Annotated in this window: 48 protein-coding genes, 6 tRNA genes and 2 pseudogenes (1 of these 56 running past the window's edge); 14 read left to right on the top strand and 42 right to left on the bottom strand. The window is 41.5% G+C overall.

The window, feature by feature from the left end; translation table 11 throughout:
- Positions 1–10 precede the first annotated feature (10 nt).
- The 5 genes from C2M25_RS15540 to C2M25_RS15520 form a co-directional block, all read right to left on the bottom strand.
- Positions 11–87: transfer RNA gene (locus C2M25_RS15540), tRNA-Pro, on the bottom strand.
- A 125-nt stretch (positions 88–212) separates the two neighbouring features.
- Positions 213–289 (bottom strand) — tRNA-Pro (locus C2M25_RS15535).
- Positions 290–304: 15 nt separating this feature from the next.
- Positions 305–380, bottom strand: a tRNA-His gene (locus C2M25_RS15530).
- Positions 381–403: 23 nt separating this feature from the next.
- A tRNA-Arg gene (locus C2M25_RS15525) sits at positions 404–480 on the bottom strand.
- 50 nt (positions 481–530) lie between these two features.
- A tRNA-Pro gene (locus C2M25_RS15520) sits at positions 531–607 on the bottom strand.
- Positions 608–948: 341 nt separating this feature from the next.
- Between C2M25_RS15520 and folD the strand changes: the two genes are divergently transcribed.
- Positions 949–1,803 carry a bifunctional methylenetetrahydrofolate dehydrogenase/methenyltetrahydrofolate cyclohydrolase FolD gene (folD, locus tag C2M25_RS15515; protein WP_063706811.1) on the top strand — a complete coding sequence of 285 codons (855 nt, stop codon included), beginning with the start codon at positions 949–951 and terminating at the stop codon, positions 1,801–1,803.
- Between the two features lie 51 nt (positions 1,804–1,854).
- Here folD and C2M25_RS15510 read toward each other — a convergent pair whose 3' ends face one another.
- Both C2M25_RS15510 and cysS read right to left on the bottom strand, forming a co-directional pair.
- Positions 1,855–2,739, bottom strand: a complete 885-nt coding sequence (locus C2M25_RS15510; protein ID WP_105181503.1) for a DMT family transporter — start codon at positions 2,737–2,739, stop codon at positions 1,855–1,857.
- Positions 2,740–2,875: 136 nt separating this feature from the next.
- Positions 2,876–4,255 carry a cysteine--tRNA ligase gene (gene cysS, locus C2M25_RS15505; RefSeq protein ID WP_105181502.1) on the bottom strand — a complete coding sequence of 460 codons (1,380 nt, stop codon included), beginning with the start codon at positions 4,253–4,255 and terminating at the stop codon, positions 2,876–2,878.
- 178 nt (positions 4,256–4,433) lie between these two features.
- Between cysS and C2M25_RS15500 the strand changes: the two genes are divergently transcribed.
- The 3 genes from C2M25_RS15500 (at position 4,434) to C2M25_RS15490 (ending at position 6,553) form a co-directional block, all read left to right on the top strand.
- Positions 4,434–4,925, top strand: a complete 492-nt coding sequence (locus C2M25_RS15500) for a peptidylprolyl isomerase (RefSeq protein WP_054562080.1) — start codon at positions 4,434–4,436, stop codon at positions 4,923–4,925.
- A gap of 55 nt (positions 4,926–4,980) precedes the next feature.
- Positions 4,981–5,715, top strand: coding sequence for a UDP-2,3-diacylglucosamine diphosphatase (locus C2M25_RS15495; protein WP_105181501.1), 735 nt, complete (start codon positions 4,981–4,983; stop codon positions 5,713–5,715).
- Positions 5,716–5,800: 85 nt separating this feature from the next.
- A complete protein-coding gene (locus tag C2M25_RS15490; RefSeq protein WP_158679731.1) occupies positions 5,801–6,553 on the top strand; it encodes a transporter substrate-binding domain-containing protein in 753 nt (250 codons plus the stop codon).
- On the opposite strand, the gene C2M25_RS15485 is transcribed toward C2M25_RS15490, so the two are convergent.
- The 4 genes from C2M25_RS15485 to C2M25_RS15470 form a co-directional block, all read right to left on the bottom strand.
- On the bottom strand, positions 6,543–8,447 hold the full coding sequence (locus tag C2M25_RS15485) for a sensor histidine kinase (protein WP_105181499.1): 1,905 nt from the start codon (positions 8,445–8,447) through the stop codon (positions 6,543–6,545). The genes C2M25_RS15490 and C2M25_RS15485 overlap by 11 nt on opposite strands.
- Positions 8,448–8,452: 5 nt before the next feature.
- Entirely contained in the window at positions 8,453–10,696 is a 2,244-nt protein-coding gene (locus C2M25_RS15480) for an EAL domain-containing protein (RefSeq protein WP_105181498.1), read from the bottom strand.
- A 216-nt stretch (positions 10,697–10,912) separates the two neighbouring features.
- Positions 10,913–11,665 (bottom strand): tRNA isopentenyl-2-thiomethyl-A-37 hydroxylase MiaE, encoded by a 753-nt coding sequence (gene miaE / locus C2M25_RS15475; protein WP_105181497.1) that lies wholly within the window; start codon positions 11,663–11,665, stop codon positions 10,913–10,915.
- A 125-nt stretch (positions 11,666–11,790) separates the two neighbouring features.
- Positions 11,791–13,620 (bottom strand): HEAT repeat domain-containing protein, encoded by a 1,830-nt coding sequence (locus tag C2M25_RS15470; protein ID WP_105181496.1) that lies wholly within the window; start codon positions 13,618–13,620, stop codon positions 11,791–11,793.
- Between the two features lie 321 nt (positions 13,621–13,941).
- On the opposite strand from C2M25_RS15470, the gene C2M25_RS15465 reads away from it, so the two are divergent.
- Positions 13,942–14,541, top strand: a complete 600-nt coding sequence (locus C2M25_RS15465; RefSeq protein WP_063706798.1) for a Yip1 family protein — start codon at positions 13,942–13,944, stop codon at positions 14,539–14,541.
- Between the two features lie 82 nt (positions 14,542–14,623).
- On the opposite strand, the gene purF is transcribed toward C2M25_RS15465, so the two are convergent.
- From purF to C2M25_RS15355, 22 genes are all read right to left on the bottom strand, one after another.
- A complete protein-coding gene (gene purF, locus C2M25_RS15460; RefSeq protein ID WP_105175211.1) occupies positions 14,624–16,150 on the bottom strand; it encodes an amidophosphoribosyltransferase in 1,527 nt (508 codons plus the stop codon).
- Positions 16,151–16,168: 18 nt separating this feature from the next.
- Complete coding sequence (locus C2M25_RS15455; RefSeq protein ID WP_036969851.1) at positions 16,169–16,663, bottom strand: CvpA family protein; 495 nt, start codon at positions 16,661–16,663, stop codon at positions 16,169–16,171.
- A 313-nt stretch (positions 16,664–16,976) separates the two neighbouring features.
- A complete protein-coding gene (locus C2M25_RS15450) occupies positions 16,977–17,633 on the bottom strand; it encodes an SPOR domain-containing protein (protein ID WP_063706794.1) in 657 nt (218 codons plus the stop codon).
- Between the two features lie 11 nt (positions 17,634–17,644).
- Positions 17,645–18,910 carry a bifunctional tetrahydrofolate synthase/dihydrofolate synthase gene (gene folC / locus C2M25_RS15445; protein ID WP_105181495.1) on the bottom strand — a complete coding sequence of 422 codons (1,266 nt, stop codon included), beginning with the start codon at positions 18,908–18,910 and terminating at the stop codon, positions 17,645–17,647.
- A 30-nt stretch (positions 18,911–18,940) separates the two neighbouring features.
- Positions 18,941–19,810, bottom strand: a complete 870-nt coding sequence (gene accD / locus C2M25_RS15440) for an acetyl-CoA carboxylase, carboxyltransferase subunit beta (RefSeq protein ID WP_105181494.1) — start codon at positions 19,808–19,810, stop codon at positions 18,941–18,943.
- Between the two features lie 158 nt (positions 19,811–19,968).
- On the bottom strand, positions 19,969–20,763 hold the full coding sequence (truA, locus tag C2M25_RS15435; protein ID WP_063706786.1) for a tRNA pseudouridine(38-40) synthase TruA: 795 nt from the start codon (positions 20,761–20,763) through the stop codon (positions 19,969–19,971).
- A gap of 141 nt (positions 20,764–20,904) precedes the next feature.
- Complete coding sequence (locus C2M25_RS15430) at positions 20,905–21,237, bottom strand: Na+/H+ antiporter subunit G (RefSeq protein WP_171038274.1); 333 nt, start codon at positions 21,235–21,237, stop codon at positions 20,905–20,907.
- Between the two features lie 8 nt (positions 21,238–21,245).
- Positions 21,246–21,515, bottom strand: coding sequence for a K+/H+ antiporter subunit F (locus C2M25_RS15425; protein WP_063706782.1), 270 nt, complete (start codon positions 21,513–21,515; stop codon positions 21,246–21,248).
- A complete protein-coding gene (locus C2M25_RS15420; RefSeq protein WP_105181493.1) occupies positions 21,509–22,045 on the bottom strand; it encodes a Na+/H+ antiporter subunit E in 537 nt (178 codons plus the stop codon). The genes C2M25_RS15425 and C2M25_RS15420 overlap by 7 nt, the downstream gene beginning before the upstream one ends.
- Positions 22,045–23,562, bottom strand: coding sequence for a monovalent cation/H+ antiporter subunit D (locus tag C2M25_RS15415; protein ID WP_105181492.1), 1,518 nt, complete (start codon positions 23,560–23,562; stop codon positions 22,045–22,047). Before C2M25_RS15415 ends, C2M25_RS15420 begins: the two co-directional genes overlap by 1 nt.
- Positions 23,559–23,903, bottom strand: a complete 345-nt coding sequence (locus C2M25_RS15410) for a Na+/H+ antiporter subunit C (protein WP_063706776.1) — start codon at positions 23,901–23,903, stop codon at positions 23,559–23,561. The genes C2M25_RS15415 and C2M25_RS15410 overlap by 4 nt, the downstream gene beginning before the upstream one ends.
- The gene (locus C2M25_RS15405; RefSeq protein WP_063706774.1) at positions 23,903–26,695 is read right to left on the bottom strand and encodes a monovalent cation/H+ antiporter subunit A; all 2,793 of its coding nucleotides are present in this window, start codon (positions 26,693–26,695) and stop codon (positions 23,903–23,905) included. The genes C2M25_RS15410 and C2M25_RS15405 overlap by 1 nt, the downstream gene beginning before the upstream one ends.
- Positions 26,696–26,907: 212 nt before the next feature.
- Positions 26,908–28,110 (bottom strand): hypothetical protein, encoded by a 1,203-nt coding sequence (locus tag C2M25_RS15400; protein WP_105181491.1) that lies wholly within the window; start codon positions 28,108–28,110, stop codon positions 26,908–26,910.
- Positions 28,094–28,972, bottom strand: a complete 879-nt coding sequence (gene nlpI / locus C2M25_RS15395; protein WP_063706770.1) for a lipoprotein NlpI — start codon at positions 28,970–28,972, stop codon at positions 28,094–28,096. Before nlpI ends, C2M25_RS15400 begins: the two co-directional genes overlap by 17 nt.
- 128 nt (positions 28,973–29,100) lie before the next feature.
- Complete coding sequence (pnp, locus tag C2M25_RS15390; RefSeq protein ID WP_063706764.1) at positions 29,101–31,230, bottom strand: polyribonucleotide nucleotidyltransferase; 2,130 nt, start codon at positions 31,228–31,230, stop codon at positions 29,101–29,103.
- A gap of 242 nt (positions 31,231–31,472) precedes the next feature.
- Positions 31,473–31,742 (bottom strand): 30S ribosomal protein S15, encoded by a 270-nt coding sequence (gene rpsO, locus C2M25_RS15385; RefSeq protein ID WP_054553172.1) that lies wholly within the window; start codon positions 31,740–31,742, stop codon positions 31,473–31,475.
- A gap of 110 nt (positions 31,743–31,852) precedes the next feature.
- Positions 31,853–32,797, bottom strand: a complete 945-nt coding sequence (truB, locus tag C2M25_RS15380; RefSeq protein ID WP_063706762.1) for a tRNA pseudouridine(55) synthase TruB — start codon at positions 32,795–32,797, stop codon at positions 31,853–31,855.
- Complete coding sequence (gene rbfA / locus C2M25_RS15375; RefSeq protein ID WP_063706760.1) at positions 32,797–33,201, bottom strand: 30S ribosome-binding factor RbfA; 405 nt, start codon at positions 33,199–33,201, stop codon at positions 32,797–32,799. Before rbfA ends, truB begins: the two co-directional genes overlap by 1 nt.
- A 110-nt stretch (positions 33,202–33,311) precedes the next feature.
- Complete coding sequence (gene infB / locus C2M25_RS15370) at positions 33,312–35,975, bottom strand: translation initiation factor IF-2 (RefSeq protein WP_063706758.1); 2,664 nt, start codon at positions 35,973–35,975, stop codon at positions 33,312–33,314.
- A gap of 25 nt (positions 35,976–36,000) precedes the next feature.
- Positions 36,001–37,500, bottom strand: a complete 1,500-nt coding sequence (gene nusA, locus C2M25_RS15365; protein ID WP_063706756.1) for a transcription termination factor NusA — start codon at positions 37,498–37,500, stop codon at positions 36,001–36,003.
- A 38-nt stretch (positions 37,501–37,538) separates the two neighbouring features.
- Positions 37,539–37,994 (bottom strand): ribosome maturation factor RimP, encoded by a 456-nt coding sequence (rimP, locus tag C2M25_RS15360; protein ID WP_054553177.1) that lies wholly within the window; start codon positions 37,992–37,994, stop codon positions 37,539–37,541.
- A 291-nt stretch (positions 37,995–38,285) separates the two neighbouring features.
- A tRNA-Met gene (locus C2M25_RS15355) sits at positions 38,286–38,362 on the bottom strand.
- Positions 38,363–38,605: 243 nt separating this feature from the next.
- Between C2M25_RS15355 and C2M25_RS15350 the strand changes: the two genes are divergently transcribed.
- On the top strand, positions 38,606–39,067 hold the full coding sequence (locus C2M25_RS15350) for a globin (protein WP_105181490.1): 462 nt from the start codon (positions 38,606–38,608) through the stop codon (positions 39,065–39,067).
- Here C2M25_RS15350 and C2M25_RS15345 read toward each other — a convergent pair.
- Complete coding sequence (locus C2M25_RS15345; RefSeq protein WP_105181489.1) at positions 39,062–39,844, bottom strand: hypothetical protein; 783 nt, start codon at positions 39,842–39,844, stop codon at positions 39,062–39,064. The genes C2M25_RS15350 and C2M25_RS15345 overlap by 6 nt on opposite strands.
- A 131-nt stretch (positions 39,845–39,975) precedes the next feature.
- On the opposite strand from C2M25_RS15345, the gene C2M25_RS15340 reads away from it, so the two are divergent.
- The 4 genes from C2M25_RS15340 to C2M25_RS15325 all read left to right on the top strand — a co-directional run bounded on the left by C2M25_RS15340 (position 39,976) and on the right by C2M25_RS15325 (position 44,362).
- Positions 39,976–41,526: a cryptochrome/photolyase family protein gene (locus C2M25_RS15340; protein ID WP_234003590.1), complete on the top strand. Its 1,551-nt coding sequence runs from the start codon at positions 39,976–39,978 to the stop codon at positions 41,524–41,526.
- A 117-nt stretch (positions 41,527–41,643) separates the two neighbouring features.
- A complete protein-coding gene (locus tag C2M25_RS15335; protein ID WP_105181488.1) occupies positions 41,644–42,657 on the top strand; it encodes a phospholipase in 1,014 nt (337 codons plus the stop codon).
- Positions 42,657–43,841: a peptidyl-prolyl cis-trans isomerase gene (locus C2M25_RS15330; protein ID WP_234003589.1), complete on the top strand. Its 1,185-nt coding sequence runs from the start codon at positions 42,657–42,659 to the stop codon at positions 43,839–43,841. The genes C2M25_RS15335 and C2M25_RS15330 overlap by 1 nt, the downstream gene beginning before the upstream one ends.
- Complete coding sequence (locus tag C2M25_RS15325) at positions 43,838–44,362, top strand: hypothetical protein (protein ID WP_105181487.1); 525 nt, start codon at positions 43,838–43,840, stop codon at positions 44,360–44,362. The genes C2M25_RS15330 and C2M25_RS15325 overlap by 4 nt, the downstream gene beginning before the upstream one ends.
- Before the next feature lie 39 nt (positions 44,363–44,401).
- On the opposite strand, the gene C2M25_RS15320 is transcribed toward C2M25_RS15325, so the two are convergent.
- Complete coding sequence (locus C2M25_RS15320; protein WP_105181486.1) at positions 44,402–44,848, bottom strand: Hsp20 family protein; 447 nt, start codon at positions 44,846–44,848, stop codon at positions 44,402–44,404.
- A gap of 328 nt (positions 44,849–45,176) precedes the next feature.
- Between C2M25_RS15320 and C2M25_RS15315 the strand changes: the two genes are divergently transcribed.
- The 3 genes from C2M25_RS15315 (at position 45,177) to C2M25_RS15305 (ending at position 47,972) form a co-directional block, all read left to right on the top strand.
- Entirely contained in the window at positions 45,177–45,635 is a 459-nt protein-coding gene (locus C2M25_RS15315; protein ID WP_234003588.1) for a TlpA family protein disulfide reductase, read from the top strand.
- A gap of 111 nt (positions 45,636–45,746) precedes the next feature.
- Positions 45,747–46,010 carry a GrxA family glutaredoxin gene (locus tag C2M25_RS15310; protein ID WP_054553185.1) on the top strand — a complete coding sequence of 88 codons (264 nt, stop codon included), beginning with the start codon at positions 45,747–45,749 and terminating at the stop codon, positions 46,008–46,010.
- A 147-nt stretch (positions 46,011–46,157) separates the two neighbouring features.
- The gene (locus C2M25_RS15305) at positions 46,158–47,972 is read left to right on the top strand and encodes a DEAD/DEAH box helicase (protein ID WP_105181484.1); all 1,815 of its coding nucleotides are present in this window, start codon (positions 46,158–46,160) and stop codon (positions 47,970–47,972) included.
- A gap of 119 nt (positions 47,973–48,091) precedes the next feature.
- On the opposite strand, the gene C2M25_RS15300 is transcribed toward C2M25_RS15305, so the two are convergent.
- On the bottom strand, positions 48,092–48,532 hold the full coding sequence (locus C2M25_RS15300; protein WP_105181483.1) for a hypothetical protein: 441 nt from the start codon (positions 48,530–48,532) through the stop codon (positions 48,092–48,094).
- A gap of 194 nt (positions 48,533–48,726) precedes the next feature.
- Here C2M25_RS15300 and C2M25_RS15295 point away from each other — a divergent pair, with 194 nt between their 5' ends.
- The gene (locus C2M25_RS15295) at positions 48,727–49,416 is read left to right on the top strand and encodes a hypothetical protein (protein WP_105181482.1); all 690 of its coding nucleotides are present in this window, start codon (positions 48,727–48,729) and stop codon (positions 49,414–49,416) included.
- A 53-nt stretch (positions 49,417–49,469) separates the two neighbouring features.
- Here the strand turns inward: C2M25_RS15295 and C2M25_RS15290 are convergent, their stop codons facing one another.
- The 6 genes and pseudogenes from C2M25_RS15290 to C2M25_RS15265 all read right to left on the bottom strand — a co-directional run.
- Positions 49,470–51,029, bottom strand: coding sequence for an AbgT family transporter (locus tag C2M25_RS15290; protein WP_105181481.1), 1,560 nt, complete (start codon positions 51,027–51,029; stop codon positions 49,470–49,472).
- A 149-nt stretch (positions 51,030–51,178) separates the two neighbouring features.
- Complete coding sequence (locus C2M25_RS15285; RefSeq protein WP_054553188.1) at positions 51,179–51,457, bottom strand: YfcL family protein; 279 nt, start codon at positions 51,455–51,457, stop codon at positions 51,179–51,181.
- Positions 51,458–51,459: 2 nt separating this feature from the next.
- Positions 51,460–52,601: pseudogene (locus tag C2M25_RS15280) on the bottom strand (ATP-NAD kinase family protein).
- Positions 52,591–53,160, bottom strand: coding sequence for an elongation factor P hydroxylase (locus tag C2M25_RS15275; protein ID WP_105181619.1), 570 nt, complete (start codon positions 53,158–53,160; stop codon positions 52,591–52,593). The pseudogene C2M25_RS15280 and the gene C2M25_RS15275 overlap by 11 nt, the downstream one beginning before the upstream one ends.
- A gap of 90 nt (positions 53,161–53,250) precedes the next feature.
- Positions 53,251–56,427, bottom strand: a complete 3,177-nt coding sequence (locus C2M25_RS15270; protein ID WP_105181480.1) for an HD domain-containing phosphohydrolase — start codon at positions 56,425–56,427, stop codon at positions 53,251–53,253.
- Positions 56,428–56,549: 122 nt separating this feature from the next.
- Positions 56,550–56,701: pseudogene (locus C2M25_RS15265) on the bottom strand (HD-GYP domain-containing protein); its annotated part runs 1,441 nt beyond the window's last position; the annotation flags it as partial.

Below are 56,701 nucleotides of genomic sequence, written 5' to 3'. Positions count from 1 at the left end.
TTTCTAAAAGTGGTCGGCGATGCAGGATTTGAACCTGCGACCCCTTGGACCCAAACCAAGTGCGCTACCAAACTGCGCTAATCGCCGATACTGAGAGAAGTTTTGAAAATAAAGACCACTTAAGAAACGCGGTCGGCGATGCAAAATTTGCACCTTCAACTGAATTGGATATACCCAAAACAATCGTTCTTTGACCTTGAACTTTCTAAAAGTGGTCGGCGATGCAGGATTTGAACCTGCGACCCCTTGGACCCAAACCAAGTGCGCTACCAAACTGCGCTAATCGCCGATATCTTAAGTAAATTGGGGTGACTGATGGGGCTCGAACCCACGACAACCGGAATCACAATCCGGGGCTCTACCAACTGAGCTACAATCACCACGGCATTTACATATTTTCAAATGGCGCACCCGGAAGGATTCGAACCTTCGACCAACGCCTTAGAAGGGCGTTGCTCTATCCAGCTGAGCTACGGGCGCATCGAAAACTTCATAAGTTTGCCTGTAAGCGCCGCTTCTTAAAGAAGAAGTGGTCGGCGATGCAGGATTTGAACCTGCGACCCCTTGGACCCAAACCAAGTGCGCTACCAAACTGCGCTAATCGCCGATGCTTACCGTTGTTTGCGAGTGACCTCGTTAACAACGGGGTGCATAATAGTGATTTGACCGAGTTAGGTCAAACATTTTTTTAAGAAAATAATTCAATCGGTCACTTTTAGCTCACAATGGTTAAATATTGCAAATATAAGCTAAAATTTGAACTCTTTTTTATAAAGTAGCGCTTTATATAAGATTGCATCTTGGCGCTATGATGCTTTTCTGCGAAAATACGTAACATAAATAAATATGATCAAACAAACATGATTTGTGTATCCACGCCCCCTTTATTGGATAATCATATTTAGATGTATCAGTATCAAGTTAACTAACCCCAATGAAAGGTCACCCATGACGGCAAACATCATCGATGGTAAGGCAATAGCTAAACAAGTACGCAGCAATGTAGCAGAGCGAGTTGCAGAGCGTGTAGCGAATGGATTACGCGCTCCTGGACTAGCAGTCGTGCTAGTTGGTCAAGATCCAGCTAGCCAAGTGTATGTTGGTTCTAAACGTAAAGCATGTGAAGAAGTCGGCTTTGTATCTAAGTCTTACGATTTACCTGGCGACACGACTGAGCAAGACTTACTTGCATTAATAGATCAACTAAACGAAGACAAAGAAGTAGACGGTATCTTAGTACAGTTACCTTTACCACAAGGTCTTGATGCTGAAAAAATTCTTGAGCGCATCACACCACATAAAGATGTTGATGGTTTCCATCCTTATAACATTGGTCGTTTAGCACAGCGTATGCCGGCACTTCGCCCTTGTACGCCAAAAGGGATTATCACCCTACTAGACTCAACGGGTGTTCGTTATAAAGGTATGCACGCAGTTGTTGTTGGCGCCTCAAACATCGTTGGTCGTCCTATGTCACTTGAGCTTTTACTTGCTGGCTGTACTACAACAGTATGTCACAAGTTCACTCAAGATTTAGAAACTCATGTTCGCCGTGCCGACTTATTAGTTGTAGCGGTGGGTAAACCTGAGTTCATTCCGGGTGAATGGGTTAAAGAAGGCGCTATTGTGATTGATGTGGGTATTAACCGTCTTGAATCAGGTAAGCTTGTTGGTGATGTTCAGTATGACGTCGCGGAACAAAAAGCACATTTCATTACCCCTGTACCAGGTGGTGTTGGACCAATGACTGTGGCAAGCTTAATTGAAAATACGCTTGAAGCATGTGAAAAATATCACAGCTAACAAAAAATTATGTTCGTAAAAAAGGCTGCCAATTGGCAGCCTTTTTTGCTTTTAAGTTTTTTGTTGTTTGAACTGCTTAAGTTTTAGCATCTGGGGGAGCACTGAAAACACAATCATCATAAACATTAATAGGTATTGCCAGTCTTGATATTGTTCGTTTATGAGCAAAACAGCACATACTATTCCTGCAATTGGGTTAGCTATCGTACCGAATGAAAACTCAGCCACAGTCATGCGTCCTAATAACCAAACATACAAAATATAAGCAATTGCGGTATTGGGCACGATTAACCAAAAGAGCGCAGAATATTGCAGCGCTGAAACAGGCTCGAATACCACTTGGTATTGCTCTGGGTGAAGTAAACTGCCATCAATAAACGCAGCCAATAACAAAATAGTGCCCCCAATAATTAACTGCCAAGTAAGTACCACCCACCAATGTATGTGCACCGACAAACTTTGTACTAAGGTGCTACCAATCACAATTGTCAGTAAGGCACCCAATAAAGCCGCTACTCCCAATACATTTAATGCCACGTGTGCGGGATCAAACAACAACCACGCCAATACCACCAGCGCCATAGCGCAAAAAGCTTGAATTTTTGCAGGTCGCTGCCCTTTGCTAAGCCAAGCATATAACAAAGCCACAACCGGCACTGACACCATCCCTACCCCAGCAATCGCAGCAGGAAGATTCACCGCCATAATAAAAATAAACGCAAAAAATAGCGCGATATTCACCGCACCTAAAGTCAATAAACTAAGCCACTGAGAGCGGGTCGGCAAACTAGGTTTAAGTAATAAAAGGAGTAGCCCTGCAGGCAGTGCTCGCAATGCGCCTAATAAAAGTGGCGGCCAATCTGGTGTCGCGTATTTGGTCACCGCATAGGTGGTACCCCATAAAAAGGCGGGGATCATGGCAAATAAAATATTCAATGTCTGTCCTTGTTAATACGAAGAGATGACAAGGTAAAACCTCAAGTAGAGTTGAGGTCAATAGCTGTATTGATTAAAAACAAAAAAGGTTGCCTCGTTGGCAACCTTTTTTAATGAGTCATATTTCGATGGATACTTAAGCTTTACGCCATGTTGTTTTACCAGCAGAATCTTCAAGTACCACACCAAGTGCATTCAATGCATCGCGCGCTTCATCAGCTGCCGCCCAATCTTTGCTTGCGCGAGCTTCATTACGTTTTGCAATTAATGCTTCAATATGTGCTACTTCGTCATCAGCTTGACCACCTTGTAAAAAGGCTTCTGGGTCTTGTTGTGCAACGCCTAGTACTTCTGCAACACTGCGCAGAACATAAGCAAGTTTACCTGCTTGCTCTGCATCGCTGTCTTTAACACGGTTTAGCTCTTTTGCTAATTCAAATAATACTGGTAGTGCTTCAGGGGTGTTAAAGTCATCATCCATCGCTTTTCTGAATTTAGCCACATATTCATTGCTAGCTAAATCGCACTCGATTGGCGTTACGCCACGCAATGCAGTGTAAATACGTTCAAGTGACGAACGTGCTTGCTCAAGGTTTTCTTGCGAATAGTTAAGCTGGCTACGGTAATGACCTGAAATTAAGAAGTAACGAACTGATTCAGCATCGTACTCTTTTAATACGTCACGTACGGTAAAGAAGTTGTTTAAAGACTTAGACATCTTCTCTTTATTAACCTGAACCATACCTGTGTGGATCCACGTATTAACGTACTTGCCGTTATTTGCACAGCATGACTGAGCAATTTCGTTTTCATGGTGCGGGAACTGTAAATCTGAACCGCCACCGTGAATATCAAAATGCTCACCTAAGTGCTTAGAGCTCATTGCCGAACATTCGATGTGCCAACCTGGACGGCCTTCACCCCATGGTGATGACCAAGATGGCTCACCTGGCTTGGCTTTTTTCCAAAGCACGAAATCAAGTGGATCTTGCTTATCTTGTGCAACTTCAATACGTGAACCGGCTTGTAGCATGGTTAAGTCTTGTTGCGATAACGCACCATATTGCTCAAATGTAGACACATCAAACAATACATCGCCATCTGCGGCAACATACGCATGGCCTTTGGCAATTAAACGCTCAACCATCGCGATGATTTCATTCATATGGTTTGTCACCGTTGGCTCAACATCAGGACGCAGCATATTTAAGCTGTCGAAATCTTCATGCATTGCTTTGGTCATACGAGTCGTTAAATCATTAATTGACTCACCATTTTCGTTTGCACGCTTAATGATTTTGTCGTCAACATCAGTGATGTTACGAACATATTTTAAATCGTAACCAATGTGACGTAGGTAACGAACAATAACGTCAAAACCAACGAAAGTACGCGCATGACCAATGTGACAGTAATCATAAATGGTGATACCACACACGTACATGTCGATTTTGCCATCAACAAGGGGTTTAAACTGCTCTTTTTGTCGCGTAAGTGTGTTGTAAATTTGTACCATTTATAAAATGTCCTTAACGGTGTTTCGAGATTCTCTATGGTAACACTTGCAAAGCCGCTGCTCTAGCGCTTTATCAATTGAATAAGCACTTTGTTAACCGTTTTAAACAAGCTCTTTGTTAATCCAAGGCAACTACTATAAAATAGCCCCATTATTAAACCTGAATATAGGAAACCTCATGGTTGTACTACACACAAACTTTGGTGACATCACTATCAAGATGCACGAAAGCGATGCACCAAACACTGTTAAAAACTTCTTAGAGTATGCAAACGCTGGCTTTTACAACGGCACTATTTTTCACCGTGTAATTGATGGTTTTATGGTACAAGGCGGTGGTTTTGAGCCTGGTATGGTTCAAAAAGAAGTAAACAACCCTATCGAAAACGAAGCAAACAATGGCCTTGCGAATAAAGTAGGCACATTAGCAATGGCACGTACGCCGGATCCACACTCAGCAACTGCGCAGTTCTTTATTAACGTTAACGACAATGACTTCTTAAACTTCAGCAGTGAAACATCACAAGGCTGGGGCTACTGCGTGTTCGCAGAAGTTGTTGAAGGTATGGACGTGGTAAACAAAATCAAAGGTGTTGCTACTGGCAGCGCGGGTTTCCACCAAGACGTACCTCTTGAAGATGTCATCATCGAAAAAGTAACGGTTAGCTAATTTAATCGTTTAGTCTTTTTAAGCGGGCCTGTTGCCCGCTTTTTTGCGAGTAACCATGAATCAAAGTTATTTTATTGCCGATCTCCATTTAACAGAAAACCGCCCCGACATCACAGCGGCATTTTTTGATTTTCTTGATAGCAAGATTATTAATGATGACGTTGATGCGCTGTATATTTTGGGTGATTTTTTTGAAGTATGGGTCGGTGATGACTATCAAACTGACCTTTCAAAGAGTGTTGCCGCACGTTTATGCCAAGTCAGTAAAAGTGGTACGGAGGTGTTTTTTATCCATGGTAATCGCGATTTTATCATGCGAGAAGACTATGCTAAAAGCGCGAGTATGACTTTATTGCCTGAGCAAGTTGTTATTGATTTATACGGTACTCCAACAGTTATCTTGCACGGTGATGAAATGTGCACTCAAGATATTGAGTATCAACAGTTTCGTAAAAAAAGCCGTGGTTGGTGGTGGCCAAAATTAATGCTTGCTATGCCGCTTTGGTATCGCAAAAAGATTGCCCGCAACGCCCGAGAAAAATCAAAACAAAGTCAAGCCGGCAAAGCATTAGAAATCCTAGATGTGACTGAAGATGCAGTATTAGCCATGTTTGAAAAACATCAGGTTGCTAATATGATCCACGGCCATACCCACCGCCCGAATGTGCACCATTATAATCACGCAGGTAAAACACTAACGCGCACAGTGTTGGGTGACTGGTATGAACAAGGGTCATACTTAAGAGTTACACCTGAGCAGCAAAAACTAATCCATTCGCCCTTTAAATAGCCAGTATTTTAACTATGCTTTAAACAGTATTGTAAAAAACGCATTATCTATGATGAGTCGATTAAGCTGTTTTTGTTGCTGTTTTTTGTTTAGCTTTTCAGTCCATAGCCAAACTTGGCAACTGGTCACTGAACCATACCCGCCTTACTTTATTAATAATAAGAGCGAGCCGGGTTGGTTGCACGAAGTCATTATTGCAGCACTTAAAAGCCAAAAACACCAAGCAACGATTGAATACACCCATTGGGCGCGCGCTTTAAAACTTGCTAAGCGCCATAAACGTGTTGCTGTACTAGGGGCTTTTTATACAGAGCAAAGGGCTAGAGAATTTAGCTACTCACAACCCTTAGCAACTGCTCATACGGTATTATTTAAGCAGGCTGGCAAAGACATCACCTTTACCGGATCACTCTATTCATTAAAGCCATATACAATCAGCAAAGGCGAAGATTATGTGGTGAGTGACGAATTCGAACAGCATCCTGAACTGACCATAACAACTACAGATAGTTTGATTGAAAGCTTATTACTGTTAAAGCATGGCCGTGTTGATTTAGTTGCCGGTACTAAAGAGGTCGCACTCTATTGGCTCGACAAGAGCGAACGGTTACAGCAAGCAAAACAAACAGAATTAGAAATAATTAGCCCCTACCTTGCCACTCAGTATTTACATGTGATCACCAAAAAAGATCACCCTCACGCTGAGCTATTTCAGCAAAGCTTATATTTAGGCGTGCAGTCTCTAAAAAACTCGGGAAAGCTGGATGAAATACTTAAAAGCTATGAACTCAGTGCTGAAGAAATTGCAAGCATCCATCAATTATTAGCTAAACATTAGCGCTTGTTGAAATACTAATCGGTAGCGTGATTTTAAACTGTGTTGCAATGTTTTCTGGCAGTTCATTAGTTGCGACTAAGCTTATCTTACCTTTTAGAACACTTGTAACCCACTGATGAACAAGATACAACCCAAGCCCAGTGTGACCGTGTTTTCTTGATGTGGTGAAGAAAGGATCAAATAGCTGTTCTCGCAAGGATTCATCTATACCTGAGCCATTGTCAGACACTTTAATACATAATGTATTGTCACTTTCTAGATAAACAGCTAACTGAACCTGCTTTGTGTCATGCTCATTAAAGGCATGAGAAATTGCATTGACGATTAGGCTTTCTATAATTTGTGAAATAACCCCAGGTCGACTCGTGATGTCTTGTTTGACATCGATGTGCGTTTCAATTGTTACTTTAGAGGCCTTAAAGCGAGATTTTAAACCCAGTAGAAGGTCATGGGTGACTTTTTCGATATTAAAGCTAACAAGTTGATCATTCGAGCGATCATGGGCCATTTCTTTAAAGCTTTTCACATGAGCGATCGCTTTATCTAAATTTACTTTTGAGAGCGACAAATTATCGGCAATACGTTCAACACTCGTTTCTAAAAACTGTTTTGTGAAGCCTTGGTCAATTTTATCTTTGAGTTGTTGATTAATTAACTGTGCATTTGATACTGAAATAGCAGCGCCACCTAATGGGGTATTCATTTCGTGGGCGACACCGGCCACCATTAAACCGAGTGATGACAACCTTTGCGCTTCAATCAACTCCCCCTGTAATTGATGCTGCTGTTTTATATAGCGTTGTAATTTGCTATTAGCCGCTACCAGTTCCTGCTGCTCATTTTCTAAATTTGCTGTTGCTTTAATGATTTGACACTGGTCACGATAACTACGCTTTAAATACAAACCAGCAATAGTAATTAGACAAACAGCACATGCCAAAGCAATGCCAAATGACCATAAAAATATCTCCCTCAGTACTGATTTGTCCGCTTTTACCAGCACAATGACATTACTCAAAGCATTGTCATTATTATTACCGAGATTCATTTTTAAAAAGCTGGTTGTACGACTATGCGATGTAATAAGTTGCTGCGTTTTCGGTAATTCAGCAATTGTTTGCCATAACTGATCATCATCTTCGCTGAGAGTGAGTTGTGGCTTATCTAACATAAAGCCCCACTCTTTCTTACTATCAGGATTTAACAACCAATAGCCTTCGCCATTAACCAATTGTATTTGAGCTTGCAAAGTACTCAGTGACTTAATTTGTTGTAAGGTTTTCGATAGGTCAAAATTGACAACAATTAACCCATCTAACACAAAAGTGTCGTTCGTGGTTCGATAGGATGCGCGCAATGTCGGCTCATATGGGGCGACGACAACGCCGCGTTCAACATTTAAATCTATTGGCGTGATGTATACATCACCTTTACTGTGCGCAATTCCTTCAGTGAAGTAATAACGATTACCTTTATTTTGCAACTGTTGTGGTGCCACAACTTGGGCTTTACCAGCTTTAAAATTAACGCGGTACCGTTCTTGGCCCTGGCTATCTAACCAACGTATTTGAGAAATGCTGTCAGCAGCTAAACCAAAATTAACAAAATGAGTTTGTATTTGTTGTTCAAGTTCAGCGTCGGATACGTGGCGTTTTAGCGCTTCGTCAGCCACCAGCAATTTAACCACTTTACGCACATCACCCAACTCTCTGCTAAAGGTATTATGCGCTGCAAGTAAGGTGTTATCTTGTAATAGTGTGACATTACTTTTTTGTATTTGGTATTGCAGTAAATAAACCATAGCGCTTATAAATAAGCTGCCAATGACAATAACCACAAATTTTATAAGTAGCCTTTTCTTTAGTAACTCATATTGGTGATTTACTTCTACCATAATAGTTAGTTAGACCGGCCCTTTAGCCACTGCAATGCATCATCATAAAACATGGGTTTAGCGTAATAATAACCCTGCCCTACACTACAACCAGCTTCAACGAGCCAAGCGTACTCAGCCTCCGTTTCAATGCCTTCCGCTGTTACTTCAAAACCGAATTTTTCTGCTAATAGCATAATCATTTCGATAATATGTTGATTAGACCTCGAGTCTTGAATATTGCTCACAAAACAGCGGTCTATTTTTATATTTTGTGCTGGTATTTCACTAACATGGGCGAGCGATGAATAACCTGTCCCAAAATCATCAATGCTAATTTTTATCCCTAAACCGGCAAAACGACATAAACATGCATTGATCTTTTCATAGTTAAAAATTGCTTGGGTCTCTGTTACTTCAAGCTCAAGTAACGAAGGTGAAATGCCATATTCCTCTATGCGAGCTGCTATCTCGACAAAATAATCCTCTGATAACAAATCAAAGGTAGAGGCATTAAACGCGATTGGCAGACTAAAACCCTGATCTGCAAATTGCTGAATCGATTGCATTATTTTGTCGAAAATTAATTTGTCTAACTCACTAATAAGCCCTGCGGTTTCGGCAAGGTCAATAAACTCATCGGGACTGACAAATGATCCATCGTTTCTTTGCCATCGAGCCAGCGCTTCAAAACCAATGACCTCATTAGTAATTAAATTAACCTTAGGTTGCAGCGCTACTTGGAGCTCTTTGTTACGTATTGCTGTACGCAGTTCTTGCATCAACTCATAGCGCCGTGTAATAGCTTTTGTATTTTCTAGCGTGTAATAAAGTAATTGAGCTCTTTGCGTGCTCTCATCATTAAGAGTGGACTCTGCTAAATTGAATATTTGCTCTGCGTTATGATCAACAAATGCGATTAATTGCATAACCAAAATACGCACATCTAAAAACTGCTTTACCCCATCAATTTCAAAAGATTGGCGTTTTAGCGAATCAACCATGCTCTCATCTTCGAATGCATGACTTGAGACTAGAACGCCCAAACTATCACTTTTAAATAAGGCGATTCGGGGGTGATACGGCGCTAATTTTTGTAGGATATTTTCGCGCATTTTTAGATGTGTTTTTTTACAAAAATCATGGCCAAATCGGAATGACTTCTCATCAAACTGTAAAATCTCAAAAACCACTAATTGAGTTTCAGCTTGCTCATATTTATTCATATTATCGATTTCGCGCTGAAGCCAATTTCGATTGGGGATGTTCAACGTAACATCGGTATAAGCAAGTTCTGTCAGCCGGTTCATGAGTGCAATATTTGAAAACCCAGTACTCACATTTTCGCTAAACACTTTTAATAAGAAAACATTATGCTCGTCGATGGGAACATCTGATTTAACAATAGTAATGTAGTGATGGATATCCACTTCGCAGGTGTCAAAATAAAAAACACTATAATGCTCTGAAAAGGCATGCTCTTGAGTGATTCTTGCTTGGGTGTAACATTGCTGTGCTTCATCAGACAGTAAATCGAGAGTCAACTCTTTACCATCCAGCCCTCTGAAACAACCATTACTGGTAATCACTTTTGGCTGTTTATTTAAATCGCTTCCATCACCAACACACAATACCCCTCCGCCTTGCGACAAACGAAGGATCTTACTTATTTCGTCTAGTACGGCTTGTGAAAATGCCCGGATATCATGTTTGCTATTAATACTTCTTGCCGCATCAAGTACTAATTGCAGCCCTTGTTTAGCATTTGAGATTTGTGAAATATATTGATAAGTACGCAGGTGACTGCTGACAATCGATTTTAGCTTATCTACTGTCAGATCAGATTTATTCCAATATTCATCGATATCAAGTGACTCCATCACTTGCGGTTCTGGAGCAAAACTTGGCTGCCCGGTTAAAAGCACAATGCGTATATCGTTGTTACCAAGAACGTGACGAATAGTATTTACGAGTCGAAGACCTGAATCATCTTCTTCCATCACCACATCAAGAAACACTATTGCAATGTCTTTATGGCGCGACAAAACGGAGGATGCCTCTGACACTGAGTTCGCGGTCAACAGCTCTAATGCTTCATTATTACCAAGAGGTATAGCATTCAAGCCATTTAATAATGCTTGTTGGTAATTTAAATCATCCTCAACAGTCAGTATCTTCCATGTTTTAAGACTTTGCGTTTGCTCTGGAGTGTTTTCTTTAAACTCGAAAGGCACATTAGAATCACGCTTAACTTCTCCTTTTGACAACATACGCTTCTAACTAATCATGATTACGAAAACATAAGCAAAATATAGTGCAAAATTTAAATACGGTACAAATTTTTCATTAAAATATATAGCAAATAGATATTAGAAATATAATGAGAATTAATTAATTACGGTAAGTTTAAAGCTAATTTCTAAAGAGGTTGGCTTGTATAAGGTAGGTAAAGCTAAAGAGCACCAAACAGGTGCTCTTGGTGGTTTTTACGCTGGCACGCCACTATGAAATTTAAAGTCTTCATCTGGGGTTGAAATTAACTCAGCTTCAAGTTGCCCAAAAAATTCAACACGGTCAGTGATATCAAACTCACTGATTTCTTGTGCAAGAGTTAAATAATCTTGGTAATGACGCGCTTCAGAGCGCAGTAGTGAGATATAAAAATCACCTAAACGCTTATCAACATGAGGGGCTAATTTAGCAAAGCGTTCACATGAGCGGGCTTCGATATAAGCACCGATAATTAACTTATCAACCAAAGCATCAGGCTCGTAAGTTTTCACATGGCGCAGCATCCCTTTGGCATAACGACATGGAGTAATACTTTTATATTCAATACCATATTCATCCATGATCTCAAGGACTTGATAAAAGTGATGTAGTTCTTCTTTAATGAGCATCACCATTTTATCGATAAGGTCTTGCCCGTATGGTGAATTCGATTTTGGGATCATTGATTTAGTCAGCTTGTTTTTATCTGCAAGCTCACGCCAATCTCCTTCTCGCTTATACACAAGCGTTTCAAATGGTTTTAACCACTCAAGTAAAGCATCACTACTTTCTTTATCAACTGCATACTTACGAATTAAAAACATGGCAGACTGAGCTGCTTTTAATTCGCAGATAAGATGGTCGATTAAAACCACATCTAAGTTTTCTTTTTTGGTTGCCGCAGCAATCCACTCATCGGGTGTTTCGCACTTTAAAAAAGCATTAATCGGTTTTAATAATTCGTCCAATTTTCTTACTCATCATAAGTATTTGTTTTCAAACAAACACTAAACTATCAATTTAAAACTAGCGTTATTCTACCACAATGCATTAAAACTTAATTAATTGAGATCAACTGCTGCTATCAGTTTTACTATTTACAGTTTGCCATTTTAAGGCCATCGCTCGGGTTAAAAATAACAGCTCCAGAAACAGTATTTATTAATATTGAATCATCACTTATTTTCCATGATGTTCTTGGTGCACCTGGTAATCGATAAAAAGGTTGAATAAAGTAACCGGCGTTAGTTTTTTGTAATCTATAAATTAAGCCATTATTTAATGACATATGCGCAAGCCCGGTAATAACATAAGCAAACTCACCGACTACGTATACATCCTCAATGTTTTCCGTTAGCAGAGTGTCAGTTAGTCTTCCGCTTTGAAAAACAACAAGCTCGCCACCCCATTCACCTCGATTATCACCTATCAGCCAATTTTCGCCATACTTTGCAGCTATAGCTGGTACTAAGATACTTTCATCAGATGAGCAGTAATCGCTGTAAAACTGGTAAAACTCTTTGTTAGAGCACATTGGATCTTTGTACTGAAAAAACGCTAATTTATTGTCTTTATCATTGTACTGCTTTGTTTCCACTGATTCGGAAATTTTTGGGTAATCAGTAATATCACAAGTGTGGTTTTCTTCTCCTAACTGCTGATAATCAAAAAAATCAGAGGCTAGATTTTGATTTTTGCTTATGGAGTCATACTCTTTGCCCATTTTAATCGCGACTACTGCTTTTTCAGCGTAGTCCCTTAAAGGTTTAAACCAATGATTAGTAGCGACTCTCTCAAGATCAACAAGGGTGGTTTTATCAGAAAGTAGCCTTAACGCTTTCACTGCTGCATAAACCTGCTGCCAATCAGAAGGGTTCGACAGCTGCTTTCTAAGCTCAGGAATCGCTTGAAAATAACCAATGTACCCCAGTGTTAAAGAAGCATTAATACGGTCTTCCCAGTGTTCTGAATTTAAAAACTGCATCACTCTACCACCTGCATTTTTACCTGCAGTTCCTAATTCAGAGATATCATTAAACACCATAAAATTTCTATCTTGAAAAATAGATTTATTTTTCTCATTCGTTAACTGATTAACCAACATCTCAGTTGCTAAAGAACTTTTCATGTTCTGTAGAGCCATTAAAGCAGAGCCGGAAAACTCAATATTCTTTTCAGCATATTGGTGTATCTGATTGGCTATTTGTGGGTTTACGGTCATGTAGCCAATGACTGATAGTGCGGTATGCCTAGCATGTAAATTGATCTTTTCATTCTTTGCTAGACTAAATAACTGCATTGCAGATTGATCGTCTGCAACTTTTGTCCAACGTTGGTAATTGTAGAAGACTTCTCTAAATCCTCTGAACTCCTCTTCAGAGCAGTAGCCATAACAACGAAGACCTTCGATTAAATATGGAATGCCTTCCACCCCTAATCTATTAAATGCAGTGCCTATTTGGTTTGAAGCGGATTGAACTCTTTTCAATTCAGAAACTAGATATTTACCAGCATCATCCCCTCCAACATACCCGAGCGCTCCATATGACCAACCTCCGCCGCCATTAAGCTCAATATTGTTCTGGATAACATGCTGGATTATTGAAAAGTCATTTGCATTTAGATCTTTGATATCCGCAATCAAACTGTCAGCAACTTTACGACGATTAGGGTTATCTTCACCAGTGAGTTTAGCTAGTGGTAATAACGCATCTCGGCCAAAAGACTTGAGCTTGTCTCTTACGGCGTCATCAACCTTTCCTGCCCCCCAAGCTTTCCCTTCAATAGCAGGGATCAAAGCAATACATGACTCTATAGTATTACAACTGGTATCATCGCTTGCCCTTAATGATGACGCGAGAATTAAAGAGCTTATTAACAAGCTTATCTTGATAAAACCAATATATAAGTCCCTTATCAACATAACTTCCCTTTTACTTTAGATGTCAAAATAATAATCGGACTAAATTTACCACTACTTTAACACGCTGCAAAATAACGGCTGTTTTGCAGACCAAAATTTTTTCAGTTCAGGTTTGAAATCTCAGACACAAAGTTAAGTTTTAAACTTTTTAAGTGACCCATATCAGTGCAAGCTAATTTTCTATATGCACTAAAGAGTTACATTTTATCGACCATTTCGATTATTGCAGCTTCTTGACAAGGTTTAATTACTGAACCATAACTTAATCAAAGCTGTACAAAAATAAAACAGCTCACATTCCTTTTTACAGGGGCATTGATTATGATTCTAAACCACTTATGGGGCTTGTACGCCCACCCACTTGAAGAATGGCAAACAATTGATAACCGCCACGAAAGCTTGCGCTATAGCTTGTCGCACATTTTATTAATTGCCAGTATTCCTTCAATTATGGGCTACTATTCATCTGTATATTTAGGTTGGAGCATTGGCTCTGGCGATGCAGTTTTTTTAACCCATGATAGTGCATTACTTATTGCTATCGCGATGTACTTTGCATTGATTGCGGGCGTTTTTGCACTTGCTTACTTAGCACATTGGATGGCCGTTACCTTTGGTGCAAAACCCACCTTTACACAAACTTTAGAGCTCGCTGCATATACAGCAACGCCGGTATTTATGTCTTCATTTGCGGCATTTTTACCTGAACTTTGGTTTGTGGTGTGTGTAGGCCTTGTAGCACTTGCCTACTCTGTTTACTTGCTTTACACGGGAGTGCCAATTTTGATGCACATTCCTGAAGAGCGAGGCTTTATTTATGCCAGTTCGGTGGTCACGTGTGGGCTGATATTACTGGTAATTATTTTAGCTGCGACAGCTATCTTATGGACTAATGGAATCGTCCACCCTATGTTTACCTGAGTACATTGTTATTTTCCTTTCTTTCCACAAACAAAAAAGGAGCTATTCAGCTCCTTTTTTATATCAAATAGATATGCACTGATTAATCAGCACTGTTCTCTTCTTGATTGTGCAACTCTAAACTTGCTGACATGGCGTTTTCACGGGTTGATTTCGCTGAATCATTACGTAAACGGTCAATGTGGTTTAGGTAATCTTGGTCGATATCACCTGTGATGTATTGACCATCGAATACTGATGTTTCAAAACGGGTGATTTCTGGGTTTTCTTGGCTTACTGCCGAGATTAGGTCATCTAACGATTGATAGATAAGACCATCTGCACCGATGCTAGCATTGATATCTTCCACTTCACGGCCATGCGCAATTAGCTCAGCTGCCGATGGCATATCAATACCGTATACGTTCGGGAAACGAATCTCTGGCGCTGCTGACGCGAAGTAAACATTCTTCGCACCTGACTCACGAGCCATTTCTACGATTTGCGCTGACGTTGTACCACGAACAATTGAGTCATCAACAAGTAATACGTTTTTACCTTTGAACTCACGGTCAATCGCATTCAGTTTTTGACGAACTGATTTCTTACGCATTTCTTGACCTGGCATGATGAAAGTACGGCCAATGTAGCGGTTTTTAACAAAACCTTGGCGGTAAGGCAGGTTAAGTGCTGACGCAATCTCAAGCGCTACATCACATGACGTTTCAGGAATAGGAATAACCACATCGATGTCTTTATCAGCCCATTCACGTGCGATTTTTTCACCTAACTTAGTCCCCATGTTTACGCGTGTCGCATAAACAGACATACGGTCAATCGTTGAATCTGGGCGCGCAAAGTAAACAAACTCAAAGATACATGGCGAGTAAGTTGCTTTTTCAGCACACGCTTGTGAGAAAAACTGACCATCTTCAGTTACGTAAATCGCTTCACCTGGTGCTACGTCACGAACAAACTCAAAACCGTCGGTTTTTAATGCCACGCTTTCTGAAGCAAACATGTACTCAGTACCATTTGCAGTTTCACGCTTACCAAACACCAACGGACGAATGCCGTTCGGATCACGAAACGCAACAATACCGTGGCCGATGATCATTGCAATCGTTGCATAACCACCATTTACTTTATTGTTTACTTCGGTCACTGCATTGAAGATATCTTCAGCGTCAAGTTTTAGCTTGTTTGACTTGCTTAACTCATGTGCCACGATGTTAAGTAAGATTTCAGAGTCAGATGTTGTATTAACATGACGGCGAGCTTCTGAAAATAATTGCTGCTTTAATGCTTCTGCGTTTGTTAAGTTACCATTGTGCGCAAGTGCAATACCAAATGGTGAGTTAACGTAGAAAGGTTGCGCTTCTGACGAGCTAGAAGAACCAGCTGTCGGGTAGCGAACATGGCCAATACCAATTGTGCCTTGAAGGCGTTTCATATGACGGGTATGAAACACATCTTTCACAAGGCCATTGGCTTTACGTAAGCTAAACGTGTTGTTTTCAATGGTAATGATGCCAGCTGCATCTTGACCGCGGTGTTGCAAAACAGTTAAGCCGTCATATAACGCCTGATTAACAGGAGAAGTTCCGACTATGCCAACGATACCACACATTAAATTTATCCTCGCCGATTAACGGTTTACAGAATTTAAAAAGCTCGAGTTGTTTTCGAGGTACGAAAAGAACCACTCAACAACAAAGCCAAATTCTGGAATCAAAATAGAGTTGCCCCACCAATGCGTATTAGGTGCACCGGTAAAAGCATCAAGAAAGAAGAGTAACGCGCTTACGACCAACACGCCACGAAGAGCACCAAACACTATGCCAAAGACACGGTCTGTGCCAGATAAACCCGTACGTTGTACAAGCTCACCTAAAATATAGTTTAGTAACCCACCCAACAGGAGTGTCGCAAAGAATAATATGGCTATTGCGGCTGCATTTCTTAAAAGGGGTTCTGAAATACTTGTTAGGAAGGATGCTAAATATTGGTAAAACAAACTAGAGATGATAAATGCGCCAGCCCATACAGCTAATGACATTGCTTCTTTTACAAAGCCACGTATTAAGCCGATGATAGTGGATAGTGCAATAATGCCAAGTATGGCGTAATCAACCCAGATCATAAGAACCAACTAGTCGTTAATTTGGGGCGCATTCTATACCCAAACCACCTGTGGATGCAAGAATTCAGCATGAGATAAAACGCATTTAGGCAAGGCATTGATTGTAGGGAATGGTGTCCCCTTGTCAAAATCAATAACGCAGAATAAATGCGTTTTAGCCATGCCCTTCGGGCGCTTCACAGGGCTTCCACTACTGTGTTGTGGCAATTTGAAAGGTACCTACATTCCTGCATCGCCACGCCTTGTATTGAAAACCCTGTGATAGCGCTGAATCATGGATCTACAGGTGGTTTGGGTATTTGGAATTGCCAGATCATTTTGTAATTTCAAACTGAGTGACTTTGCCGTTTAACTTGGTTAACTGCTTTAACTCAGGAAGCTTACTCTCTAACTCTTTCTTGCTAAGTGAAGGACCTACAAAGACTTTTGTCAGTGTGCCGTTCGGGGTTTTGATTGGACGCGTAAAGGTTTTGAAACCATTCGCTTTTAGTTTTTCTTGTAGTGATTTCACATTAGGTGCATGAGAAAAACTACCCAATTGGATAACATAAGCCATTTGTGTGAGGTTTTCTTCTGGCTTACGGGTTGGCTCTGGAGCTTTGACAACGGTCTTTGCCGGCTCTTGGACTGCAACTTTTGGCTCAGTTTTACGAACCACAGGCTCATCTGTTGATGCTTCGACCATTTGCGGTGCATCATCGACGATTTGTTGCGTTTCATTAGCAGCAAGCTCAGCATCGTTGGCTTGAATATCTTCAACTGGCGTTTGTGACGGTTGTTCAGCAGAGGCGACTTTATTATCAATCGCCTCTTGTAAATCAATCGTAGTGAACTCAGGACGTTCAGGAATTGCTTTAAAGCCTTCAGTATAATGAACCTTTTCACCATCCAAAATATTTGGAATGAAGACAATAGCCGCTACAACCACAATGGTGGTACCTACTAAGCGATTAATAAACCCTGCGTTCACCGATTTCCTCTCTATTTTTTAAAGTAATTGATGGCTGCAGCCACTGTTATAAATGAACCAAACACAATCACAAGCGTGTTTTCATCGACATTTGGTAATAACGTGTCTAATGCAGTTTCAACACTCTCATATTGCGTGCTAGGCGCTGTTGATGTTGTTTCTGCAAGTGCGTTAGCAAGATTCTCAACCTTGTCTCCGCGGAAACAATCTAAGCTTGCTAACGACCATTGGTCAACTACATTTGCGACAGCCGACATGGCAGCCACTTTATCTTTATCTGCAAGCATAGCGACTAATGCATGAATTTTAAACCCTTGATCTTTATACACGCTTAATTTACGTGCCAAATAACGAGCAGATTCAGGATTATGCGCCACATCTGTAAAAATGAGCGGCTGCTCACTGAGCTGTTGAAAGCGCCCTTCTACGGTTAAATTTTCCAGGCAATCGCGAACTAGTTGCTCACTTGGCAATAGCTCAAGTTTAGCTAATAAGGTCAACGCTGTTGCAGCATTTTGACAAGGGATAGCAGGCTTAGCTAAGCGCCAATCGTTATCTTGGTACTGCCAGTTAAAGCCTTCACTGTCTTCTGTGAATTTAAAATCACGGCCTGATAACACCATATCAGCGTTAATTTCATTGCCGTAATCAGTCACTGTATGCGGAATCGCTAAATCGCCAACAATGGCAGGCGTATTCGGTCTAAAAATACCGGCTTTGTCGTAACCCACTAATTCACGGGTATCACCTAAGTATTCTTTATGGTCTAAATCTATGGTGGTGATCACGCATGCAAATGGGGTTACGATATTAGTGGCGTCATAACGACCACCCAGACCCACTTCTAACAGCACATAATCAACAGCGTGACGTTTAAAAATAGCCAGTGCGGCCAGTGTTCCGTATTCAAAATAAGTCAGCGGTGTGTCACCACGACCTTTTTCAAGCATATCGAATGCATCAACATGGAATTGATCATCAAGCTCTTGGCCATTAATACGCACGCGTTCGTTGTAACGAATTAGATGAGGAGATGCGTACGTACCGACACTAAAACCTTGCGCCAGTAATAAGCTTTCTAAACAGCGAGCGGTGGTCCCTTTACCATTAGTCCCTGCAATTAAAATTATTTTGCTAGGTGTATCGAGTAAGCCGACTTGGTTAGCAACGCGTGCAACGCGCTCTAAGCCCATTTCAATATTGGCAGGATGGACACTTTCTAAATAACAAAGCCAATCATCAAGACTTGATGATTGGCTAGGAAGGATTTCTGTCATAGCGTTTAATCAGTTAAGCTGAAATTTACGCTACTCATGCTCTTGTTCAGTAGAAGGCAAGTTCATAAATTTCGCTAAGATACGTGCAAGGGTGTCACGCATTTCACGACGGTCTACAATCATGTCGATTGCACCGTGCTCTAGCAAGAATTCACTACGTTGGAAACCTTCAGGTAGTGTTTCACGTACTGTTTGCTCGATAACACGAGGACCAGCAAAACCGATAAGCGCTTTAGGTTCAGCAACGTTTACATCACCAAGCATTGCTAATGATGCCGATACACCACCCATTGTTGGATCAGTTAATACTGAAATAAACGGTAAGCCTTTTTCGCTCATTTTCGCTAGCGCAGCACTTGTTTTAGCCATTTGCATTAATGACATAAGTGCTTCTTGCATACGTGCGCCACCTGATGCAGAAAAACAAATAAGCGGCATATTGTGTTCTAAACACTGGTCTACAGCTTCAACAAAGCGTGCACCAACCACTGACGCCATTGAACCACCCATAAATGAGAATTCAAATGCAACAGCAGCAACAGGAATACCTTTTAGGCGGCCCTTCATTGCAACAAGTGCGTCTTTCTCGCCACTTGCTTTTTGTGCTTGGGTAATACGGTCAGAGTATTTTTTAGAATCTTTAAATTTTAAAACGTCTTTTGGCTCGTGCTCTGCACCAATTTCTTGACGATCTGCATCATCTAAAAAGTTTTCAAGGCGCTTACGGCCACCTAAACGCATGTGGTGATCACATTTAGGACACACGTTGAGTGCTTTTTCTAATTCTGCTTTATATAAAATTGAATCACAGTCTGTACACTTAGCCCAAACCCCTTCAGGGATTTCTTTACGACCTGACGATTTGGTCGTTTTAGGTAAGATTTTTTCTAACCAACTCATTTGCAACTCTCTTAATGCTGTTCTGTGTCGCAGTCTGTTTAATTGGAAACACTCGCTTGTGTTTCTGATAACAAATAAACAGACAGATTTTTTCAATTAAAACATGAATTACTCGCAGACGATATAAAAAACTGGTCTTAGTAGTAGTCTACTAAAGTCTAACTGTCTGAATCAGGTAAAAACAAAGGCCCTAATGGTGTTTTAGGAATGCCAAAATGTTCAGGGTAATCCACATCAACTAAGTAAAGACCCGCCGCTTTTGCTGTTGCACTCGCTTTAGCACGTTCTTTTAGATCAAGTAATTCTTTTAACCACACTGGCTCATGCTTATGTAAGCCTATATCCATTAAACAGCCTGTGATGTTTCGAACCATGTGATGCAAAAACGCATTCGCTTTAATATCAATGATCACATAATCACCTTGGCGTTTTACCGACAAGTGGTGGATAGTGCGATTTGCTGTATTCGCTTGGCAATGTAGCGCCCTGAAAGACGTAAAATCATGCTCACCTATTAGATACTGACAGGCTTCTTGCATTTTAGTTTCGTCTAATGGGTGATGAAAATGAGTCACACCTTCGCTCATAATGGCGCCACGATAGGTGTAATTGTAAATCACATAACGATAGCGACGAGCTGTGGCACTAAAACGAGCATGAAAATCGTCACTGACAGGTTCAGCAAAACGAATCGAAATATCTTTTGGTAGTAAGGTGTTCATACCCATTGTAAACGCGACCATTTCGCGCTCAGCATGCGTATCAAAATGGATCACCTGCCCGGTGCCATGAACACCGGCATCGGTGCGACCTGCACAAACAATTTCAACTGGATGATTACAAATACGCGACAACGCCGTTTCTACTTCTTGTTGTACGCTATTGACGTGTGATTGACGTTGCCAACCACTGTAACGTGCGCCGTTGTACTCTACTCCAAGTGCTACTCGCATAATGACCTATTTACCTACTGAACTAAATGACGGGGCATTTTATGCGATCTACGAGCGCAATAAAAGCCACCGTGGTCGATCACATTACTGTCCCTGCTCAGATATCATACCAATTCGCTTAACGATGAGTGCAAGCTGGGATTAATCTTCTTCGATGTTGTCTAGGCCCTTGGTGCCGTCTTTAGCACGCAGCTTATGATGGATAGCCGATTTGATCAGCATATAGCCGCTGATAGGCGCGGTGATAAGCAAAAAGATTGATATAAGAATTTCTTTCACGCTCACCCCCTCATTGGTGTAACTAAAATACACCATTGCAGCAATCAATAGCGATGCCATTCCTAAGGTAGTTGCTTTGGTAGGTCCATGTAAACGCATGAAAAAGTCAGGCATTTTCACAAGACCAATTGAACCTATCAGAATAAAGCAACCACCAATTAATAATAAGATTGAAACAATCCACTCACTCATTATCTATTACCTTATTCAATAATGTCGCCACGCAGCAGGTATTTACACACCGCTACTGTACTTACAAAACCTAGCATCGCAATTAATAATGCCGCTTCAAAATAAAGTCCCGTGCCCATGCTCATGCCATAAAGAATGATCAAAGCAATGGTGTTAATAAACATAGTATCAAGCGCTAAAATGCGATCTGGCACCGACGGACCAACGATTAGGCGCCATAGATTTAGCAATAACGAGATTGCAATCATGGCATAAACAATTAAAAAAACGGTATCTAGCATCGAAAAATCTCCTTAAGCGGTGCTTCGTAACGCTGCTTAATAGTATTAATTAACGCTTGCTCATCTGCTAAATCGAGTACGTGAATTAATAAATAGCGCTGCTCAATAACTTCACCCTCTTCAAGTGACTCAGGAATAGGATACACCTCTGCGCTTACAGTACCCGGCGTTAACGACACTGTACTTGCCAAAATTGTAATTGGCATTTCATGACTTAAATCCAAAGGCACTTTTACAAAACCCGGACGCAATTTTTTAGTCGGTCCTAAAATCAGCAGTGCCACTTGCAAGTTAGCCGTCACAATATCGTACAGAACTAACATTAAGTGTCTAAATGCCAGACCAGGTTTCACGATAAGTGGTTGCGGATCACGAAATGGAAAGGTGATCCACGGGATAGTGATGGCAAAAAACGCGGCTAATAACAGATGACCCGGTGACACACTGTTATTCAATAACAGCCACACAACAAACAATAAAACACTGCGAAAAGGTGTCGGCAGCCAACGAAAACGAGCTTCTAAACGCATTATTGACCTCCTTGTAATACAGCATTGATGCTCGTATTAATATCAAACAACTGCTCTGAGGTTGCTAACATAAAATCAGAAATTGAACCGGCAAAAACAACCATTAAAGGTGAACATGCCAACAAAGCAATTACCGCGGTTACTTTTAAAGGGTGTGCTTTGCTGCCCTCAATTGCTTCGCTGTCTTTGTGTTTATGATCCCAAAATAAGCTTGTGCCAGCACGAGAAACTGCGACTAATAACGCAAGACTGGCAAGAATATAAATCGGCCAGAACAACATGGCTTTTTCACTATCAAGGGTGCTTTTTAGAATCCAAATTTTTCCCACAAAACCAGATAGTGGTGGCATACCAACTACTGCAAGTGCGGCGATAACAAAACAAATACCCAGTAAGAATGGCTGCGCAACGGGACGCCCAGCGACTAAACGGTCCGCAACCTTACCACGCTGCTGTGCAATTAAATCGGCAATTAAAAATAGCGCGGCACAAATTACCGTTGAGTGCACAAGGTAATAAAGGAGTGCCGCTGTTGCCGAGACATTTTGAATTGCAACGAGTGCCACTAATGTACCGACAGAGACAATCACTAAATTGGCTATCAACTTTCTAAAATCTTGACTCGCTAATACACCAATTGCTCCCATCACGATGGTTGCTAGTGCAAGGCCCCATAACCAAGGCTGTGCCATGTGAGCAAGCTCACCCGCGTTTTCACCAAAGATCACCGTATAAATACGAAGTATGGCGTACACACCGACTTTAGTCATAATGGCAAATAAGGCTGCAACTAGCGGCATCGCATTTGCGTAGGTATTTGGTAGCCATAAATGCAAAGGTAATAACGCGCCTTTTAAGGCAAATACCACAATTAAAAGTAAGCCACCAATTTTAGCTAGGTAAACATCATCACCTGTCAATTGCGGGACTTTTTGTGCTAAATCAGCAATATTTAACGTACCTAGTACACCATATAGTACGCCTAAGGCAATTAAGAATACGCTTGAGCCAATCAGGTTTAAAATCACGTATTGTAATGCAGCACGGGTGCTGTGTTTATCCGCTGAGTGCATTAATAATGAATAGGATGCAATAAGTAACACTTCGAAAAATACGAATAGATTAAATACATCGCCAGTTAAAAACGCGCCGTTCACACCTAAAATCAAAAAGTGCACTAATGGGTGAAAAAAGCTGCCTTTTTTGTCATCACCAGCACAACTATAAAGCACCACGACCGCCCCTAAGAAGCTAGTAAGCAGCACTAATAATGTCGCAAGTCTGTCAGCGACAAGTACAATCCCAAATGGCGCCGACCAATCACCTATGGCGTAAACCATTGGTGCAGTACTGTTGATATAAAACAGCAAATAGGCGCTCACCAACACTGTAACCAAAGATAAAATGACAGAGGTTACACGGCGAATTTGTAAGTTCTTTCCGCAAGGCGGCATTAATAGCAAAACACCAGCCAGCATAGGAATTAAAATCGGTAAAGAAGCGAGATGCTGTATCATTTTTGCTCCTTCGACGACTTAACCATATGACCATCGACATGGTCATTCCCTAAATCTGCGCGTCCGCGAATCGCTAAAATAACCACAAACGCAGTCATCGCAAAACCAATTACAATGGCAGTTAAAACCAGCGCTTGCGGTAATGGATCTGCATATTCGCTGCCAGAGCCTAATACAGCGGCTTTATTAATGGTCAAGCGTCCTGATGAGAATAAAAACAGGTTTACTGCATAAGAAAGCATGGTCAAACCCAGTACCACCGGGAACGTTCGCGCTCTCAAAATTAAATAAATTCCGCATGCAACCAGCACGCCCACGCATGATGCGTACAACACTTCCATTAAATATTTACCTCTTGCTTGGGTGTATCAGCAGTCAGTTTTCCTAAACTTGCTAAAATCATCAGCGTTGCACCTACAACGGTTAAATACACACCTAAATCAAACACGATAGCACTGGCAAGCTCAGTCTTGCCGACTAACGGAATATCAAAATAATCAAACCATGTTTTTAAGAATGGACGATCAAATGCCCAACTACCTAAGCCCGTTAATAAAGCAATGGCAATACCCGAAGCGATTATCTTGCGGTAGTTAACATCAAAGCGCTCTGAAATCCAATTCGAACCATTTGCCATGTACTGTAAAATAAACGCAATTGCAGTCACTAGACCGGCAATAAAGCCACCGCCAGGTAAATTGTGACCACGTAAGAAGATGTACGCAGAAACCAATAAAGCCAGTGGTAATAAACTTTGCGAAATGCTCGCTAACAAAATTGGGTGGCGTTCGCGCGCCCAAGGGCGACCTTCGCTATCACTTGCTGGCATAAACAGTGGCAAGTTGATAAGCAGTTTATAAATACCCAATGCAGCAATACCTAGTACGGTAATTTCGCCAAGGGTATCAAAGCCCCTAAAATCGACTAAGATCACGTTCACCACGTTAGTACCACCACCGCCGGTTTTAGCATTGGCAATAAAGAAGTCAGAAATCGACTCAAGTGGTCTGGTTAATAAGGCATAACAGATACTTGCTACAACAACACCAATAGCTGATGAAATTCCTAAATCTCGCAATATACGTAATGAGCTAGACTCTTTCGGAGTGCGCTGTGGTAAGAAGAACAGCGCTAACATAAGTAAGATAACCGTCACGACTTCTACAGTTAACTGAGTCAGTGCTAAATCTGGCGCTGAGAAACGTGTAAAGACCACCGATACCATCAAGCCTACAATCGAAATCATAATCAACGAAATCATTCGTGAGCGATGCCAGATAACCGTTGCAAGCGCACCAATCACCAGTAGACCAGCACCAATCGCATTATGGAAATCGATAGGGGTAAGACCATTTGCACCCGCCAGCTGACGCATTTCGAATAATGGCCAACCTGCGCACAACAACACCACAGTGATCATCACAAACGCATAGCGCTGTAATGAACCATTTTCGATGCGATTAATTCTTTCTTGAGACCACTTAATTAGCCCGTACATACCGCGGTCAAAACCTTTCTTCGCATTTAAGGTCGGTAATGACGCTTGGAAATGGAATAAATGTTTACGTTGAATGTAAATTAATACACCGCACGACGTTGCGATGAAGCTCATTAACAGCGGTAAGTTGAAGCCATGCCACACTGATAACGTGTATTCAGGAGCAACATTGCCTAGCACTGCAAATGAGGCCGAAGCCAAAATATCGCTTACAGCAAAGTCAGGGAACATACCTACTAATAAACACAGCACCACTAATATTTCGATTGGTACACGCATGTAACGCGGTGGCTCATGAGGCTGCTTTGGTAAGTCGACAGGGTCACCATTAAAGAAAACATCATGAATGAAACGCGCTGAATAGGCGACAGAGAGCGCTCCGGCAATTGTCGCTAATACCGGAATTAACCATGACATAGAGCCCAATACTTGTTGGTGTAATGTTTCAGCAAAAAACATTTCTTTCGATAAGAAACCATTTAATAGTGGCACCCCTGCCATGGCTGCGGCTGCGACCATGGCAAGCGTTGCGGTATAAGGCATAAAGCGCCACATACCATTAAGCTTACGCATATCTCGGGTGCCGGTTTCATGGTCAATAATACCCGTTGCCATAAATAACGACGCTTTAAACGTTGCGTGGTTAATAATATGGAAAATAGCGGCCACCGTAGCAAGCTCTGTGTCTAAGCCAAGTAATAAGGTGATTAAACCTAAATGGCTGATTGTTGAATACGCCAGTAAGCCTTTTAAATCATGTTTAAATAAAGCGATATAAGCACCAACGAGTAAGGTCGCAAGACCCGTCATGGCTACTAAAATAAACCAAATGTCTGTGCCTGCTAGGGCTGGATAAAAACGCGCTAATAAGAAAATACCCGCTTTAACCATGGTTGCGGAGTGAAGATAAGCACTAACCGGAGTAGGTGCGGCCATGGCATGCGGTAACCAAAAGTGAAAAGGAAATTGCGCAGATTTAGTAAACGCACCTAACAGCACTAATACCAAGGCAACTTCATACAAGCCATGTGACTGGATCAGGGTTTTGCTTGCGAGGATTACATCAAGGTTATAACTACCAACAATATCACCAATCAGCAATAAACCTGCTAGCAACGCAAGACCGCCTGCACCGGTTATGGCAAGTGCCATGCGTGCGCCTTTTCTGGCTTCTGATTTGTGCCACCAGTAGCTAATCAATAAGAATGAGCTAATACTGGTTAGCTCCCAGAAAAACCATAACTGGATCACGTTGTTCGACATCACAATGCCGACCATCGCGGTCATAAATAGCATTAAATAGCAAAATAGCTTTGCCATAGAGTCATTACTACTTAAATAGTAACGTGCATAGAAGATCACGAGGGTACCAATCCCCAAGATCATATATAAAAACAGTAAACTCAAACCATCAAGTCGAAACGAAACTTGCATGTTTAAAAGTGGGATCCAATCCGCGCTATAGCGAATTGTTTCGCCAGAAAACACCGCAGGGGTATACGAAAATACAATTCCAAGGGCAATCAAAGGCGCTAACATAGTCAAAGCGGTACTTTGATTTCGTGTTAGTTTTGAAGTGCAGGATGAAATAACACTGCCGATTAAGGATAACAGGGGTATCCAGAGCAAAGTCATAATTAGGAGCCTTTTAGTGTCATAAGAATATCAATACTGCTGCTAGTTTTAATTAGTTGCGTACTGTTCATTTGGATGGTTTAAAGTTGGCTTCAAAAAAAGCTTATAGTGCGTACAGTTATACTGATCAGGGGCTATTTTGTCTATAGGAGACAGACCTATTCGCTCAAACTTTAACCGACTCGCATACTAAAATAGCAATAAATAGACGATTAGTCAGAAAAATTCTGTTCACTTGAAGCCGTTGTAAAAACAGGCTTTACTCCTAAAAATGCAAAATATTCAGAAAACCGAACAGGCTGTGTTAAGGGCTGGTTAATTTGTTTTTGCCAAAGTTGCCGATATTGCGCTGACAACCCCATCGTTTGGTATTGCATAATTGACCAGTTAGGGCTGGGCTTATACGCTTTTTTATTGCCACAGGCGAGACTCTTTTGCCACCCTTTAGGAGGAGAAGATTGGTTAGCAATAAACAAATTGGGCGCAACCTGCCCTTGCTGATTACAAAGCCACTGCTGTTTTTGCTCTGGTAACGCATACTCATCTTCAAAACCATTAAAGTGCATCAACTCATGTAAAAACACCGCATAAGATTGCGATGAGTTGATATGCATGATCCCGCCAAGCACATTTGCAGCTCCTTGCTGCGACATCATGACAATAAAATCAAAACCCGCAGGCCATGAACGCGCGGCCGCATTTTGCCAGTTACAGCTCAGTCCCCCACTGCTGCCATCACAGTTAAACGTATCTGCCACATAGACAATGTCGGTGAAACAAAAACTCCCCTTTGCTGGCTCAGGTTTATTAGTGTATTGCTGTTTAAAGTGCTTTAAGGTCGCTATGCCTTTGTAGTGATCTGTCATCATTAGAACATTAAAGCGACATTGATCACTTGGCTGTAAATGCACAGCCGATAACACAAATTGTTGCTGCTGCGCATACGCAGAAGTTATTTGCTCAACCGGCATTTTTTGATGCAGTAGAAAAGCCTGTTTTGCACTGCCCTGTGGTAATTGACCGGCCTGAAAAAGGCGAGCGAGCTCATGCCATTGCATTGTTGCAACAAGCTTATCTGATAACGTGAGTTGCTGTGTGGTTGTGAAGTCAGAAAAGTAAGGCTGCCACCATAGTTTTGCCCCCTTGTAATCCCCCTGCTGTAAAAACCTGAGTGCAAGTTGATACGCTGCGCTACTGTCATTAAGCTGTGCAAGCTGTCGAAGTTGTGCGTTACTTAATGCTAATTGCTGGGCATTTATCGCACTTGGTGCAAGATAATAAATAGCCGTTGCTTGTGAAGGATTAACGTTCGCGTAGTAAAGATAGGCAGGAATAAAGCGAGACACTGAGCTTGAAACACACCCCAAGCTCAGTATCAGAATAACACTAAAAAAAAGCTTAGCTTGCGTTTTCACCAGCCATTAACTCAAGCTCTAAACGGGCATATTTGTATTCAACAAATTCATGCACATTGGTGGCAAGGGCAAGTCTGAAGTAATCAGCTGCAAGGTAGTCGTTACCCGCCGCTTGATGTAACTTAGCTAGGTAGAAATAAGCTTCACACAGGCGATGCGCATACTCTTGCTCGGAAGTAACGCCTTCGATGATGCCAGATAAGAATTCAAATTCACTGATATCGCCTAAATAAAGTGCCAGCAATTGATAGCCCCATTGCGACTCATCAACACCTTGTGCATTCGCTTTCAAATCAATCAAGGCTTGTGCTTTATCAGCCTCTGATTGAGCTAAATAAAGCCATAAAACACGATACGGATCACTCGGTGAACGGTTAAGGAACTGCTGAAGATCATCTTGTGCAAGCAATGGACGCTCGCCATAGTAAAGCGCAATACCACGATTTAGGTAGGCATATTCATGCTGCTCATTTAATTCAAGTGCTGAATCAAAAAACTCATACGCTTGCTCATACTGCTGCATTAATGTGTGGTGGATCCCTAAAAAGTTATACACCTCTGCTAAATCAGGTTTAAGCTTAATCGCACGATTAAAATCAATACGTGCCAATGTCGACATGCCTAAGCTGTCAAATAATACGCCACGATCATAATAAAGTTTTGCTTGTTGTTCGCTACTTAAATCAGCACGATTTAATAATTCAGAATAACGAGCAATTGTAATTTCATTACGAAAATCAGGCGCTAAAGGTGCAGTGAAAGGCACATTAACAATAGGGACTGACTCAGGTTGTGAGGTTGTTTGACATGCACTTAAAGAAAAAATAGCCACAGCGGTCAATGCTAAGTGTTTAAAAATCATTAAATTCCTTAATACCTGAATTCTCTGTAGACAAAGGCGAAGCGGATAGGTTTCATTAAAGCATAAAAAAAGGGGCTAAACAGCCCCTTTTTCTTATATCCAGTAAATAACTGGTTATTCAATCATCATTAAGCGTCTTTTGGCTCTTCTGCTTTTTCTTCAGCAGCTGGTTCCATTGCTTCTTTGATGCTTAGACGTACACGACCTTGGCGATCTACTTCAAGAACTTTAACTTTAACTTCTTGGCCTTCGCTTAGGTGGTCAGTAACGTTGTTAACACGCTCTGTGCTGATTTGTGAAATGTGCACTAGACCGTCTTTACCCGGAAGGATGTTAACGAACGCACCGAAATCAACGATACGTACAACTTTACCAGTGTAGATAGCACCTACTTCTAGTTCAGCAGTTAATTGCTCGATACGCTTGATAGCTTCGTTTGCACTCATGCCGTCAGTTGCAGCGATCTTGATTGTACCGTCATCTTCGATTTCAATCGTTGTGCCCGTTTCTTCAGTAAGTTGACGGATAGTTGCGCCACCTTTACCGATAACTTCAGCAATTTTCTTCGCAGGGATTTGCATTGTGTAGATGCGTGGTGCGAATTGAGATAACTCTTCAGAAGGAGCAGAAATCGCTTCATCCATTACACCTAAGATGTGTAGACGTGCAGCTTTCGCTTGTTTAAGCGCGATTTGCATGATTTCTTTAGTGATACCTTCGATCTTGATATCCATTTGTAGTGCAGTGATACCGTTTGAAGTACCTGCTACTTTAAAGTCCATGTCACCTAAGTGATCTTCATCACCTAAGATGTCTGAAAGAACAACGAAATCTTCGCCTTCTTTTACTAGACCCATCGCGATACCAGCAACAGATGCTTTGATTGGTACACCCGCGTTCATAAGTGCTAGTGACGTACCACATACTGATGCCATAGACGATGAACCGTTTGATTCAGTGATTTCTGAAACAACACGGATTGAATATGGGAAGTCAGCTAATGTTGGTAATACTGCAGCAATACCACGCTTAGCTAAGTTACCGTGACCGATTTCACGACGCTTAGGAGAACCTACGAAACCTGTTTCACCTACGCAGAATGGAGGGAAGTTGTAGTGAAGCATGAAGTGATGCTTGTTAGTACCTGTTAAGTCGTCGATTAACTGTGAATCACGCTCAGTACCAAGTGTTGCAGTCACAAGTGCTTGCGTCTCACCACGCGTGAAGATTGCAGAACCGTGAGTACGTGGTAATACACCCGTCATTACGTCTAGTGCACGAACCATGTCTGGTTCACGACCATCGATACGTTTTTCACCAGCGATGATACGGCCACGAACGATTTCTTTTTCTAAAGAACCGAATAGTTTGCCAACTTCTTGCGTATCTAGCTCTTCGCCTTCAGCAAGTTCAGCTGTTAATGTAGCAACGACTTCTTCTTTCGCTACACCTAGCGCTTCTTTACGCGCTACTTTGTCAGTGATGCGGTATGCTTCACCTACTTTTTCAGCAGCGATTGCAGAGATTTTCTCAGCAAGTGTTACGTTTTTCTCTGGAGCAGTCCAATCCCAAGCTGGTTTACCTGCCTCAGCTTTAAACTCGTTGATTGCGTTGATGATAGCTTGAGATTGCTCATGACCATAAACAACCGCACCTAACATTACGTCTTCAGAAAGCGTTTCAGCTTCTGATTCAACCATAAGTACTGCGTTATCAGTACCAGCAACAACTAGGTCTAATTGGCTTTCTTCAAGCTCAGCGAGTGTTGGGTTAAGTACGTATTCACCGTTGATGAAACCAACACGTGATGCACCGATAGGACCATTGAATGGAATACCAGAGATAGCAAGTGCTGCTGAAGTACCAATCATAGCAACCATGTCAGGTTGGATTTCTGGGTTAACAGAAACAACTGTCGCGATTACTTGTACTTCGTTTACGAAACCGTCTGGGAAAAGTGGACGGATTGGACGGTCGATTAGACGAGCGATTAGCGTTTCGCCATCGTTAGGACGACCTTCACGCTTAAGGAAACCACCAGGGATACGACCCGCAGCGTACATACGCTCTTGGTAGTTAACTGTTAGTGGGAAGAAGTCTTGACCTGGTTGTGCATCACGCTTACCAACAACAGTAACTAATACTGAAGTGTCGCCAATGCTTGCTAGTACTGCGCCGTCAGCTTGACGAGCGATAGCACCCGTTTCTAGGGTCACAGTGTGTTGACCTAGTTGAAATTCTTTAATAATTGCTTGCACTTAAAAATGTCCTTTAAATGTAAAAGCAACTCAGAGCAGTGCTCCGAATTGGTAAAAAATAGTCCATCAAAGTACCAATTACAGTACTTAATTAAACTTAAGAAAAATCAATTAAGTACTACAATTGGCAATGATGTTTTTTGATATCTAGGAAGCATCCACTCCCTAGGTGTGCGCTAGTATACCTTTCATACGCGCACAAAAAAAGGGGCTAAATAGCCCCTTTTCTCGTAATCTAGTTCTTAGCGACGTAGGCCAAGCTCTTGGATTAACGCAGTGTAACGTGCAATGTCTTTACCTTTAAGGTAGTCAAGCAGTTTACGGCGTTGGCTTACTTTGCGAAGAAGACCACGACGTGAGTGGAAGTCGTGCTTGTGGCTAGCAAAGTGACCTTGAAGCTTGTTGATATCGAAAGTTAGAAGTGCAACTTGTACTTCAGGTGAACCAGTGTCGCCTTCAGCGCGTGCAAATTTAGCGATGATTTCAACTTTTTCTTGATTGCTTAGTGACATAGTAACTCCAAAAATTAATTTAAATTGTGTTTTAGCCGATCACTAATTCAGCCAAAACGATTGAGCGGGGCGTATTCTACCCAGCTTTGCTCATAACTACAAGGTAATCTTTACTCAGGTAGTTGATTTGATAAACCGCGCTTTGATTTTAAGTGGCCGTCTTTATGACGCTCACCAGTGCCAATGAACACGCCATCAGCCATGACTTTAACCACACCATCGGGGACAGGCTTACCAATTACCACGGTTTGACCATGGCTAAATGCCACGCCCTGCTCTTGCGTAATTTCAATCACAGGTAAATCAACCAAAGCAGTATCCATTGGTAGTAATAACTCATCGAGGTAGCTTGAAGGCGCAACATCATCAGCTTTCGCTTGTTGTAGCTTTTCTTCAAGTTGCTCAAGGGTAACCATTTTCTCACTTGGATAATGCCCTACCGCACTACGATGCAGCATAATAACATGCGCACCACAGCCGAGCTTTTCGCCTAAATCATCAACAATAGTACGAATATAAGTACCTTTAGACACATGTGCCGTCATTTGTACTTCGTTGTTCGCTTCATCAAACTCATCAAGCGTTAAACTAAATACATTAATTTTTCGACACTTACGAGGTACTTCAATGCCTTCACGAGCATATTTATACAAAGGCTGACCTTGGTATTTAAGCGCTGAGTACATCGAAGGATATTGATCCGACTCACCTAAGAAGCTGGCAATTTGCTCAGCTAATTGTTCACGCGTGACCGATACTTCGCGCGTTTCAACCACTTCACCATCTGAATCAGAGGTAGTGGTTCGCTCACCAAGTTTGGCGCGTACAACATAGGTTTTATCAGTATCAAGCAAGAACTGGGTAAACTTAGTCGCTTCACCAAAACAAATAGGCAGCATACCCGTCGCGAGCGGATCAAGCGCACCGGTGTGGCCTGCTTTTTGAGCAAAGTAAATTCCCTTTGCTTGCTGCAATGCTTTGTTTGATGAAATACCTTGCGGCTTATTAAGTAATAAGATGCCGTCAATAGCACGACCTTTACTGCGTCTAGCCATTAGTCTTTAGTGCCTTCTTCGCTGCCGTCTTCGTCTACATGCTTGGCATTGTCTTCACGAATAACTGAGTCAACCAAGTTCGAAATACGCATACCTTCCATAAGCGAGTTATCAATAACAAAACGTAACTCAGGCATGATGCGCGCACGAATGCGTTTACCTAATAAAGAACGAATATAACCCGTTGCTTCATTTAAGATTTTAGCGCTTTGCTTCGCTTTATCTTCATCGTCAGTATTAAACACTGTGATAAATACTTTTGCGTAAGATAAGTCGCGAGATACCTCAACCGCAGACACTGTCACCATGCCTAAGCGTGGATCTTTGATTTCGCGTTGAAGAATAACAGCAATCTCTTTTTGAATTTGCTGTGCAACACGATCAGTGCGAGAAAATTCTCTCATTTCATTTCACTCTAAAATAATAACTTATTGATGTTAAAGAATAAGTTAATTTAATTACGAATACACAAATGGGGGCTAGGCCCCCATTTAAAATAGTGACTTAAACGAAATTAAAGTGAACGTTGTACTTCAACCGTCTCGAATACCTCGATTTGGTCGCCAACTTTAACATCGTTGTAGTTCTTAACGCCGATACCACATTCCATACCGTTACGAACTTCTTGTACGTCATCTTTAAAGCGACGTAGTGACTCAAGTTCACCTTCATAGATAACCACGTTATCACGAAGTACACGGATAGGCGCGCTACGCTTAACGATACCTTCAGTAACCATACAACCTGCGATTGCACCAATCTTAGGTGACTTGAACACGTCACGAACTTCAGCAAGACCAATGATCTCTTGCTTAAATTCTGGTGCAAGCATACCTGACATCGCTTGTTTAACTTCTTCAATCAGGCTGTAGATAACGCTGTAGTAACGTAAGTCTAGGTTTTCTGACTCAATAACTTTACGAGCTGATGCATCAGCACGAACGTTAAAGCCAACAACGATTGCGTTTGACGCCGCTGCAAGTGTTGCATCAGTTTCAGTGATACCACCTACACCTGAACCAACAATCTTCACTTTAACTTCATCAGTAGATAGTTTAGTTAATGAATCAGCAATTGCTTCAATTGAACCTTGAACGTCTGCTTTAAGTACTACGTTAACTTCAGATACATCGCCTTCAGTCATGTTAGAGAACATGTTTTCAAGCTTCGCTTTTTGCTGACGAGCAAGTTTAACTTCACGGAATTTACCTTGACGGTAAAGCGCTACTTCACGAGCTTTACGCTCATCTTTAACTACCGTTGCTTCGTCACCAGCCGCAGGGATACCAGATAGACCTAAAATCTCAACTGGGATAGATGGACCGGCAGACTTGATGTCTTTACCGTTTTCATCTTTCATCGCACGAACACGGCCATATTCAAGACCACACAGTACGATATCACCTTGGTTAAGCGTACCAGACTGAACAAGAATTGACGCAACTGGACCACGGCCTTTATCAAGACGCGATTCAATGACAACACCTGCCGCCATACCTTCAGTTGGTGCAGTTAATTCTAGGATCTCAGCTTGCATTAATACTGCTTCAAGTAGGTCATCAATACCTAAACCTGTTTTTGCAGAGATATGTACGAATTGCGTGTCACCACCCCACTCTTCTGGGATAACGTCTAGCTGTGCTAATTCGTTCTTAACGCGATCTGGGTCGATGCCTTCTTTATCCATCTTGTTAACTGCGATGATTAAAGGAACGCCAGCAGCACGGGCGTGCTGAACCGCTTCTTTAGTTTGTGGCATTACACCATCATCCGCAGCAACAACTAGGATTACGATATCCGTTGCTTTCGCACCACGAGCACGCATTGATGTAAACGCGGCGTGACCCGGAGTATCTAAGAACGTGATCATGTGACCATTTGTTTCAACGTGGTATGCACCGATGTGCTGTGTAATACCACCAGCCTCACCAGAGGCAACTTTTGCTGAACGAATGTAATCAAGTGTTGACGTTTTACCGTGGTCAACGTGACCCATTACTGTTACAACCGGTGCACGAGGAAGCGCTTTACCTTCTTCGCTACGGTCGTTTAGTACTTTCTCTTCTAATTCGTTTTCTTTAACGATGATAACCTTGTGGCCCATTTCTTCAGCAACAAGTTGTGCTGTTTCTTGGTCGATCACTTGGTTGATGGTAACCATGTCACCCATCTTCATCATTGTTTTAACAACTTCAGCACCTTTAACCGCCATACGTGATGCAAGCTCTGCAACAGTGATTGTTTCACTGATACGTACTTCGTTTTTCACGTCTGCTGTTGGTTTTTGGAAACCGTGTTGTAATGAGGTAGGTGCTTTTAACTTACCTTTTTTACCTTTAGGACCAGAAGTTAATGGCTTCTCTTTTTGAGGTCCTTTTTTCTTTTTCTTCGCACGACGAGCACTTTGCTCTTCGCGAGCATCAGACTCATCTTCTGCTGCACGTGCGTATGAAGAAGTCGTAAGGTGGTGATCAGCGTTCTTTTCACGCTCTATACGCTCTTCTTCTTCCTTCTTCCAGCGAGCTTCATTTTCTTCAGCTAGCTTTCTTGCCTCTTCTGCTTGACGTTTCGCTTCTTCTTCAGCTTTTCTCAATGCGGCCTCTTCTGCTTCTTTTTGCAGACGCTCAGCTTCGGCGCGATCTTTTTCAGACTTAGCACTTTGCTCTGGGGTCATCTGCTTCTGTTTCGCTTTACGCTCAGCCTCAGCTTTGCGTTTAGCCTCTTCTTTGGCTTGACGCTCAGCTTCTTCTTTCGCTTTGCGCTCTGCCTCTTGTTTCGCTTTAAGCTCTTCAGCTTCTTGCTGGGCTTTAAGCTCTGCTGCTTTACGTGCAGCTTCCTCTGCAGCTAAACGCTCTTCTTCTTGCTGTTGCTCAATGGCGCTTTTCTTAACGTAAGTACGTGTTTTACGTACTTCAACTTGTACAGACTTTGCTTTACCTGTTGAACCAGTCACGCTCAGCGTGCTTTTGCTCTTACGTTGCAAAGTCATGCGAGCTGGACCTTCAGAGCCCGTGCCGCCATGCTGCTTGCTCAAATGATCTAATAACGTCGACTTTTCAGACTCAGTTACCATATCACCTGCTTTTTTAGGAATACCGGCTTGCTCAAGCTGCTGTAGTAGCTTATCAACAGTTGTACCAATATCTCCGGCTAGTTTTTCAACATTTACTTCTGCCATAGTGTGTAATACCTCCGTTAATAAATTACTCGTCTGCGAACCAACAAATGTTACGCGCAGCCATAATTAGCTTGCCAGCTTCTTCTTCTGAAAGGTCAGTGATATCCACTAACTCATCAATGCCTTGCTCAGCTAAGTCTTCAAGTGTAACAACACCTTTGCTTGCCATTACGAAAGCAAGGTGACGCTCTAAACCTTCAAGTGCTAGTAGGTCTTCTGCAGGCTCTGCACCTTCTAGGCTTTCTTCTGTTTTAAGTGCTTTCGTTGTTAACGCGTCTTTTGCACGTGAACGTAAGATATCAACTGTTTCTTCGTCTAAACCGTCGATTTCTAAGAACTCAGAAGCTGGTACGTAAGCTACTTCTTCAAGCGTTGAGAAACCTTCGTTGATAAGTAATGTTGCAAACTCATCATCGATGTCTAGGTATTCAGTGAATAAGTTGATTAGCTTGTCTGATTCAGCTTCGTTCTTCGCACGCATGTCATCTACTGTCATTACGTTTAATTCCCAGCCAGTTAACTGACTAGCAAGACGAACGTTTTGACCGTTACGACCGATTGCTTGTGCAAGGTTGTCTGCTTCAACAGCGATATCCATTGAATGCGTATCTTCGTCCATTACGATTGACGCAACTTCAGCTGGCGCCATTGCGTTGATAACGAATTGCGCTGGGTTGTCATCGTAAAGAACGATATCAACACGCTCACCACCAAGCTCACTTGATACAGCTTGTACACGTGCACCACGCATACCAACACACGCACCAACTGGGTCGATACGTTTGTCGTTAGATTTAACAGCGATCTTTGCACGAGAACCCGGATCACGTGCTGCGGCACGTAATTCAATCATCTCTTCGCCAATCTCTGGCACCTCAATGCGGAATAATTCCATTAGCATTTCTGGCTTAGAACGCGTTACAAATAACTGCGCGCCACGTGCTTCTGGCTTCACTTCGTATAGAAGACCACGGATACGGTCGCCTGGACGGAAGTTTTCACGCGGTAACATATCGTCACGGTAGATAACCGCTTCAGCATTGTTACCAAGGTCAAGTACGATAGCGTCACGGGTTGCTTTTTTAACAACACCTGTTACTAATTCGCCTTGTTGGTCTTTGTATTCTTCAACAACTAATGCACGCTCAGCTTCACGTACTTTTTGTACGATAACTTGCTTAGCCATTTGTGTTGTAATACGGTCAAATTTAATTGATTCGATTTGCTCTTCAACGTAATCACCAAGTTGTAAAGACGGGTCTTCAACTTGTGCTGCTTCTAGCGTGATTTCGCTGTAAGGATGTTCTAGTGAACCATCTTCAAGAACGTTAGCAATTTTCCAACGACGGAACGTGTCGTAATTACCTGTTTTACGATCGATTGATACGCGAACATCAATTTCGCCATCGTGTTTTTTCTTTGTAGCAGTCGCTAATGCGAACTCTAACGCTTCAAAAATCTTTTCTTTTGGAACCGCTTTCTCATTGGAGACGGCTTCAGCAACCAATAATATTTCTTTTGCCATGGGTTATGCCTCGCTTGCCCTATTCCTTCGCACTCGAATTAAAATTTTGCGATGATGTTCGCACGTTCAATGTTACTGATCATAATCATATGCTCAGTGCCATCTGCTGAAAGTGTGATCATATCACTGCTAACTGATACTAAATCGCCTTTAAAATTACGACGACCATCTTGTGGAAGCTTTGTACGCACGCGTACTTCTTCTCCTTGCGCCTTCTCGTAGTGATCTTGTTTGAATAATGGACGATCAACACCAGGAGACGAAACTTCCAAATCATATTCATTTGTAATTGGGTCTTCGACGTCTAAAATTGCGCTAACTTGACGACTAACGTCGGCACAATTGTCCACCGTAATCCCTGCATCGTGATCGATATAAACACGTAATGTAGAGTGGCGACCAGCTTGCACAAACTCAAGACCATGTAACTCAAAGCCTAACATTTCAACGGCCGGTGAGAGCATGGCTACTAAATCTTGCTCAAGTTTTGTCACGAAAATCCTCCATACAAACAAAAAAAGGGCATATAGCCCTGAAATACTGAGTTTAATAATGATTTAAAATCACCGCCAAGCAGATACAACAACGCCCCGAACCAAGCGGGGCGTCACACCTAAAGCATAAAACTGTGTGGCCTAGGGCCAAGCTTGGTTGCGAGTCAGTCACCTGACTAAATTAAACTAGATAGCCTAAACGCAAAACGCGCATTACCAGAATGCGCGACTTCATACAGTAAAAACTTACTGTGTATACTAAGTACACTCAACAATGCCTTAGCATGTATTTGGTTGCGGGAGCCGGATTTGAACCGACGACCTTCGGGTTATGAGCCCGACGAGCTACCAGGCTGCTCCATCCCGCGCCAATTGATATTAAAAGTATCTTAATATCGTCTGATTGAGCGATAAACACCTCAATTCAATGGCGGCTATTATAAGCATGTAACGCTCAATTAGCAACCTTCCGACATGAATTAGTTAGACTATTTTTTACCTAAAAAATTTATGACAACCTTGTCATAAAATTTCCCATTACCGAAAAATCTCGTCTATATTTAGTCATATAATAAGAACAACCTATAGCCTTGGCTATTAAGCGATTTACTATGAGTCTCTCTTCGTTTCAAAAAAGACTACTACAACAAGATATTGAATTGCTAAAACCCGATTTTCATCAGTTTACAAGCGCATATCATCGTTGTCTTTGTTCACGTAAATTAACCATGTCAGTGCCTGAACACGAAAGTATAACTAAACGCAGTTATATCTTGTACTGCGCGCTTAACAAAGTAGTGAGCCACCTTGATGATCTATTGCAAGTGACGCCATTTATTCATTATCTAGCAAATAATCTCAGCTTTTTAAATGTGTCGTTTGAAGACATCGATATCCTTTGCGACGCATTTATCGAAACCCGCAAATCGTATATGCATCACATCAACACACAATTACAACAAGCTTGGCTGCAAGCTATGCGTATATTTGCCAATATTGTCAAAAGTTACTTGTTTGCTTACTCAAATGTGGTGTCGTTTAGCGCGTATTGTCCGGCACGTTTAAGCTCATAACCTAGTTAACTCGCTGTTGAGTCTGTCGATTTGTTTTTGCTCAATGGCGATAAGCGTATTAAAGCGGCTAGTTAGCGCAGTCATTTTGTCTGCTAAGGCACTATCGCTATTTGCATCAGCTAAATTTCGAGGGCGGCTATTTAATTGTTGCTCAAGCTCTGAGATTTGCATGTTTAACTCACTTTGATAAGTATCTATTTTATTTTCATGCTCTGAAATTTTACGCATAATTTGTTTTGAGCGAATAAAACTAGCAACCTCATTATTAGCAACCGTATTTGCGGATGAAGTTAACGTGTATTTTTCAGCCGTGAGTCTATCTATACTGCGCTGCTCACTGTCTATAAGCACGCCGTAACGCTCAGATACCGCGGTCATTTGCTTGGCAATAGCCGCTTGTTTTTTAGCCCCTACCAAGTTACGTAGCTGAGCATCTGATTGCTCAGATAAAGCCACTATTTCCCTGTCCATTTTGAGCTTGAATGTGTCAATTTTATTGTTATGTTCTGCTATTTGTGCATCAATTTGCTTTGACCGAATGTAACGATCAACCTCTGCAGTATCTTTATCTGCTGATGGTTGTGCAGTATTTTCTGACGCGCTCGAAAGGTGTGGGTTTTGCTCTTTTATAGTGATTAGCTTTGCATCTTTGCCGCATGGCTGTTGACTAAATTCAGCAATACCATTTTTCTCACAGTGATACACAGTGCTGTGCGCTGTTTGACAAACTAAGAGACTTATAATTAATAAGTTTAGCTTTAATGGAATAAGTGTCATGTCATGCCTTCCCTAGTAAATGACTCATTATGAACTTCATAATAGTACCTTATATATAGACTAAAATTATCGATCTATCTTGGTGTTTATTTCGTAACTACCTAGATTACTTGCTGCAAAGGCTATTAGAAGTGCAATACTCTACCCTGCGATTTATTTTTGGCGATCAACTTAATGCAAGCCACAGCTGGTTTAAAGATAAATCACAACCAGACACGCTGTATGTCATCGCTGAATTAAAACAAGAAACAGACTATGTAAAGCATCATATGCAAAAAGTGGTCGCCTTCTTTGCAGCAATGGAAAACTTTGCCAACGCACTTACAAAAGCAAACTTAAACTGTCTGCACCTTACACTTGATGACACACAAAACGATGCTTCATTACCTGAACTACTCACCCGGTTAGCTAAGCATTATCAGTGCCACAATATTGAGTACCAATACCCTGACGAATACCGCCTTAAACAACAACTCGCTGATTTTGCAAAGCAGAGCGAATTTAATGTCAATGCGGTTGATTCGGAACACTTTCTACTACCTTTTAATGATATTGACCAGCACTTTAAGCCAAATAAGCCGGTAAAAATGGAGTTTTTTTATCGTGCTATGCGCAAACGTTTTACTATTTTAATGGACGATGATAACCAACCTCGTGGTGGCAAATGGAATTTTGATCAGCAAAATAGAAACAAGTTAAAACCAAGCGATCTTAAAGAAATTCCCGCCCCCTTATGCTTCGCCCATAATATAAGCCACATTCTAAAACGGATTGAAAAGCACCAAGTAAACACCTTTGGTGAGTGTAGTGAAACACTTATCTGGCCAACAACCCGCGCTGAAGCAAAACAATTGCTCGATTTCTTCTGCGACCATTTACTGGTGCATTTTGGTCAATTTCAGGATGCTATGACGTGCCAATCAGCGCATCAATGGTCTTTGTATCACAGCCGATTATCGTTTGCTTTAAACACCAAAATGCTGCACCCGATGCAAGTCATCAAGCGGGTATTAACCAGCTTTGAAAAACAGCAAATTGATATTGCACAAGTAGAAGGCTTTATCCGTCAGATCCTTGGTTGGCGTGAATATGTACGCGGTATTTATTGGCAAAATATGCCTGATTACGCCAGCAAAAATGCCTTAAATGCAAAGCGCGCCCTACCTGACTATTTTTGGCATGGCAAAACAAACATGAATTGTATGCACCATGCCATTACACAAAGCTTGCAAACAGCTTATGCGCATCACATTCAACGTTTGATGATCACGGGTAACTTTTGCTTGTTAACCGCTATAGAACCGAGTGAAGTGGACGCTTGGTATCTGGGTATTTATATCGATGCAATAGAATGGGTAGAAATGCCCAACACGCGAGGAATGAGTCAATTTGCTGACGGTGGATTAATTGCTACTAAACCCTATGCGGCCAGTGGTAATTACATCAACAAAATGAGTGATTATTGCAAACACTGTAGCTACAACATCAAAGAAAAAGCCACTGATGATGCCTGCCCATTCAACAGTTTATATTGGCATTTTATGTTAGAGCACGAACAGCAACTATCACAAAACCCACGCATCGGTATGATCTATAACAACTGGTATAAACAAGATGAATCTGTTCAGCAAGCAACGCTTAAGCGCGCTAGCTGGTGCTTAGATAATCTAGAAAAGCTGTAATGACAAAGAACCAAAATAGGTAAAATTGTTAATTAAATGTTTAATTTTTCTGTCACTCTAGTGTAATCACGCTCTTTTTTAATAGCGCTGCATTTTAAATAACACTATGAGGACACAATGAAAAAAACACTTATTAGCGCAGCGTTTTTAGTTGCATGCAGCAGTAACGTACATGCGTTTAGTCAAGAAACCCACAAACGTATAGTGATTGATGCTGTTAATTACATGCAACAACACCCAAGCACAACACAATACGCAGCGTTAGCCAGCTATGCACAGCAAAATAATATGACTATCACTCAACTTGGCGAGCGACTTGGTCAAGCAGCCTATGACGTCGATGATTTTGAGGACACGTTTTTTTGTGGTGCTATTACAGGTTCTTGTGTACAAGCACCAGTTTGGGGTGCTGCAGAAAGTATCGTGAAATACACCAGTTATTGGCACTTTCAAAATCACACGCAAGGTGCTGATCAACACGGCAACGACTTTGGTGGCTACAACTATCAAAAACTGACCGTGTGGGGGACGGTTGATAATCTTGCAGCGACATGGCTCAAAGGCGATTACCTAGATGATGGTAAAGGTGGCGAAACAGGCTGGTTCAATGCTGACTCTTCAAAATATAATAGCTATGGCGTTACTGAAGCCCATTACCGTATAGATAGCCAATCAAGTTACAGCATGTATGATGATTTTGAGGAAATGCCATTCCAACCTATCGATAACTTAGGGCAATACTGGTATCAAAGTTACTTACAAAGCGGTAATCCACAGATTTTAGGTTTTGTATTTCACACCACCGATTTACTCCAGCCTCATCATACTTGGACAACCTCTGATTTAAATCACTCAAGCTGGGAAAGTTGGGTAAATGATTATTACGACCAAGAAAACCTCAATGATCCAGCACTTGTTACACAAGCAATGGCGACCTTTGCAGCATTAGATACACAATCAACTGATGTGCGTCCCTTATTGACCCAAGGTGGCGCATTTTCGTATGCACAAGGTGGGATCGTGTTAAATTCAGAAGATCATTACGACCGACTCGATACTGCAAAACAAGTGGTTCCTCATGCGATTGCAATGGTGGTTCACCTACTTAATCATGCCATGGTTGCTCGATAATGCGTGGGCTTTACATTTTGACAGCTCTGCTAGGTTTGCTTTTTAGCAACCTAGCAGTTGCTGCGTTTAATCAATACACGGAATCTGAAATTGATCTCATGTGGCAGGTCTACAAAGAGCAACGCCCTGAGATTAGCAAACAGCAAACACGTGAACGCCTTTACGAAAATCAATTTTTACTTGAGTACGCACAGAAAAACATGCCAGAACTTGTAGAGCGCCAAGCAAGCGTTGGCTTTTCGACTCATTACCATGTTATGCGCTACTTAGATAATCTGTTTATTCATCAGCTAAATCTTACCGATAAACCAGCTACAACTGGGCTTGAACCATTTGATAAACACTGGCTGAAAACCAACTTAGGGCAATACCCGCTAAATGGTCAGTACAGTGATGACCAAATCAAACAGTTCAATGCTATTAAACTCAATTTGTTTGAAAACTCAATGACGTTGTACGAATTTATTGCGCCTCTTTCTATGCAGACTCGCTTTCGTTTGCATCAAGGGGATAGCGACTTGTTCAAAACCGAAATTTTAAAACATCGACAATTTATTTTGCATTTAAAGCAAGCTGACGCAGTCTTACAAACACAGCAACTTTCGCTACCCCATCTTTATTCTATCGCCAAGGGCGATATTTTAAGGCCTTCGATTCAAAGCTGGCTAGGCATAAAAGGTATTATGCATGTTGATAGCCCAGTACTAACTCGCTTAGAAAGCACGGTAACTAGCACTGAAATCCAGCAATATTACCAACAACACAAAGAAAGATTTCATTATCTAAAATCGGTTAAGGCCCATGGCGGCGAATTTACCGAAAGAGAGGCAGCGTTAGCATTTAGAAAGCAAGCAGAAACAAGTTCAATACAACACGCACTAAAGCAATTAAATCAGCCCGATATTTACACTCAATATACAAACCACTTAACCCGAGAGCATAAACGAAATTGGGCAGTACAATTAGCTTTCACACAAAAACCTCAACAGTTGAGTGAGGTAATACGCTCACCGAATGGTTTATGGGTGGTAGTAATGAGCTATGATCATACTTTTGGCTACTTTAACGCAAATGACGAAACTGTTCGCTATCAAGCTAAAAAAGCCATCGCAATTGAAAAAGCCACAAGCAGCTATCAACAACAATGGCTGGCGTGGCAAACACACCATGGCGTTAAGCTATGAAATGGTTAGCTTTAGCACTCATGGTACTGTTCAGTGCTGCCATTGTTATTCATCTGCAAACTCACCCTATTAGTTTAGCGCCAGCTAAAAAAGCACCGATGTCCGTTGAGGTTGAAAAGAAAGATGTTCATGATCAGCAAGCACTGACCAGCACGCTCGAAAAGCAAGCCCACCCAGCCATTGAGCAAATCGACAATGCCAGCATCAAAGCGATAATCACCACAGCTGATTATATAGCCCCTATTGCAAAGCAGCCCCAGCAAGCAAAGCGGTTTACAGGTGATCTTAATGATCACAAAGCATATCAGACATATCATCAAGCGCAGCAAACTGAACTAGAGCTTCGCTTTATTGATGCCGCAGAAAGTAAAATTGCTACTCTCGAATCCCTTTTAGAACGTGGTAAGCAAGCGGGATTGTCAGAAGATAAGCTTAATGAAGCCGTCGATAAAATTGCGGCTTTAAAGACGATGCAAGCAGAATTAATTGCAAAGCATAACGAAAAAAGCCGCCTCAGATGAGGCGGCAAAACTAACTAGGGGAAACAATGCTGTTGGAAATTACTTATTTTCGAGTAATTTACCGTTACCGATTTCGATTTTACGTGGTTTTAGTGCTTCTGGAATTTCACGTTGTAAATCGATACTTAGTAAGCCATTTTCAAGGTCAGCGCCAAGAACTTTAACGTGGTCGCCCAACTGGAACTTACGTTCAAAGTTACGCTCTGCAATGCCTTGATGAATAAACTTACGTTCCACATTATCTTGTTTATCAGCTTTAGTACCGCTGACTTTTAAGGTGTTGTTTTCTGACTCAATGGTCAACTCACTGTCACTAAAACCTGCTACGGCCATAGTGATACGATATTTGTCTTTATCAAGTGCTTCGATGTTATACGGAGGAAAACTTGGCTGCTTGTCTGTGCGTGCTGCCGCATCCATTAATGATGCTAAATGATCGAAACCGATGAATGAACGATAAAGTGGTGATAAGTCTACTGTACGCATAATTATATCCTCATATTTAAGCGATATTTTGTTAGTACTCTTCTTTAGAACCAGCGCTAACAAAGTTAAATTAATACTATATATTTCAATTACTTTAGTTTGATTGGGACCCATCAGGCGTCCTCACTAAACTATTTATGGGCGGGCAAAATCTTTTCAAGATTTTTAGCAAAAAAATTGCAATTTTTTTAAATTAAATGAAATTTAAACACCCTCAAACGGGTCTGAATAAGTTGATTTTAAAGGGCTAAACACGTACAAAATAACAATGAAAAAAAAACCAACTTTTTTAAAAAAATTTATCAGTGTGCTAAAAAATGTCGTCTTAATGGCGGTCATTGTGTATGCCGTAACCTTATTTCAACAACGAAATTTACTCTCAACAGATAAAACCCCTGCCCCTTATTTTAATTTAGCCACGTTAAAAGACCCGACAGAGCGGATGACCATTGCACAATTACAAGGCAAGCAAACAGTAGTGTATTTCTTTGCGCCATGGTGCTCAATTTGTCGTTACAGTATGCCGAATTTAGAAACCGCCTATCAGCAAGGTAAGCTTAATGCGATAGCGATTGCACTCGATTACCAAAGCATTGCTGAAGTTAAACAGTTTACGGATTCGCTCGATTTGACTATGCCTGTATTGCTAGGCAGTAAAAGTACAGGTCAAGATTACAAAATCAGTGCTTACCCAACTTATTATGTTATTGATGAGCAATTGGCCATTACTGCACATTCTATGGGTTACTCAACAGAACTGGGTCTTAGAATGCGAACGCTTGATTAGCTCAATCGCTAATAATGAGAAAAAACAGAACAGAGCAATCGATTTTATGCACTGTTTTTATTCATTTAATCCGTTAAGATGATAACTAGATAAACCATCGAGGAGAGCGATATGTTAACTGTAATTTTTGGCCGAGAAGGCTGCCCATACTGTGTTCGTGCAAAAGACGTTGCTGAAAAACTAGCTAACGAGCGTGACGATTTTAAATACCGTTACATCGATATCATTAAAGAAGGTATCAGCAAAGCAGATTTAGAACAGTCTGCTGGCAAACCTTGCCCAACTGTACCACAGATTTTTATTGACCAAGCCCACATTGGTGGCTTCACTGAATTCGAAGCGTACGCTAAAGAAAATTTAGGGTTATATCAATAAATTGTAAACGTGGTTGATTTTGGCAAATTTAAACTGATTAAATTATGACCAACATCAACCACATACAAATTAGTTGTAATTTATACAAGCAATTGCCTTGTATTTCCTATACAATGCGCGCCTCTTTAAATTCGTTGAGGCGTATTAATGTCAGAACCAGTCACGTTTGAATCTCTAAATCTTTCTCCTGCAATCCTTAAAGCAGTTGAAGAGTTGGGTTACAAGACTCCATCTGAAATCCAAGCTCAATGTATACCGTTATTGCTAGAAAGAAAGGACGTACTGGGACTAGCGCAAACGGGTACAGGTAAAACAGCAGCATTTGCTCTGCCGTTACTAAATAATATTGACCCGTCTGTGAAACAGCCACAGATCCTTGTTTTAACGCCTACGCGTGAACTTGCGATCCAAGTAGCTGAGGCATTCGAACAATATGCTAAGCATACTCGTGGTGTTGAAGTTTTAGCCCTTTATGGTGGCCAAAGCTATAGCATCCAATTAAGTGCACTTCGTCGTGGCGCGCAAATCATTGTTGCAACGCCAGGCCGCTTAATCGACCACATTAACCGTGGCACAATCAAGTTTGAGAGCTTACAAGCCCTTGTTCTTGATGAAGCAGACGAAATGTTACGCATGGGCTTCATTGATGATGTTGAAAGCATCATGGAGCAAACGCCGCGTGAAAAGCAAACATGTCTTTTCTCTGCGACTATGCCAAAGCAAATCCAAAATATCAGCAGCAAGTACATGAATGAGCCTGAGCAAGTTCATATTTCTGCTCGTAACTCAACTGTATCAACTGTTGAACAAGTATTTTGGAATGCACACGTACACAAAAACAAAGCTATCGTTCGCTTCTTAGAAGCTGAACAATACGATGGCGCGATTGTTTTCGTACGTACACGTAACGACACTGTACAATTAGCTGAATTACTTGAGCATGAAGGTTTCTCTGCTGCACCACTTAATGGTGACATGAACCAACAAGCACGTGAACGCACAGTAGACCGTTTGAAAAACGGCCTAGTTGATATCGTTATTGCAACAGACGTTGCTGCACGTGGTCTTGATGTTGACCGTTTAAGCCTAGTAATCAACTACGATATTCCACAAGACTCAGAAGCCTACGTTCACCGTATTGGTCGTACTGGTCGTGCGGGACGTACAGGTAAAGCGATTCTTTTCGTAAAACATAACGAACGTTATTTACTTAAAAATATCATTCGTCATACGAAATCAGATATCGCACAAGTTGAATTACCGACTGCTAAAGTAGTTGAAGAAAAGCGTATCAAAGCACTTCAAGACAAATTAACAATTGCTCTTGAAAACAAAGACATCACTTTCTTCAATCAAGTTGCTGCTGATATGGCAGAAAAACTTGAGTTAAGTGCTGAAGACTTAGCAGGTGCATTACTTTGTTTAGCGCAGCAACAATCACCAATCAAGGTTGAAGAAGTTAAAGCTCAACCGCGTGGCGAGCGTAACGACCGTCGTCGTAACGAACGTGGTGATCGTGGCGACCGTCAAGGACGCGAGCGTAAACCTCGTGAGCCGCGTGAGCGTAACAGCCGTAACATGGGTCCTATGGATACTTACCGTATCGAAGTAGGTCGTGAGCACGGTGTACAAGTTAAAAATATCGTTGGTGCGATTGCTAACGAAGCTGATATCTCTAGCAAGTTCATCGGTGATATCCGTCTTCATGACACGCACAGTACGGTTCAGTTACCGCAAAACATGCCAAAAGACGTGTTAGACCATTTCCAAAAGGTGTTTATCTGTAAGCGCCCAATGAATATGTCTTTAACACAAGATCAAGGTCCAGCGCCAACTGCTGCACCTCGCTCTGAGCGCCCAAGCGGTGATCGTGGTGATAAAAAGCGTAACTTCAAAGACCGTGGTGAAAAACGCGGTGGCCCTCGTAAAGAGCGTCGTCCAGTGAGCTTCACTGCGAACTAATTGAAGCTGTAAGCAATAAAAAACCTTGTCATGAGAGTGACAAGGTTTTTTTGTGTCTGCAATAAAGCTGTCAACATTAATAATGTCATAACTGCCACTGTTATTTAATCTATGTTCTGCTAATCAGAACTCAAAGCTCTATCAGTGGAAGTAAAATAACTAAGACCATAAAAAGTTATAACAAGCCCGACCGCTGCTAGTAAATCTTTTAACACCGAGTATTCTAAATAAGATGTGGCGCTAAAACCATTTCCCGCCACTAACCTGTATATGGATAATATTGAGATTAAAGCAATTGGAAGTTGAACTATAAATATGTTTACGGAATATATCTTTTTTCTTTTTAAAAATAAAAAGAGTAATACGATAAAAAAATATAAAGAAAAAATCATGGCTAAATCATGAAAAAACAAAACGATGTAATTAACCCCTCCATCTTCGGCAATAATGATATTATCCACATATTCAAGTGTACTTATTACATCAAAAGACAGACTCAAACCCCAAACTAATAAAATTCCTATAAACAGTGAGATTGATCCATTAATAATATTTGACATGTGCACCCCTTTCAGCTTTATTAAGATTGTTTACAAAATAACCAACAAATCAGGAAATGTAAACAATTATAAAATAAAGGAATAATAAAATGAAAAATTATATATCTTCTCTACTCTTATTAGCTTTTCTTTCTCCGGCGATAGCTGCTAATTAATATGTATTAGAAATTTGCGATAATTGCAGTAGTTATGAAATGCAAAACCAAGCCTTTCAGCATAGGGCATTAAATAAAACAGTAGAAGTTCAAGTTGTAAACCCTGAAAATGGAAATGTTAGTGCGTTTAGAGTTAAATCAATTTCTGAGCCTGGATTTGAAACTGTAGATATTTTTCCTGCTCAAATCAGAAATGAAGTTTTGGTAGCTGCGATCGAAGCTAAAGCTGAACTCGATAGTATCAAAGAAAAGACAAATGCTAATCCAGATTTAGTGACAAAAGCAAGAAGGCTTTATGACTTCCCATCCTATGCCCGATTAAATTTAGAAAAAATACCTGTAACTGTAGTGAGCAGCGCAAGAGAAATTGCTTTAGGGAATATTCATCATATTGCTGTCAGCCAGTATCTTGATGATCAAATAGGTATCCCTAGCAACCTTAAAGATTTAATTGTTACTTTAACATTAACTTACACCATCACTTTTTTTGAAGATGGCTCAGTAATGTTATTTATACCTAAGCCATGGTCTACAATAAAGTGGGAAGTTTTTGGGGGGACAATACTTGATGGTAACGGCAATGTATTGAGTATATCAGGTGGTTCATCAAGTAGTGGGGGCTCATCAAATACTTCAGGTTCAAACGGTACTTCAACAATAGTGATTTCTAGTGGAACTGAATGGTGTTTTGTACAACAAGGTCACCCAACATACTGTTGGATGGAATAACTCTTAAACAACCTCATTAAATTTTTTCAATGAGGTTGTTTAAATTATAAAAGTTATGAGCCAATGGCTGGGTATGCGTAGCTTGATTGTAAGCCAAGCGGGATGCCTAAGCCCCAGTACGCGAGTAAGAATATACTCCAACCGATTAAGAAGGCGATTGAGTACGGTAACATCATCGCGATTAAGGTGCCGATACCGGTGCCTTTTACATACTTTTGACAGTACACTACAACCAATGGGAAGTATGGCATCAATGGCGTGATGATATTCGAGCTTGAGTCACCTACACGGTAGGCAGCTTGCGTTAAATCAGGTGAAATACCCAGTTGCATTAGCATGGGTACAAATATTGGTCCTAGTAACGCCCATTTTGCGGAGCTTGAGCCAACAAACAGGTTCACAAACGCCGTTAAAAAGATAATACCTACCACAGTTACTGAGCTTGGTAGTGCCATTGCTTTTAACAGCTCAGCTCCTTCAATTGCAAGTAATGCGCCTAGGTTTGATTTACTAAATGCAGCAATAAATAACGCACAGAAGAACGCCATAACAATATAGTAAGCCATACCGCTCATCGCTTTGCTCATTGCATCTATCATATCTTTAGAGCTTTTGAAGGTACCCACGGCAAAACCGTAAACGGCACCTGGGATCCAAAACAGTAAGAAGATAAGCGGTACAATTGATTGCATTAACGGTGAACGGAAATTAGTTAATGAGCCATCGCTGCTTCGCATCGCGGAGTCTGCTGGGGCCGAAACAAACAAAAGTAAAGCAAGACCAGCAATCATCACTGTACTTGCAATATAAAACGCACGTTTTTCATCACTGCGCGCTTCATCAAATGCAGGTAAGTCTTCAGTATCTCCATCAAGTGGCGTGTTTTGTAAACGCGGCTCGATGATTTTATCTGTGATATACCAGCCTAATAAGATAATAAATAAGCTCGAAGCTGAGGTGAAAAACCAGTTATTGAGCGGGTTAATCGCCATATCTGGGTTAATAATTTGTGCGGCACTTTGGGTAAAGCTTTGCAGTAACGGGTCAATCCCAGACGGAATAAAGTTTGCGCTAAAGCCACCACTTACCCCCGCAAATGCTGCAGCAATACCAGCAAGCGGATGACGCCCCATCGCATAGAAAATGACCCCAGCAAGTGGGATCACTAATACATAACCCGCATCCGTAGCGGTATGGCTGACAATCGCCACTAAAATAATAGACGGTGTTAAAAGCTGCTTAGGCGTAACCTTTAACATTAATTTAAGGCCAGTATTGATAAAGCCAGAATGCTCAGCAACACCAACACCTAACATAGCAACCAGCACCACACCAAGCGGCGCAAAGCCAGTAAAGGTCTTCACCATTGAAGACAAAAAGGTGGCAAGGGAATCCCCTGCTAATAAGTTATGCACTACAATCGCTTCACCGGTGCGCGGGTCGATTGCATCAAATGTGGTGCCCGAAAAGAGCCAAGATAAAAACCAAATAAGCAGCATTGCGACTAAAAATATAATCGCCGGATCAGGTAGTTTGTTACCCACCCTTTCAATCGTATTTAGAAAACGTGCGATTGCACCACTTGGTGCCTGCACATCATTATTGTTATTCATTTTCAAATTCCCTGGAAAAATATCTTTTTTACCTTATCGCATCTGTGCAATGAGGTAAATTTTAAGTTAATGAAATTACCCAATAAAGGTAATGTGAATATATAAAAAAAGCGACAAAAGGCCGCTTCTTTAGATTCTATTTTAGTCAATTAAGCTGCAAGTGCTTTCACTTCATCCCACAGACGCACAACAAGCTCTTTATCTTCTTCGTTTAGCTCGCCGTTGCGATAAGCTTTAACGAGGCTAGATTCAACTTGATTGTTTAGCTCATCAATCGATAAGTTTAATTCTTCTACTTGTGCATAGCCTACAGCTAAGTCAAAGTGACCACGTAAATAGCCACCAGCAAATAGCTCGTCGTCTGTTGCTTTATCGACTAAATCATCAAAATATTGCTGCGCTGCATCAATATAACTTACTAAACTCATTGTTACTTCTCCTCTGGGTGCAGCCCATCTTGATGACCCACTGCATACATAATATGGTCATTGAAACCTGTGGTTACACGAATATAACCACTTAATTCATCGTCTAGTTCACTATCACCCGTATCGGAGATCAGTGGTCGGCCATTCAAGGCCTGTAATTTAGTTTTCGTCGCTACCACAATAATATTGTCGCGACCAATGGCACGAATAAGTGCCGGGCTTAATTGCTGATTACCTCGACCGAAGATTGGCCTTGGCCACCAATTAAAGTGATCACCAACTTGGTTTCTTTACCTCCTGTGAGCTCAAGTAATTGCTGGGCAGTTAAGTCCTGCGCAACAAGCTCTTGGTCTGCCACTAAGTCTACGCCTAGCAAGGTATTTTCAAGACCCATCTCTTCCATAATTGCCGCGACGGTAGACCCACTGCCCATCACATACAAGCAGTCTTCATCCATTTCACTAACAACATAGGCAGCTATATCAGCAAGCACTAATTCATCGGTTTCTTTACCGCCATTTTTAACCGCTTGTACGTAGCGCACTTCACTCGGCACTTGCATTTCACCGTAACGCTTAGCTTTTACTGTACCTTCGCGAAATGCCTCTTCGTCGATATCCATCACATCGGCATCACCAAGGCTTACAAGCTCACCTTTAACTAGCATCTCAACAACACGTCCAGCTGCTTTGGGGGTTATTGCATAAACACCAGAATGGATTTTACAACCAGCAGGAATACCCAGCACAGGGGTATTATCACCAACCGCGTGGCAAATATTGCGAGCAGTGCCATCACCACCCGTAAATAAAATAAGGTCGACACCTTGCTCAACTAATAACTTAGCGGCCTGCTCTGTGTCTTCCGGTGTAGTGATATCATTTGTTTGGTAAATAACATGAGTATTAAAACCAAGTTGGCTTGCAGTTTGCTCACCCATTTCACCGTTTACAGTGTAAATAGTTAAGTCATCTTGATGGGCAAGCAGTACTTCAAGTGCCGCTCTGGTGCGTAAGTTTGCTTTTGGCTCAGCGCCAAGTTGCATTGCTTTTGCTGCTGTCTCTGCGCCATCACTGCCCTTTAATGCGACACTGCCACCTAAGCCGGCAACCGGGTTTACAATTAAACCTAATTTAAACTGCATTAGATAAAGCTCCTGGGTTGTCCTGATAATCACGCTGCCATGTAAACTGTGTAGCCGTTAATGGCCATGGGGTATTATAAAAATCGCTCAATGCGTTAAGCAGTGCTGTTGTACGCTGATTAAAGCCAGATGCTAAAAAGCTCAACACCTGCTGGTGAACTCGCGCTTGAAAATCAAATCGGCAGGTTTGCTCGCCATTAAGATTATCAACCGATACATTAAAATCGAAACCTGCTGCGGTACTGAGCGCCCATTCGATAGCTTGGGGCTTTACTTCAACCGCTTCAAATTCAGCTTGCTGGTGCTTATCACGGCCATCAGGGCAATACCAATAGCCATAATCTTCTTTTAACCGACGCGCCTCTCCAGCCACTAGCCAATGGGCAATTTCGTGTAAGGCGCTGGCATAAAAACCATGGGCAAACACAATTTGGTGATAAGGCGTTTGCTCATCAGCAGGCAGGTAAATAGGTTCATCATCACCCTTTATCAAACGCGTGTTATGACTTTGATAAAAGGTGTTTTCAAAAATAGCGATTAAGTCAGCAATCTGATGCATACGGCTTGAATTCATCTCGTTAAAAGCGTCACTAAAAACGAGGCGAATTGTACGGACTTTTCACTGTAAAGTAAAAGCAACCACTCTCAGTTACAGGTATTTTGCGATATCAACATCATCGATTTGTGCTGGGTTTAAATAGCGTTTTGCATATTCAAGGTAAATACCTGATGTTAAGAACAATTTGAACACATCTTCATCAACATGCTGATCGGCTACCATCTTGGCTAAAATATCAATGGCAACACTCAGCGGTTTGGCTTTTTTGTAGGGTCTATCGGCTGCGGTTAATGCTTCGAAGATATCAGCTAGCACCAATACGCGCTCTGGTATTGATAAATCATCCGCAGACAACTTACGTGGGTACCCTGTGCCTTTGAGTGTTTCGTGATGGGTCGAGGCATAACGAGGCACACGAGCTAATTCATCAGGAAATGGCACGTTATCGAGCATCCGAATGGTGCTGATAATATGCTCATTGATTTTAAAGCGATCTTCGTTTGTTAATGTACCGCGTTGAATTTGTAAGTTATACAGCTCGCCAAGGTTATACTTATACTCAGGAATAGTAACTTGAATTCCTAAGCGCTCGTCATACTGTATTGGTTTATCGTGGGCAATCAAATGCTCTGGTTTATCTGAAAGTAGCTTTTCAGTAACAGGCAGTTGCTCATCATTGCTGTGAGCTCGCAGCTCTTCCACTGGCGAAAGCCCTATCTTATCGTCAAAATGTCGCTGCCAAGTAATATTACTGAGTGCCTCTAAGCGTTCAAGACTTGCTTCATCCATAAACTCGCCCCCCACATTGCATGCTGCGATAAACGAAAAATCACTGCGTAATTCTGCTTGGCGTTTGGCAAGCTCAGCCTCAAGCTCAGGTTGCTTTTCTGGTGAGCTTTGCAACGCTTTTAAATAAGCGATTTCTGCATCTCGCCACAGTACTTCAAACCGTGTACGCACTTCGTGGATACGGTTATAAATGGTTTCTAACTTCGTGCCTTTATCTACGATATGCTCTGGGGTGGTGATTTTACCGCAGTCATGTAGCCAAGCTGCGAGGCTAAATTCTCTTAGCTCGTCTTTATTTTTAAAAGCAAACTCTTTAAAAGCGTGTTCATTTGAGTTTGAGGCCGCTTTGGCCAGCATAATGCCCAGCTCTGGTACCCGCTCGCAGTGCCCTGCTGTATAAGGCGATTTATCATCGATAGCCTGTGCAATAAGCTCAATAAATGACTCCATTAAGGCTTTCTGCTTTTGCTCATGCTGCTGAATAGATTGACTCATTTGCACCATGGAGCTAGCCAGGTTATTGATTTCTTTAATACTACTTTTTAATGTAGATACTTGATCAAACTGTCGACGTTTAATTTTTAAGTTTTCGCCCTCTAAGGTCTTAATAGGTGCAACGATGGGTGAGGCAAAAAACCATGACACCGGCAATACCATAATTAAGCATGCGGCAGTGATAAAAATAGAGAGCTTAATTTTTTCACGGGTAGAGCTCAAAACACCTTCTTTCGGCACCACTATCGCTAAGTAATCACTATTACTGCCCCCTTCTGAAAGCGGAGTGATATACACATATTTTTCAATGCCATTTAGGGTCATCAAACGTAAATGGGCAAAGTTTGTTTTATCTGTGATTAAACTTAAAAACTCAGGATATGGCACGGTACCAATCACTTGTGATTGCTGATTGGGATCGCTCCCTAACCATTTACGTTCGAGTGCCGCAATGTACGAATTTGGCAGGTGTGTTATTGCCATATCAATTAAGTCTTTAAGCGCTTCATCTTCTGGGTGAAATAATAAATGCAGGGTATCGGGTAAAAGGTCGTGGCTATATGTATCTAGCTGATTGTACTGAATGCCATCAATAAAAAACTGCTTTTGGGTGTATTTGAACACCGCCTCGTTATCTAAGCCTGCAAAGACCCGCCCTTGGCTAACTGCATCAAGTACCGCTTTTGTACTTGGTAGCTCAACAATGTCGATGTCGGGAAAGTGCTCTTTGATCACGTTAATTACCGACCAGCCCTCGCCTATCGCCAACTGTTTGCCCGCTAGCTGCTTCATGGTAACGACGGGTGTCGTGCCTTTTGCTGTAATGATACTAAACGGTAAGGTCGCCATAGTCTCACTCATTACGCCAAGCGGCTCATTAGCAGGCGTTTTAAATATAGGCTGAATAATGTCTATTTCATTTTTTGCAAATTGCGTTAAAAACTCAGACCAAGTAAAACCGTTGATAAAGGTCACCTTAATTCCCAGTAACTCAGCCAAACCATTAATATAATCAATGCTATAGCCTTTGGGGTTTCCGCCCACACTAAAATCCATTGGTGGCCAGTTTGTCTCGTTTGATACGCTTAAATAAGGATACTTTGCCAATACACTTTGCTGCTCTTCAGTCAGAGGCAATTTTTCAAGCCTTGGCAGACGTAAGCTATTTTTTTGTTGATTAGAGGCAACAATTTCACCCTCTTTATTGTATATGTACAGCTCACTTAAATACTGGCTGCTCATTTTACTTTGCTGTTTGCTTAAATATTCAGAGATGCTCGACAAACTAACGTCTAACGCTAAGACACTGTTTTCGCTTGCCGACTTTATCGAATAGGTTTGCCCGGGCGCTTGCAGGTGGGTAAAGAAATACGGCTTGGTTTTATTGACTCGGGTAGAATTTGCTTGCTTAAACCATAAACGCTCTCGCGGGTCATAGCTGGTACCTTTAGTTTGAGAAATGCGTAAATTAAATTGCAGATCAAAATAATGAGTGTGCTGAACACGTTCAGCCCCTTCGCCGGTAATGTGGATCACGACCCAGCGATCAGCTTCGATAGCTTGCAACTGCTGACGAACTATTTCACTACTTTCTAAATTAATTAATTCATAAAAGTCACCATTTTCGTAGCCAACATACAAGGCATAAAACAATGGATTGAGCTGCATGATTTCACTCATGACATTTCTCAGTTCACTTTTATCTTCGCTGTCGGCACTGATAAGGCTACTGTTTTGTACCATCACACTTAGTGTGTTTTCCGACTTTTCATTGACACCGGTAAGGTAATCAGCGACAGAGCCAGTGGCTAAATTAAAGTTTTTAACACTGGCTTCTAAGGCCATTTTTTCACTGAAATAATATTGCAGACTAATTGCAATCAGGGCTGTTAATGAGGTGGCTAATACGAACACCGCAACAACGGTAAGACGAATCGAGAAACGTATTGTTTGTTTTAGTTTTTGAAAAGCAGATACCAGCACTTATGCATCTCCTTGCAATGCTTTGTTCGTAAATAATATTAGCTTGTATAATATGTATACACCAATAACTTTGTATTACAAACAAAAACACTGCAATATTAGCCTAAAGCATAAGCAAATAATTATCTTAGATATTTTTGAATATCGACCGAATCGATTTGCGGCTCATGTAAAAACTGTTTTGCATATTTTAGGTAAATGCCAGAAGTTAAAAAGAGCTCAAATACGTCACGGTCAATGTGATCGTCATCGACCATTTTCGCTAAAATATCAA

The sequence above is a fragment of the Pseudoalteromonas sp. T1lg21 genome (assembly GCF_002964625.1).
In the GTDB taxonomy this organism is placed as follows: domain Bacteria; phylum Pseudomonadota; class Gammaproteobacteria; order Enterobacterales; family Alteromonadaceae; genus Pseudoalteromonas; species Pseudoalteromonas gelatinilytica.
Note: the sequence above shows the minus strand (reverse complement) of the source record. Positions and strands in the feature narration are given on the sequence as shown.

Excerpts from the sequence above, each read along its gene's own strand:
- folD (WP_063706811.1), top strand. The coding sequence starts at position 949 with ATGACGGCAAACATCATCGATGGTAAGGCAATAGCTAAACAAGTACGC.
- cysS (WP_105181502.1), bottom strand. The coding sequence starts at position 4,255 with ATGGTACAAATTTACAACACACTTACGCGACAAAAAGAGCAGTTTAAA.
- C2M25_RS15500 (WP_054562080.1), top strand. The coding sequence starts at position 4,434 with ATGGTTGTACTACACACAAACTTTGGTGACATCACTATCAAGATGCAC.
- C2M25_RS15495 (WP_105181501.1), top strand. The coding sequence starts at position 4,981 with ATGAATCAAAGTTATTTTATTGCCGATCTCCATTTAACAGAAAACCGC.
- C2M25_RS15485 (WP_105181499.1), bottom strand. The coding sequence starts at position 8,447 with ATGGTAGAAGTAAATCACCAATATGAGTTACTAAAGAAAAGGCTACTT.
- C2M25_RS15480 (WP_105181498.1), bottom strand. The coding sequence starts at position 10,696 with ATGTTGTCAAAAGGAGAAGTTAAGCGTGATTCTAATGTGCCTTTCGAG.
- C2M25_RS15470 (WP_105181496.1), bottom strand. The coding sequence starts at position 13,620 with ATGTTGATAAGGGACTTATATATTGGTTTTATCAAGATAAGCTTGTTA.
- C2M25_RS15465 (WP_063706798.1), top strand. The coding sequence starts at position 13,942 with ATGATTCTAAACCACTTATGGGGCTTGTACGCCCACCCACTTGAAGAA.
- purF (WP_105175211.1), bottom strand. The coding sequence starts at position 16,150 with ATGTGTGGTATCGTTGGCATAGTCGGAACTTCTCCTGTTAATCAGGCG.
- C2M25_RS15455 (WP_036969851.1), bottom strand. The coding sequence starts at position 16,663 with ATGATCTGGGTTGATTACGCCATACTTGGCATTATTGCACTATCCACT.
- folC (WP_105181495.1), bottom strand. The coding sequence starts at position 18,910 with ATGACAGAAATCCTTCCTAGCCAATCATCAAGTCTTGATGATTGGCTT.
- accD (WP_105181494.1), bottom strand. The coding sequence starts at position 19,810 with ATGAGTTGGTTAGAAAAAATCTTACCTAAAACGACCAAATCGTCAGGT.
- truA (WP_063706786.1), bottom strand. The coding sequence starts at position 20,763 with ATGCGAGTAGCACTTGGAGTAGAGTACAACGGCGCACGTTACAGTGGT.
- C2M25_RS15425 (WP_063706782.1), bottom strand. The coding sequence starts at position 21,515 with ATGCTAGATACCGTTTTTTTAATTGTTTATGCCATGATTGCAATCTCG.
- C2M25_RS15420 (WP_105181493.1), bottom strand. The coding sequence starts at position 22,045 with ATGCGTTTAGAAGCTCGTTTTCGTTGGCTGCCGACACCTTTTCGCAGT.
- C2M25_RS15415 (WP_105181492.1), bottom strand. The coding sequence starts at position 23,562 with ATGATACAGCATCTCGCTTCTTTACCGATTTTAATTCCTATGCTGGCT.
- C2M25_RS15410 (WP_063706776.1), bottom strand. The coding sequence starts at position 23,903 with ATGGAAGTGTTGTACGCATCATGCGTGGGCGTGCTGGTTGCATGCGGA.
- C2M25_RS15405 (WP_063706774.1), bottom strand. The coding sequence starts at position 26,695 with ATGACTTTGCTCTGGATACCCCTGTTATCCTTAATCGGCAGTGTTATT.
- nlpI (WP_063706770.1), bottom strand. The coding sequence starts at position 28,972 with ATGATTTTTAAACACTTAGCATTGACCGCTGTGGCTATTTTTTCTTTA.
- rpsO (WP_054553172.1), bottom strand. The coding sequence starts at position 31,742 with ATGTCACTAAGCAATCAAGAAAAAGTTGAAATCATCGCTAAATTTGCA.
- truB (WP_063706762.1), bottom strand. The coding sequence starts at position 32,797 with ATGGCTAGACGCAGTAAAGGTCGTGCTATTGACGGCATCTTATTACTT.
- rbfA (WP_063706760.1), bottom strand. The coding sequence starts at position 33,201 with ATGAGAGAATTTTCTCGCACTGATCGTGTTGCACAGCAAATTCAAAAA.
- infB (WP_063706758.1), bottom strand. The coding sequence starts at position 35,975 with ATGGCAGAAGTAAATGTTGAAAAACTAGCCGGAGATATTGGTACAACT.
- nusA (WP_063706756.1), bottom strand. The coding sequence starts at position 37,500 with ATGGCAAAAGAAATATTATTGGTTGCTGAAGCCGTCTCCAATGAGAAA.
- C2M25_RS15350 (WP_105181490.1), top strand. The coding sequence starts at position 38,606 with ATGAGTCTCTCTTCGTTTCAAAAAAGACTACTACAACAAGATATTGAA.
- C2M25_RS15345 (WP_105181489.1), bottom strand. The coding sequence starts at position 39,844 with ATGACACTTATTCCATTAAAGCTAAACTTATTAATTATAAGTCTCTTA.
- C2M25_RS15335 (WP_105181488.1), top strand. The coding sequence starts at position 41,644 with ATGAAAAAAACACTTATTAGCGCAGCGTTTTTAGTTGCATGCAGCAGT.
- C2M25_RS15330 (WP_234003589.1), top strand. The coding sequence starts at position 42,657 with ATGCGTGGGCTTTACATTTTGACAGCTCTGCTAGGTTTGCTTTTTAGC.
- C2M25_RS15325 (WP_105181487.1), top strand. The coding sequence starts at position 43,838 with ATGAAATGGTTAGCTTTAGCACTCATGGTACTGTTCAGTGCTGCCATT.
- C2M25_RS15320 (WP_105181486.1), bottom strand. The coding sequence starts at position 44,848 with ATGCGTACAGTAGACTTATCACCACTTTATCGTTCATTCATCGGTTTC.
- C2M25_RS15315 (WP_234003588.1), top strand. The coding sequence starts at position 45,177 with ATGGCGGTCATTGTGTATGCCGTAACCTTATTTCAACAACGAAATTTA.
- C2M25_RS15310 (WP_054553185.1), top strand. The coding sequence starts at position 45,747 with ATGTTAACTGTAATTTTTGGCCGAGAAGGCTGCCCATACTGTGTTCGT.
- C2M25_RS15305 (WP_105181484.1), top strand. The coding sequence starts at position 46,158 with ATGTCAGAACCAGTCACGTTTGAATCTCTAAATCTTTCTCCTGCAATC.
- C2M25_RS15300 (WP_105181483.1), bottom strand. The coding sequence starts at position 48,532 with ATGTCAAATATTATTAATGGATCAATCTCACTGTTTATAGGAATTTTA.
- C2M25_RS15295 (WP_105181482.1), top strand. The coding sequence starts at position 48,727 with ATGCAAAACCAAGCCTTTCAGCATAGGGCATTAAATAAAACAGTAGAA.
- C2M25_RS15290 (WP_105181481.1), bottom strand. The coding sequence starts at position 51,029 with ATGAATAACAATAATGATGTGCAGGCACCAAGTGGTGCAATCGCACGT.
- C2M25_RS15285 (WP_054553188.1), bottom strand. The coding sequence starts at position 51,457 with ATGAGTTTAGTAAGTTATATTGATGCAGCGCAGCAATATTTTGATGAT.
- C2M25_RS15275 (WP_105181619.1), bottom strand. The coding sequence starts at position 53,160 with ATGCATCAGATTGCTGACTTAATCGCTATTTTTGAAAACACCTTTTAT.